The sequence below is a fragment of the Methylophaga sp. genome, from assembly GCF_030651745.1.
Genome location: NZ_JAUSCC010000039.1, coordinates 1 through 57,671, shown reverse-complemented (window position 1 = coordinate 57,671; position 57,671 = coordinate 1). Strand labels below are relative to the sequence as shown.

The 57,671-nt window shown below is 45.8% G+C and carries 52 protein-coding genes (1 of these 52 running past the window's edge); 35 read left to right on the top strand and 17 right to left on the bottom strand.

Annotation, left to right across the window (positions count from 1 at the left end; translation table 11 throughout):
- The 6 genes from Q7V21_RS04335 to Q7V21_RS04310 all read left to right on the top strand — a co-directional run.
- Window positions 1-104: part of a F0F1 ATP synthase subunit gamma coding region (locus Q7V21_RS04335; RefSeq protein ID WP_304916105.1), annotated on the top strand (this coding region is incomplete at its 5' end). Its footprint begins 43 nt before the window's first position; the window shows 104 of its 147 annotated nt.
- A 50-nt stretch (window positions 105-154) separates the two neighbouring features.
- Entirely contained in the window at window positions 155-1,531 is a 1,377-nt protein-coding gene (gene atpD / locus Q7V21_RS04330; protein ID WP_304916104.1) for a F0F1 ATP synthase subunit beta, read from the top strand.
- Window positions 1,532-1,549: 18 nt separating this feature from the next.
- The gene (locus tag Q7V21_RS04325) at window positions 1,550-1,972 is read left to right on the top strand and encodes a F0F1 ATP synthase subunit epsilon (RefSeq protein ID WP_304916103.1); all 423 of its coding nucleotides are present in this window, start codon (window positions 1,550-1,552) and stop codon (window positions 1,970-1,972) included.
- Between the two features lie 95 nt (window positions 1,973-2,067).
- Window positions 2,068-3,447: a bifunctional UDP-N-acetylglucosamine diphosphorylase/glucosamine-1-phosphate N-acetyltransferase GlmU gene (glmU, locus tag Q7V21_RS04320; protein WP_304916102.1), complete on the top strand. Its 1,380-nt coding sequence runs from the start codon at window positions 2,068-2,070 to the stop codon at window positions 3,445-3,447.
- Complete coding sequence (locus tag Q7V21_RS04315) at window positions 3,448-4,392, top strand: HEPN domain-containing protein (RefSeq protein ID WP_304916101.1); 945 nt, start codon at window positions 3,448-3,450, stop codon at window positions 4,390-4,392. It begins immediately after the preceding gene.
- Between the two features lie 457 nt (window positions 4,393-4,849).
- The gene (locus tag Q7V21_RS04310) at window positions 4,850-5,326 is read left to right on the top strand and encodes a cupin domain-containing protein (protein ID WP_304916100.1); all 477 of its coding nucleotides are present in this window, start codon (window positions 4,850-4,852) and stop codon (window positions 5,324-5,326) included.
- Window positions 5,327-5,505: 179 nt separating this feature from the next.
- On the opposite strand, the gene bfr is transcribed toward Q7V21_RS04310, so the two are convergent.
- Both bfr and Q7V21_RS04300 read right to left on the bottom strand, forming a co-directional pair.
- A complete protein-coding gene (gene bfr, locus Q7V21_RS04305) occupies window positions 5,506-5,985 on the bottom strand; it encodes a bacterioferritin (RefSeq protein WP_304916099.1) in 480 nt (159 codons plus the stop codon).
- Window positions 5,986-6,110: 125 nt separating this feature from the next.
- Window positions 6,111-6,542: a MarR family winged helix-turn-helix transcriptional regulator gene (locus tag Q7V21_RS04300; RefSeq protein WP_304916098.1), complete on the bottom strand. Its 432-nt coding sequence runs from the start codon at window positions 6,540-6,542 to the stop codon at window positions 6,111-6,113.
- Window positions 6,543-6,675: 133 nt separating this feature from the next.
- Here Q7V21_RS04300 and Q7V21_RS04295 point away from each other — a divergent pair, with 133 nt between their 5' ends.
- A complete protein-coding gene (locus Q7V21_RS04295) occupies window positions 6,676-7,008 on the top strand; it encodes a cupin domain-containing protein (RefSeq protein WP_304916097.1) in 333 nt (110 codons plus the stop codon).
- A 175-nt stretch (window positions 7,009-7,183) separates the two neighbouring features.
- On the opposite strand, the gene Q7V21_RS04290 is transcribed toward Q7V21_RS04295, so the two are convergent.
- Window positions 7,184-7,606, bottom strand: coding sequence for a hypothetical protein (locus Q7V21_RS04290; protein WP_304916096.1), 423 nt, complete (start codon window positions 7,604-7,606; stop codon window positions 7,184-7,186).
- 260 nt (window positions 7,607-7,866) lie between these two features.
- Here Q7V21_RS04290 and Q7V21_RS04285 point away from each other — a divergent pair, with 260 nt between their 5' ends.
- A complete protein-coding gene (locus Q7V21_RS04285; RefSeq protein WP_304916095.1) occupies window positions 7,867-9,966 on the top strand; it encodes a TonB-dependent siderophore receptor in 2,100 nt (699 codons plus the stop codon).
- Between the two features lie 71 nt (window positions 9,967-10,037).
- On the opposite strand, the gene Q7V21_RS04280 is transcribed toward Q7V21_RS04285, so the two are convergent.
- Window positions 10,038-10,370: a hypothetical protein gene (locus Q7V21_RS04280; protein ID WP_304916094.1), complete on the bottom strand. Its 333-nt coding sequence runs from the start codon at window positions 10,368-10,370 to the stop codon at window positions 10,038-10,040.
- A 263-nt stretch (window positions 10,371-10,633) separates the two neighbouring features.
- Here Q7V21_RS04280 and Q7V21_RS04275 point away from each other — a divergent pair, with 263 nt between their 5' ends.
- From Q7V21_RS04275 to Q7V21_RS04265, 3 genes are read left to right on the top strand one after another with little or no spacing between them, the layout of a single operon-like run.
- The gene (locus tag Q7V21_RS04275) at window positions 10,634-11,794 is read left to right on the top strand and encodes a Na/Pi symporter (protein ID WP_304916093.1); all 1,161 of its coding nucleotides are present in this window, start codon (window positions 10,634-10,636) and stop codon (window positions 11,792-11,794) included.
- Window positions 11,795-11,824: 30 nt separating this feature from the next.
- On the top strand, window positions 11,825-12,046 hold the full coding sequence (locus tag Q7V21_RS04270) for a hypothetical protein (RefSeq protein WP_304916092.1): 222 nt from the start codon (window positions 11,825-11,827) through the stop codon (window positions 12,044-12,046).
- 24 nt (window positions 12,047-12,070) lie between these two features.
- Window positions 12,071-13,006 (top strand): PstS family phosphate ABC transporter substrate-binding protein, encoded by a 936-nt coding sequence (locus Q7V21_RS04265; RefSeq protein WP_304916091.1) that lies wholly within the window; start codon window positions 12,071-12,073, stop codon window positions 13,004-13,006.
- Between the two features lie 12 nt (window positions 13,007-13,018).
- Here Q7V21_RS04265 and Q7V21_RS04260 read toward each other — a convergent pair whose 3' ends face one another.
- Complete coding sequence (locus Q7V21_RS04260; protein ID WP_304916090.1) at window positions 13,019-13,594, bottom strand: TetR/AcrR family transcriptional regulator; 576 nt, start codon at window positions 13,592-13,594, stop codon at window positions 13,019-13,021.
- A gap of 102 nt (window positions 13,595-13,696) precedes the next feature.
- Between Q7V21_RS04260 and Q7V21_RS04255 the strand changes: the two genes are divergently transcribed.
- Entirely contained in the window at window positions 13,697-14,173 is a 477-nt protein-coding gene (locus tag Q7V21_RS04255; protein WP_304916089.1) for a nuclear transport factor 2 family protein, read from the top strand.
- 48 nt (window positions 14,174-14,221) lie between these two features.
- Here the strand turns inward: Q7V21_RS04255 and Q7V21_RS04250 are convergent, their stop codons facing one another.
- Entirely contained in the window at window positions 14,222-15,607 is a 1,386-nt protein-coding gene (locus Q7V21_RS04250; RefSeq protein ID WP_304916088.1) for a DegQ family serine endoprotease, read from the bottom strand.
- Between the two features lie 19 nt (window positions 15,608-15,626).
- Complete coding sequence (locus tag Q7V21_RS04245; RefSeq protein WP_304916087.1) at window positions 15,627-16,517, bottom strand: DnaJ C-terminal domain-containing protein; 891 nt, start codon at window positions 16,515-16,517, stop codon at window positions 15,627-15,629.
- A gap of 153 nt (window positions 16,518-16,670) precedes the next feature.
- Between Q7V21_RS04245 and Q7V21_RS04240 the strand changes: the two genes are divergently transcribed.
- The gene (locus Q7V21_RS04240) at window positions 16,671-18,728 is read left to right on the top strand and encodes a TonB-dependent receptor (protein WP_304916086.1); all 2,058 of its coding nucleotides are present in this window, start codon (window positions 16,671-16,673) and stop codon (window positions 18,726-18,728) included.
- A gap of 82 nt (window positions 18,729-18,810) precedes the next feature.
- On the opposite strand, the gene Q7V21_RS04235 is transcribed toward Q7V21_RS04240, so the two are convergent.
- Entirely contained in the window at window positions 18,811-20,295 is a 1,485-nt protein-coding gene (locus tag Q7V21_RS04235) for a RimK family protein (protein ID WP_304916085.1), read from the bottom strand.
- Window positions 20,296-20,462: 167 nt separating this feature from the next.
- Between Q7V21_RS04235 and Q7V21_RS04230 the strand changes: the two genes are divergently transcribed.
- The 9 genes from Q7V21_RS04230 to Q7V21_RS04190 all read left to right on the top strand — a co-directional run bounded on the left by Q7V21_RS04230 (window position 20,463) and on the right by Q7V21_RS04190 (window position 31,688).
- Window positions 20,463-21,533: a DUF2817 domain-containing protein gene (locus tag Q7V21_RS04230; RefSeq protein WP_304916084.1), complete on the top strand. Its 1,071-nt coding sequence runs from the start codon at window positions 20,463-20,465 to the stop codon at window positions 21,531-21,533.
- Window positions 21,523-22,647, top strand: a complete 1,125-nt coding sequence (locus Q7V21_RS04225) for a GNAT family N-acetyltransferase/peptidase C39 family protein (RefSeq protein ID WP_304916083.1) — start codon at window positions 21,523-21,525, stop codon at window positions 22,645-22,647. Before Q7V21_RS04230 ends, Q7V21_RS04225 begins: the two co-directional genes overlap by 11 nt.
- Window positions 22,648-22,707: 60 nt before the next feature.
- Window positions 22,708-23,163 (top strand): TerB family tellurite resistance protein, encoded by a 456-nt coding sequence (locus Q7V21_RS04220; RefSeq protein ID WP_304916082.1) that lies wholly within the window; start codon window positions 22,708-22,710, stop codon window positions 23,161-23,163.
- 117 nt (window positions 23,164-23,280) lie between these two features.
- Complete coding sequence (locus Q7V21_RS04215) at window positions 23,281-23,778, top strand: sigma-70 family RNA polymerase sigma factor (RefSeq protein ID WP_304916081.1); 498 nt, start codon at window positions 23,281-23,283, stop codon at window positions 23,776-23,778.
- 5 nt (window positions 23,779-23,783) lie between these two features.
- Window positions 23,784-24,731 carry a FecR domain-containing protein gene (locus Q7V21_RS04210; protein ID WP_304916080.1) on the top strand — a complete coding sequence of 316 codons (948 nt, stop codon included), beginning with the start codon at window positions 23,784-23,786 and terminating at the stop codon, window positions 24,729-24,731.
- 75 nt (window positions 24,732-24,806) lie between these two features.
- Window positions 24,807-27,230 carry a TonB-dependent receptor gene (locus Q7V21_RS04205; RefSeq protein WP_304916079.1) on the top strand — a complete coding sequence of 808 codons (2,424 nt, stop codon included), beginning with the start codon at window positions 24,807-24,809 and terminating at the stop codon, window positions 27,228-27,230.
- Between the two features lie 298 nt (window positions 27,231-27,528).
- A complete protein-coding gene (locus Q7V21_RS04200; protein WP_304916078.1) occupies window positions 27,529-28,038 on the top strand; it encodes a sigma-70 family RNA polymerase sigma factor in 510 nt (169 codons plus the stop codon).
- Window positions 28,035-29,033 carry a FecR domain-containing protein gene (locus tag Q7V21_RS04195; RefSeq protein WP_304916077.1) on the top strand — a complete coding sequence of 333 codons (999 nt, stop codon included), beginning with the start codon at window positions 28,035-28,037 and terminating at the stop codon, window positions 29,031-29,033. The genes Q7V21_RS04200 and Q7V21_RS04195 overlap by 4 nt, the downstream gene beginning before the upstream one ends.
- 135 nt (window positions 29,034-29,168) lie before the next feature.
- The gene (locus tag Q7V21_RS04190) at window positions 29,169-31,688 is read left to right on the top strand and encodes a TonB-dependent siderophore receptor (RefSeq protein ID WP_304916076.1); all 2,520 of its coding nucleotides are present in this window, start codon (window positions 29,169-29,171) and stop codon (window positions 31,686-31,688) included.
- A gap of 353 nt (window positions 31,689-32,041) precedes the next feature.
- On the opposite strand, the gene Q7V21_RS04185 is transcribed toward Q7V21_RS04190, so the two are convergent.
- Both Q7V21_RS04185 and Q7V21_RS04180 read right to left on the bottom strand, forming a co-directional pair.
- On the bottom strand, window positions 32,042-32,317 hold the full coding sequence (locus Q7V21_RS04185) for a HigA family addiction module antitoxin (RefSeq protein WP_304916075.1): 276 nt from the start codon (window positions 32,315-32,317) through the stop codon (window positions 32,042-32,044).
- A 14-nt stretch (window positions 32,318-32,331) separates the two neighbouring features.
- Window positions 32,332-32,610 (bottom strand): type II toxin-antitoxin system RelE/ParE family toxin, encoded by a 279-nt coding sequence (locus Q7V21_RS04180; protein ID WP_304916074.1) that lies wholly within the window; start codon window positions 32,608-32,610, stop codon window positions 32,332-32,334.
- A gap of 291 nt (window positions 32,611-32,901) precedes the next feature.
- Here Q7V21_RS04180 and Q7V21_RS04175 point away from each other — a divergent pair, with 291 nt between their 5' ends.
- The 4 genes from Q7V21_RS04175 (at window position 32,902) to Q7V21_RS04160 (ending at window position 38,016) form a co-directional block, all read left to right on the top strand.
- A complete protein-coding gene (locus Q7V21_RS04175) occupies window positions 32,902-33,402 on the top strand; it encodes a sigma-70 family RNA polymerase sigma factor (protein ID WP_304916073.1) in 501 nt (166 codons plus the stop codon).
- Between the two features lie 10 nt (window positions 33,403-33,412).
- A complete protein-coding gene (locus Q7V21_RS04170) occupies window positions 33,413-34,381 on the top strand; it encodes a FecR domain-containing protein (RefSeq protein WP_304916072.1) in 969 nt (322 codons plus the stop codon).
- 101 nt (window positions 34,382-34,482) lie between these two features.
- Window positions 34,483-36,879, top strand: a complete 2,397-nt coding sequence (locus Q7V21_RS04165; protein ID WP_304916071.1) for a TonB-dependent receptor — start codon at window positions 34,483-34,485, stop codon at window positions 36,877-36,879.
- Between the two features lie 12 nt (window positions 36,880-36,891).
- On the top strand, window positions 36,892-38,016 hold the full coding sequence (locus Q7V21_RS04160) for a PepSY domain-containing protein (RefSeq protein ID WP_304916070.1): 1,125 nt from the start codon (window positions 36,892-36,894) through the stop codon (window positions 38,014-38,016).
- Between the two features lie 99 nt (window positions 38,017-38,115).
- Here Q7V21_RS04160 and Q7V21_RS04155 read toward each other — a convergent pair whose 3' ends face one another.
- Window positions 38,116-38,913 (bottom strand): hypothetical protein, encoded by a 798-nt coding sequence (locus Q7V21_RS04155; protein WP_304916069.1) that lies wholly within the window; start codon window positions 38,911-38,913, stop codon window positions 38,116-38,118.
- A 49-nt stretch (window positions 38,914-38,962) separates the two neighbouring features.
- On the opposite strand from Q7V21_RS04155, the gene Q7V21_RS04150 reads away from it, so the two are divergent.
- The 5 genes from Q7V21_RS04150 to Q7V21_RS04130 all read left to right on the top strand — a co-directional run bounded on the left by Q7V21_RS04150 (window position 38,963) and on the right by Q7V21_RS04130 (window position 44,258).
- Window positions 38,963-39,637, top strand: a complete 675-nt coding sequence (locus Q7V21_RS04150; RefSeq protein WP_304916068.1) for a Fe2+-dependent dioxygenase — start codon at window positions 38,963-38,965, stop codon at window positions 39,635-39,637.
- A gap of 104 nt (window positions 39,638-39,741) precedes the next feature.
- Window positions 39,742-40,281 (top strand): sigma-70 family RNA polymerase sigma factor, encoded by a 540-nt coding sequence (locus Q7V21_RS04145; protein WP_304916067.1) that lies wholly within the window; start codon window positions 39,742-39,744, stop codon window positions 40,279-40,281.
- Window positions 40,278-41,252 (top strand): FecR domain-containing protein, encoded by a 975-nt coding sequence (locus Q7V21_RS04140; RefSeq protein WP_304916066.1) that lies wholly within the window; start codon window positions 40,278-40,280, stop codon window positions 41,250-41,252. The genes Q7V21_RS04145 and Q7V21_RS04140 overlap by 4 nt, the downstream gene beginning before the upstream one ends.
- A gap of 80 nt (window positions 41,253-41,332) precedes the next feature.
- Window positions 41,333-43,789: a TonB-dependent receptor gene (locus Q7V21_RS04135; RefSeq protein WP_304916065.1), complete on the top strand. Its 2,457-nt coding sequence runs from the start codon at window positions 41,333-41,335 to the stop codon at window positions 43,787-43,789.
- Between the two features lie 172 nt (window positions 43,790-43,961).
- Window positions 43,962-44,258, top strand: a complete 297-nt coding sequence (locus Q7V21_RS04130; RefSeq protein ID WP_304916064.1) for a Rho termination factor N-terminal domain-containing protein — start codon at window positions 43,962-43,964, stop codon at window positions 44,256-44,258.
- Window positions 44,259-44,291: 33 nt separating this feature from the next.
- On the opposite strand, the gene Q7V21_RS04125 is transcribed toward Q7V21_RS04130, so the two are convergent.
- The 4 genes from Q7V21_RS04125 to Q7V21_RS04110 form a co-directional block, all read right to left on the bottom strand.
- Entirely contained in the window at window positions 44,292-45,452 is a 1,161-nt protein-coding gene (locus Q7V21_RS04125; RefSeq protein WP_304916063.1) for a DUF748 domain-containing protein, read from the bottom strand.
- Window positions 45,453-45,559: 107 nt separating this feature from the next.
- Window positions 45,560-47,632 (bottom strand): catalase, encoded by a 2,073-nt coding sequence (locus Q7V21_RS04120; protein WP_304916062.1) that lies wholly within the window; start codon window positions 47,630-47,632, stop codon window positions 45,560-45,562.
- A 237-nt stretch (window positions 47,633-47,869) separates the two neighbouring features.
- Window positions 47,870-50,299: an acetamidase/formamidase family protein gene (locus Q7V21_RS04115; RefSeq protein ID WP_304916061.1), complete on the bottom strand. Its 2,430-nt coding sequence runs from the start codon at window positions 50,297-50,299 to the stop codon at window positions 47,870-47,872.
- Between the two features lie 80 nt (window positions 50,300-50,379).
- Window positions 50,380-51,846, bottom strand: coding sequence for an acetamidase/formamidase family protein (locus Q7V21_RS04110; RefSeq protein WP_304916060.1), 1,467 nt, complete (start codon window positions 51,844-51,846; stop codon window positions 50,380-50,382).
- Between the two features lie 282 nt (window positions 51,847-52,128).
- Here Q7V21_RS04110 and Q7V21_RS04105 point away from each other — a divergent pair, with 282 nt between their 5' ends.
- From Q7V21_RS04105 to Q7V21_RS04090, 4 genes are read left to right on the top strand one after another with little or no spacing between them, the layout of a single operon-like run.
- Window positions 52,129-52,518: a hypothetical protein gene (locus tag Q7V21_RS04105; protein WP_304916059.1), complete on the top strand. Its 390-nt coding sequence runs from the start codon at window positions 52,129-52,131 to the stop codon at window positions 52,516-52,518.
- A complete protein-coding gene (locus tag Q7V21_RS04100) occupies window positions 52,515-54,161 on the top strand; it encodes a PepSY domain-containing protein (RefSeq protein WP_304916058.1) in 1,647 nt (548 codons plus the stop codon). Before Q7V21_RS04105 ends, Q7V21_RS04100 begins: the two co-directional genes overlap by 4 nt.
- Complete coding sequence (locus tag Q7V21_RS04095) at window positions 54,161-54,511, top strand: DUF3325 domain-containing protein (protein ID WP_304916057.1); 351 nt, start codon at window positions 54,161-54,163, stop codon at window positions 54,509-54,511. The genes Q7V21_RS04100 and Q7V21_RS04095 overlap by 1 nt, the downstream gene beginning before the upstream one ends.
- A 27-nt stretch (window positions 54,512-54,538) precedes the next feature.
- On the top strand, window positions 54,539-54,754 hold the full coding sequence (locus Q7V21_RS04090) for a hypothetical protein (protein ID WP_304916056.1): 216 nt from the start codon (window positions 54,539-54,541) through the stop codon (window positions 54,752-54,754).
- 47 nt (window positions 54,755-54,801) lie between these two features.
- Here Q7V21_RS04090 and Q7V21_RS04085 read toward each other — a convergent pair whose 3' ends face one another.
- Together Q7V21_RS04085 and argH are read right to left on the bottom strand one after the other, a co-directional pair.
- A complete protein-coding gene (locus Q7V21_RS04085) occupies window positions 54,802-56,076 on the bottom strand; it encodes a DUF5924 family protein (protein ID WP_304916055.1) in 1,275 nt (424 codons plus the stop codon).
- 92 nt (window positions 56,077-56,168) lie between these two features.
- Window positions 56,169-57,551, bottom strand: a complete 1,383-nt coding sequence (gene argH / locus Q7V21_RS04080; RefSeq protein ID WP_304916054.1) for an argininosuccinate lyase — start codon at window positions 57,549-57,551, stop codon at window positions 56,169-56,171.
- Window positions 57,552-57,671: the final 120 nt, after the last annotated feature.

The following is a 57,671-nucleotide window of genomic DNA, read 5'->3' as shown; positions in this document are numbered from 1 at the left end:
CCGGCGATCTTATTGATGACCTGCAACTGGTTTACAACAAAGCTCGCCAGGCTGCGATTACACAGGAAATCTCTGAGATTGTTGCGGGTGCCGCTGCGGTCTAACTGAATTAAAAGGGCTGAGCAGCCCGAACTTATTTGAAAGAGGAAGCAAGATGAGCTCTGGAAAGATTGTACAAATTATCGGTGCGGTCGTTGACGTGGAATTTCCCCGCGACAGTCTGCCAAAAGTCTACGATGCCTTGATGGTTGAAGAAGTCGGTTTAACGCTTGAAGTTCAGCAACAGCTGGGTGACGGTGTGGTTCGCGCAATCGCCATGGGTACTACTGATGGTCTGAAACGTAGCCTGGCAGTAAGCAATACTGGCAAAGCGATTAGCGTTCCAGTCGGTCAGAAAACTCTGGGCCGTATCATGGACGTGTTGGGTAACCCAATCGACGAGAAAGGCGACATCGGTGAAGAAGAACGTTGGGGTATCCACCGTAAAGCTCCTTCATTTGATGAACTGTCTGCCAGTAACGAATTGCTGGAAACCGGTATCAAAGTTATCGACCTGGTTTGCCCGTTTGCCAAGGGCGGTAAAGTCGGTCTGTTCGGTGGTGCCGGTGTAGGTAAAACCGTCAACATGATGGAGCTTATCCGCAACATCGCTATCGAGCACAGTGGTTTCTCTGTATTCGCCGGTGTTGGTGAGCGTACTCGTGAAGGTAATGACTTCTACCACGAAATGACTGATTCAAACGTAATCGACAAAGTATCATTGGTTTACGGTCAGATGAATGAGCCACCAGGTAACCGTCTGCGTGTTGCGTTGACTGGTTTGACCATGGCGGAATTTTTCCGTGATGAAGGTCGTGACGTATTGTTCTTCGTTGATAACATCTACCGTTACACATTGGCCGGTACCGAAGTATCAGCCCTGTTAGGCCGTATGCCTTCAGCGGTAGGTTACCAGCCAACATTGGCGGAAGAGATGGGTGTTCTGCAAGAACGTATCACTTCAACCAAAGTCGGTTCTATCACGTCTATCCAAGCGGTATACGTACCTGCGGATGACTTGACTGACCCATCACCAGCTACCACCTTCGCTCACTTGGATGCGACAGTTGTATTGTCACGTTCAATTGCTGAATTGGGTATCTACCCTGCGATTGACCCGTTAGATTCTACTTCACGTCAGCTGGATCCGTTGGTTGTTGGTAACGAGCATTATGATATTGCCCGTGGTGTTCAAAACACGCTGCAACGTTATAAAGAACTGAAAGATATTATTGCGATCCTGGGTATGGATGAATTGTCAGAAGAAGACAAACTGTCTGTATCACGTGCTCGTAAAATTCAGCGTTTCATGTCACAGCCATTCTTCGTTGCTGAAGTATTCACCGGTGCTCCTGGTAAATACGTTTCACTGAAAGATACGCTGGCTGGTTTCCGTGGCATTCTTGATGGTGAATATGATTCACTGCCAGAACAAGCGTTCTACATGGTTGGCACCATTGACGAAGCGATTGAAAAAGCCAAAAAGTACTAATCTCTAGGGAGGTAGCTGATGGCTATGACAATTCATGTTGACATCGTAAGTGCTGAAGAATCCATTTATTCAGGAACAGCCGAAGTCGTAATCGCCTCGGCGCAAGAGGGTGAAGTGGGTATATATCCACGTCATGCTCCGTTACTGACGCGTTTGAAAGCGGGTGAAGTGCGTTTGCTAAAAGATGGTAAGGAAGAGCAGTTTTATATTTCCGGTGGCATTTTAGAAGTTCAGCCACACATCGTTACTATTTTGGCGGATACCGCATTACGCGCTGCCGATGTAGACGAGGCTGCTGCTTTAGAAGCTAAAGCAAGTGCCGAAAAAGCGTTAGCAGATAAATCCACAAAAATGGAATATGCTGAAGCGCAGGCGCAACTCGCTGAAGCAATGGCGCAATTACGAGCCATTGAAAGAGCACGTAAAACACGTAAGCATTAATCACGAAAGTGATGACCCAGAAAAGGCTGTCTTCGGACGGCCTTTTTTGTTTGCAGGTCTTTGCTAAACTACAAAGCTGTTACAAGGAATCTATTATGTCTCTGGCTATTATTATTCTCGCTGCCGGTAAAGGCACCCGCATGAAATCTGCTAAGCCAAAAGTGATGCACACATTGGCTGGTAAACCCATGCTGCAACACGTTATTGATACTGCTAAACAGCTTTCTCCAAGCCAGTTAGCCGTAGTCTGTGGTAATGGCGCTGACGAAGTCGTGCCATACCTGCAAAAGCAGCAAATCGATATCGTGATGCAACATGAACAGAAGGGCACCGGCCACGCTGTTGAACAAGCAAAAGCCAGTTTTGAAAACAGTGAACAGGTCTTGGTGTTGTATGGAGATGTACCGTTAATCAGCGTCGAAACACTGCAGGACTTGATTGAATCAGGCGATAAAAAAAGCCTCAAAGTGCTCACAGCCATATTGGACGATCCCACTGGCTACGGCCGTATTGTTCGTGATTATGATGACAATATGCTGTGCATCACCGAAGAAAAAGATGCTGACGAAGAAACCAAGCTGATCAACGAAATCAACACCGGCATTATGTGTATTCCAGCTAAATGGTTGACCGAAGCTTTGTCACAGCTCGATAACAATAATGCCCAGGGCGAATACTATCTGACCGACCTGATTGCCAAAGCAGTTAACCAAGGCATCGAAATCAACTCAGTCACTTGTGAAGATGAAATGGAAGTAGCTGGCATCAATAACCGTGTGCAGCTGGCTGAGGTAGAAAGTTACTATCAGCAACTCAAAGCAACCGACTTGATGATGTCAGGTGTCACTTTCCGTGATCCGGCACGCATCGATATACGTGGTGATATCAAAGCAGGGCAGGATATCACCATCGATATCAACGTCATCTTCGAAGGCAATAACACCATAGCCGACAATGTCAGCATCGGTGCCAACTGCATCATTATCAACAGCGTTATTCATCAAGGCGCTGAAATCCTGCCCAATAGTATTATCGAAAATGCCGAAGTGGGTACTGACTGTTCAGTCGGCCCTTATGCACGTTTACGTCCGGGCACCAAGCTTGCTGCCAAAGCAAAAGTTGGTAACTTCGTTGAAATCAAAAATGCCAATATCGGGTTGGGTTCCAAGATCAATCACCTCAGTTATATCGGCGATACCGATATGGGGGCGGATGTAAATATCGGGGCAGGCACGATTACCTGCAACTATGATGGGGCGAATAAACATCGTACGGTGATTGGGGATCGGGTGTTTGTTGGTTCTGATACGCAGTTGGTTGCGCCGGTTACGGTTGAGGATGGAGCGACGATTGGGGCTGGATCCACGATTCGGAAGACCGTTCCTGGGGATGCGTTGACGTTGACTAAGTCGGAGCAGAAGACGGTTAAGGGGTGGGTTAGGCCGGTTAAGAGTAATTTGAAAATGGAGAAGTGAATGGAGCCCAGAGGAGGAATTAAATTTATTGCTAGTAATATTGATATTCCTGAAGATATTTTACCATTCAATATTTCTGATGATCTTATTTTAAGAGTTGCCTCAGAGGCAGAGATCGAAAAATTAAATCAGCATTATCAAAAAACATACGGCCTTTTAGCTAAATTTGTAGTTCCATTTAACACAGTTCCAGAAAAATATGATGACGGCGATGGCCGAAGAGGCATTCGTTACGTTGAGACGAATAGGACTCGATGTTGGGTTATTACATTTGAAGGTTTCAATGGAAAGGCAGAGGATTTAAACCCAATTGCAAAGCTTTTAAAACCTAAGATACATTTTAGTAACACACTTATTTTTAATAATCATCGACAATTAGATGATTCAGGGTTTATCTTTGGACCAGGCGCATCTGTTGACTTATATGTCAGAGAATCAAGAAAAGATATAGCAATACTGAGCAAAGACGAACTAAATAAATTAAAACGTTATTACAGCCACTTTGAAAAAAATGAATTAGCCCATGTTCAAGATGCCATAGATTTATATGAGTCTTCATCGAAATTGGATGATGAGTCTGCACTTTTAACACTCTCTTATTTTTCAATTATTGAGTCATTAATTACACACAAACCTAGACTTACAGAAACGCTTGATTCAATAACTCATCAAATTAAAAATAAAATTAAACTATTATCAAAGCGTTTTGAAATAAAGCCTATGCAGGATGAAATTTTTGGTGGAATAGCGGAGGCAAACTTGTGGAAAAAACTCTACCAATTAAGAAGTAATATTGCCCATGGTCAAGTTTATGACTTTTCTGGTGAGCTTAAATGCCTTAGAGAATTACAGAATGTTAACTCGTTCCTTGATGAGGTTGTTCGAGAACTCATCAAACTAGCAATAGAAGAACCCGCGTTAGTAGCTGATATTAGAGAGTGTTAAATTTTTAGGAAGTAAGGTAGATACTCCGTTGATTAAAAGATTTCAACTAGCTTTATTCAAACACGTCAAGATGGGTTGAGGGATAAAACCCAACGTTAAATTCACTATCTTAATTCACCTACATGGGTTACATCCGGATCGCCCAATAACTTGTATTGTGACTTCCAAGTTAGCAATTTCGGACTAAAGCCCGAGTTCATTTTCTTTGTTTGCCCAAAGAAAATGAACTCGCCCAATAGGGCGAAACCTTTAAAGTATAAAATCTTGAATTGTTGGGTTTCATGGCATTCCACCCAACCCCGAAATTTTTAACCAAAATTCACAATTACCATTTCAGGAAAATTCCTATATAAAATCGGATTAATACTGAGCGACTGTCTTTATCACAAAGCCTAATATTGGACGATTTCCAAAACAACGGATTTATCTCCATTACGACTTTTAAAAGGACATTACTGTGAGAATTCTATTAATCATATCGATGTTATTTAGCTTTACTGCAACGGCATTTGCAGCAGATCAGATTGAGCGGATGACGGCGGACAAAATGCAGTCGTTTCGTGCTGATGAGGTGAATTGGCAACCGGAGACGATTTTGCCGAAAGGAGCTGACAGTGTCATTGTGCTTGGCGACCCGACTAAAGCCGGTGTGTTTATCGCCTGGTTGAAATTCCCACCTAATTATCCAATCCCTGCCCACACGCATCCATACACTGAAGTCATCACGGTGTTGAAAGGCCAATTAGGTAATGGCATGGGCGAGACGTTTGATAAGGAAAATGGTGAGGTGCTGAACGTAGGTGACAGCTTTGTTTTGCCAGCTGGTCATGCTCATTATGTTTGGACTACGGATGAAGAAACCATTGTTGAGTTGATTGCTAGCGGTCCGTGGGATATTACCTATATTGATCCGGCGGATGATCCTAGAAACTAAACTGATAGCTTTCCCCGACCTACATTTCGAGGGTAGGTTGGGTTGAGCTTGCGAAACCCAACATCTTATTTACGATTGTTGGGTTTCATTGCATTCAGCGCCAACTTACAAAAAAGCCCCATGTTTAGGGGCTTTTAGCGATTAAGTGGTGAGTAAATCAGTCGTCACCAACTTGATTTTTATGCTTCAGCCAACGTCATGGCTTGCAGATAATTTTTTAACCCCATTTTCTCGATCAAACCCAGCTGTTGTTCCAGCCAGTGGGTATGATCCAATTCGGTATCTTCCAGTTGTCTAAGTAACATCTGACGGGTTTCATAGTCGCCTTCTGCTTCACAGAGGGCGATACCCTCACGTAACGATTTCACTACGGCATATTCAAGGTTCAGGTCGTTTTGCAACATTTCCAGAACGTTGTGGCCGACATGTATTGGTTCACGGTGGGTCAGGTCTGGCATGCCTTCCAGAAACAGGATGCGTTTGATCATTTGGTCGGCGTGATCTGTTTCATCCTGCATTTCGTGGGAAATGCGGGTATAGAGGCGCTTCAAGCCCCAGTCTTCGTACATTCTGGAATGAATGAAATATTGATCCATTGCGGTCAGTTCACCGGCGAGTAGCTTGTTAAGCAAATCGATGACTTTTTGGCTGCCTTTCATAAGCGTTTCCTTTTGTTGCTGGTCTTTGATTCAGAATGTGGATTAATGGCGATAAGCTTGCATCAACTGCCAGCACTTGTCACGGTCTTTGCGTTTTGCAGTGCAATTAAAGGGGATGCTTTGCTTTATTCATTTAAGCGAGAAAGTATCTTATTGCATATAGCTGTAACTTCTTTTTTCTCTTGCGGGGTTAAATTTATCCTGCATGCCATTTTATTGAGGATCTGGGAGGTTTTATTTTTTAAATCTCTTCCTGGTTCAGTTAGTTCAATGACTTTAGCCCTCTCATCAATCGAAGACTTGTTGCGTTCTATAAATCCTTTGTTTTCTAGTCGTTTAAGAATTTGTGTTAGCGTGCCTGCATCAAGGTATGTTTGTTCACTTAATTCCTTGATATTAACAGCGCTTTTATTCCAAAGACTCATCATCACTAAAAATTGAGGATAGGTAAGATCAAATTCCTCCAATTGGGGACGGTATTCCCTAATCATTGCGTTTGAACTCGCATACAACGAAAAACAAACCATCTGTGAAAAATCAAACTCATCGGTATTCATTTGTAACACTCTGCTTGTAATGTGGGGATATATTTTGCGCGCAAAGTACTTGACGGTCTAGAGGTGGGCGATTAAAATTATTTTGCGCACAAAGTAATTTTCTATAGTCAGCGCATACAGAGGAGTAACCACAATGGGTAGTGAGTTAAATTTCAACGGCGTGACGTCAATAAATTGGAAGGATATGCAAGGCCGTGAAGTTGCAGAAGGAATATACGCATTTCCTCTTTGGGAGGGAGAAAAGGGAAAAAGAGCGGTAGTTCTAAAGTTTGAAGCGAACTCGAAATTCCCTGGCGTTGATTCTCATCTGTCAGGGCCTGAGCAAATCTATGTAATCTCTGGTGTTTTCAATGATGGGAAAGATGATCATAGAGAGGGGAGCTTTATCTATAACCCAATTGGTTCATCTCATATTCCACAATCAAAAATAGGCTGTGTGGTTTTAGTTACTTTTCCTGATGGGTAGCATGACAACAACAGTCGTTGGATAAAGCTATGGCTGTTCTGAAGTAAAATAAACCTACGATCTTACAATTAATTACTTGTTGGTAACTGACTAACCGAAGATTCGGCGTGATCCGTTTTCGCTCAACCTGAGAGTTGCTGTGATGCCCCTGGGGCATCACATAGTAAAAAGTTATTTATTCTGTAGGTGTAACTTCAGTGTCGATTGCTTGGGCGATGTCTTTTGCTTGTTTGACTGGAATGACGATATTGCCCTGATAGCTTCGGTGCTTGTCAGTGATAGCGTCTGTAATGCCGAAATCCCAAAAAATAACGCTGGCTGCAAATTTACCGGATTCAAACTCACTGACGATAGACCCATCAGTTTTTCTTCCATCTTCAGTACTGCAATCATAAATTAAAGCATCATCGGAACGTCTGATCATAGCGGTTCCCGGCATGTCTAATTTCCATACGCCACGCTTATTATGGAATTTACATTCTCCTTCGCTACCATCAGAAAATGAAGCGGTAACGGGGATGTTGGGATCATTAACAATTGTTGCGCAACCGGAAAACAACAATGTGCTAGTTAAAGCAAATAGTAATTTAGCGTTCAAGTTTATGTCCTATTAAAGTTAATCCGTAAAGTTGTATGAACAGCCAAATATAATGATCAGCGCATCCATGCCCGCAGGATATTAGCATTATAAAAGTGCATTTTGCGATGTTTTATCAAGTGCTAAACACGCGTTATTCCATGAATTACAAATAAGTTCCGAAAAATAATAAAAAAATTGACAGGATAGTTACACTTATTTACATTATGCAAATCTAAATCAATATCATTTAGCTTGTTTATATAATCTGGGAATCTGTAATGTATCCACCTGTTCAAAAAATCCGGCTGTTTTGTGCACCAGCCGTTCTGGCGATGTTTGTCTTTGCAAACCCTGCAATGGCAGAAGACACTGAAGAAAAATCATTGGATCTGCCAACGGTAGAGGTGACTTCAACAACTAATGATGGCTTAGGTTATATCGAGCTTGAAAAAGAGCCGAATGTTGGAAAATTAAACGTGCCGATTATGGAACAGCCGTTTTCAATGTCGGTGATTGACTCCGAGTTTATGAAGGATACCGGGGCTAAAAACATTCAAGATGCTTTGCAATACACTTCGGGAGTTTATGCCGGTAATTTTGGCTTAGATACTCGACTTGATGGTGCCAATATTCGTGGTATTTCAGCAGGATTTTATCTGGATGGCCTTCGTCAGATATATGGTTCCTATAACAGTGTGCGTACCAATATCTATGCATTGGAAAGCCTGGAAGTATTAAAAGGCCCTTCTTCAATGTTGTATGGTCAAGGTGATCTGGGCGGATTGGTGAACTCTGTTTCCAAGTTGCCAAAAGCTGAACAACAAGGCGAAATCTGGGGCCAATACGGTTCATTTAATCGTAAGCAGATTGCTTTTGATGTGACCGGCCCTGTCGATGACGAAGGAAAGCTGTTGTATCGCGTCGTGGGATTACAGCGGGACAGTGATACACAGGTTGATCATGTCAAGGATGATGGTTATTTGATTGCGCCATCATTCACCTGGCAGGCAACCGACGATACCAGTGTGACGGTATTATTTAACCGTCAGGAAACACGTAGCCAGGTTTCTGCTCAGTTTCTGCCACAAACCGGAACGCTGGACCGAGGATCGCTTGGCTATATTGGATCTGAAACCTTTGTTGGCGAGCCAGGTTGGGATAAATATGATCAGGAGAAAACAGAATTTACCGTTTTCGCAGATCATAAATTTGCTGACAACTGGAAGTTTGTCACCACCGCAAGGTATACAGAGTCGAGCACTAAAACGCGCGAACATTGGACCAATATTCCAAGTGTCCCGGATGCTAATGGCAATATCGGGCGGACTATTTATACCGCCGATGCTGCGACCCGAATTTTTAATCTGGATGCCAGAGTTGAGGGTGTGTTTGATCTGGGAATCACCCGTCATAATCTGATTGTCGGTGTTGATCGTCAGGATGCGTATTGGGAAACGGATAATTACTTTTATGGTGATGGCGGAACCATCAATGTCTACAATCCTCAATACGGTAATGTGAATAGTGGCATCATCACGCCAACAGATCGTCCTGATAATGAGATTCAACAAGTAGGCTTTTATATTGCCGATCATATTGAAATAGGCAAGGTGGTGTTGTCTGCTGGTTTACGCCGCGATTACGCTAAAAACCGTCTGCTTGCTGTTACAGGACCAAACACCACTAGTGATGAACAGGAAACCACAGGTCGTATTGGACTGATGTATCGCTTTGATAACGGTTTATCGCCTTATATCAGCTATGCAGAAGCGTTCGGCATGAACCTGGGTACAGATGGAACAGCTTCTCCTAGTACGTTAAAACCGACTACCGGTGATCAGGAAGAAATCGGGGTGAAATATTTATCACCAGATAAATCGCTGGCCATCACCGTCGCGTATTTTGATATTACGCAGGAAAATCGCATTAGCAATGGTTTAACCCCTGGCGGTGTTCAACAAACTGGTGCAGTGATTGATGGTTGGGAGTTGCAAGTTAATAAACGTTGGCAGAACTTTGAAACCCAGTTTGCCTACACCGATATGAATGCCAAAGACGATTCGACAGGCTATCGTCTGCCATTTGTAGCAGAGAAGTTAGGTTCTTGGTGGAACAAGCTGTATGTCGGTAATAACTGGCGCTTTGGGGCGGGTATTCGTTACATCGGGAATAATGTTGGTTATTTCGATGCACCAAAAGTGCCATCTGAAACCCTGTATGACGCGATGATCGGTTACTCGATTCAAGACTGGGATATTACATTGGATGCAAAAAATCTGACGGACGAAGAGTTTATCTCCTGGTGTCGTTATGATGGTGGCGATTGTGGCTATGGCGAACGCCGCAATGTCACAGCTAATATTCGATACAGCTTCTAAATCAATAAAAAAGCCCCGAAAGGGGCTTTTTTTGTAAAACAGAAGACTTCCTTGTCAGGAGAGAAATTGGTTTAACGATAATAGCGGTTATGACGATGTCCATAGTTGTGTTGATAACTCCGGGAATCATGGCGGTAATAATCTCTGTGATGTCCATGGCCGCGATATGATTTTGGATGATGATACCTGTGCTTTGAGTAGTATTTTTTAGGCGGATGATAATGGTGTCGACTATAGCTATAAACAGGTGCATGGTGGTGCACGATATAACCATGATGTCGATGATCCACATAGCCGATGGGATAACCCAAACCGATATTAATTCTTACGTCAGCCCTTGCCTGATTAATTGAAAAACCCACGATAAATAATGAAAACATGAGTAATAAAATGGTTTTTGTCATTTTTAAATTTTGCATTGTCATTACCTCATTTTTATAAGGCCTGTCACTGAAAATCAGACTAGGCCTTTTTTCTGTAAGTTTGCTTCAATCTGTGTAAATGTTTGTAATTATTAAAGAAAGTATATGTAATAGTTTATTGAGAATAGGAATATAAAACCGCTGCTTTTACCAGCTAGACAAATTAATAAATGAGAATCATTCATCAAATTGTCATATATGAGAATTAAATTGCATGAGTGAATTTCAAATAAGAGTGGTCACTCATGTCTACCATTACTCAGCAAAATCCATCGTTAAAGGCCCAGGCATCACAATCTAATTGGCAGGCATGGTTGATGGTGGCGGCATTGATTTATCTTTTACTGGCTTCTGTCGGTGCCATCGGCAGTGGTTTTAAAATGGCGACAGCCAGTAATGCCAAAGAATTATTTTCTTTTGCATCCAATCCGGTGATTGCCTTAATTATCGGTGTCGTTGCCACGGCATTAATTCAAAGCTCCAGTACAGTTACATCGATTATTGTCGGTATGGTGGCAGGTGGGCTGCCATTAAGTATTGCTATCCCGATGGTGATGGGGGCGAATATTGGTACCTCATTAACCAGTACATTGGTCAGTCTGGGCCATGTACGTAATGGCGATGAGTTTCGCCGTGCCTTTGCAGCAGCCACGGTGCACGATAGTTTCAACATCCTTGCAGTAATGATTCTGCTGCCATTAGAACTGTTATTTAAACCCTTACAGCGTAGTGCTGAATTTATGTCCGGATTTTTCGTATCGGATGCCAGCGTCAGCATGAGCAATATGAATTTCATGAAAACATTACTGTCACCAGCCGATGATGCTCTGAAGTTTATAACGGGCTGGTTACCGGAAGTTTGGGCTGGTATTGCCTTGATTGTGATCGGCATTGCCTTAATTCTGTTTGTGGTATCTGCAATAGGTAAACTGCTTCGCAAAGTGATGGTTGGAAAGGCGAAAGAAATTTTGCATAAGGCGGTTGGTCGTGGACCGATTGCTGGCATGACCTCTGGCTCAATCATCACCGTACTGGTTCAATCCTCTTCAACGACGACGGCCTTAATCGTTCCTCTGGCAGGAACTGGCGTGTTTTCAATTAAACAGATCTATCCTTTTACTTTAGGTGCAAATGTCGGCACTACCATTACTGCATTACTTGCTGCCACGGCAATCTCGGGCCCGACGGCTGAACTCGCTTTACAGATAGCACTGGTGCATCTGTTTTTTAATTTGATGGCGATATTGTTGATATATGTGTTGCCGGTATTTCGCCAATTGCCTATCAAGATGGCTGAGACGCTGGCCATTTATGCCCAGAAAAACAAACTGTATGTTGTTGCCTATATTGGTGGCGTATTTTTTGTGATTCCATTGTTGATCATTGGCATAAGTCAGATCTTTTAAAGTAGAACAAATCATTTTGAGGTTTAACCCATGTCCAATTTGACACCACAGGAAAGACAAGTCCGTATTCGTGAACTCAAGCAAGCGATTGAAGAGCTTGAAGCAGGAATGCCAAGTGAAATGGATGAACAACAGCACGAAAAGATTGATGAGCTGGAACAGTATTTTGATGCAGTGGAAACCAAATTCACCAGTTTGAAAATCTTTTGGGAAGATTTGAAACAATCCTTGAAAAATTCCAAGCAAGACTAACTCGACCATGCGGAGTAAATCTCAGTGAAACAACAATATGTGGGTGTGATTGCTGGTCTTGTGTTGATTATGTTGGCTGGTTGTTCACAGCATGATGATCTGTCAGAAACCAGGATTACGGAAAACACCATCGTCATTAACGGTTCCAGCACTGTTTTTCCAATCTCCACGGAAGCGGCAAAACGCTTTATACGTCAACAACCGGAAGCTGAAATTTCCGTGAAGTTTTCAGGCACCAATGCCGGGTTTCGTATGTTCTGTGAAGGTAAAACTGATATAAGCAATGCATCGCGGCCGATTAACGCCGAAGAGATTGCCTTATGTGCTGAAAATGAGATCGACTATATCGAACTACCATTGGCACAGGATGCTTTAGCGGTTGTTGTGCACTCGGCAAATGACTGGGTTGATTCTTTGACAATGAGCGAATTAAAAACCATTTGGTCCAAACAAAGTGATGGAAAGGTCTTGAACTGGAACCAAGTCAGAACGCAATGGCCGGATAAATCGTTATCGCTGTATGGCAGAGGCCAGGATTCAGGTACTTACGACTATTTTACTACTCATGTTACTGGTGTTACCCGCGAAAGTCGTTCCGATTATGTAGCCAGTGAAGACGAAGAGTATTTGGCAGCCCAGATCGCCAAAGATAAAAATGCATTGGGCTTTTTTGGTATCGGCGGCTATCACCGTCATTGGGATACCTTGAAGCTGGTACCGATTGATAATGGAAACGGCCCTGTTTACCCTTCTATTGAAACAGTGGCAAATGGTCAGTACAAGCCGTTTTCAAGACCTTTATTTTTATATGTTAAAAAACAGTCTTTAGAGGATAAGGCCAATCTTAAGGTGTTTTTAACGCACTACTTTTCCAACATTGTGACATGGCTGCATTTCACCGGTTATATGCCGTATCCGGAAGCGCAATATGCTGAAAATATTCAACAATTACTTAACTAAGTAAATCTGTCTTCAGCTTAAATAGGCAGCTAACACGATCCAGGCCATATCTTTAGCCTTGTTTGCTGCCGTTAAATCCCCTTGTACGTGGGCCATTACGATGGCCCCCTCTTTTAACAGGCTGATGGACTCGGTGACCTGTTGACTCGCGGGTTCTGGTATTCCCAAAGCCTGGATTTGTTTAGCAATCAAGCCATTGATTTTTTGTTTATGTTGCTGACATTGCTGATATACCGGATGTTGTGGATTATTGAATTCAGCACAGGTATTAATAAAAAAGCATCCATGGAAATCCGTTAGCAAATCTACACGGTTATTTATCCAATCATCTACGGCATCAAATAATTCATTGAGGCCATCATAACCGGGGGTTACTTGTTCTAATCGAGCAGCTAACCAGTTGTAAAAATTCTCATCGCGATATTCCACCACCGCCGCAATCAATTCATCTTTGCTGGCAAAATGATGATAAAGCGTTTTTTTGGCAACACCTGCAGTCTGCAAGATCTGATTGATGCCAACGGCATGAATGCCATTTCGATAAAACAGATCAAAGGCGGCATGAACTAATTGCTGACGTTTATCCATAATGCTTTCTCATAAATTTACAGCCAGTTTGACAGAGGTATACCGATCTGTCTATTCTGTTGGTAGACAGATTTGTATACCTTGTTGCTGGAGAATAAAACCATGTTACAAACCGAACAAAAACCACCGTTTCCACCTTTTACCCGTGAGACTGCTGTGCAAAAAGTCCGTATGGCGGAAGATGGCTGGAATAGCCGGGATCCGGAAAAAGTCTCTATGGCTTACACCGCTGACAGTCAATGGCGGAACAGGTCTGAATTTCCAACTGGGCGGGAACAGATTAAAACGTTTCTGCAGAAAAAATGGCAAACCGAATTGGATTATCGATTGGTGAAAGAGCTTTGGGCTTTTACGGATAACCGGATTGCCGTTAGATTTGTCTATGAATGGCATGATGCAGCAGGACAATGGTTTCGTTCATACGGCAATGAAAACTGGGAATTCGATGACAACGGTTTAATGAAAAAACGTTATGCCAGTATTAATGATTTAGCTATTCATGAAAGTGAACGTAAATTAACCTGGCCTTTAGGCAGAAGACCGGATGATTATCCAAGTCTGAGCGAGTTGGGTTTATAGTCCCGGTAAAATAAACCGGCGCGGAGTCGAAACTCCGCGCCGGATTTTTTATCGTAGCAACAAGAACATCGCCTGATTGTCACGAACAATATTCAGCAATAATTCCGGTTGATTGGTCACCATCTGTTTGAACTGCTCCAGATCATTCACTGGCTGGCGGTTTACTGAAGTCACAATGTCATAGCTGCGTAAACCAGCATTCCAGGCCGGGCTGCCACGTTGTACCGAATACAACATAATGCCTTGAACTTTGCCGTAATTAGGTGAGCTTGGTTCAATATCGCCAAACGTTGCCCCAGCTAATTTTGGGTGCACTTCACCAGTCTGAGCTGTGCTACGTTGTGCCTCTGTTACTTCTGCAGTCAGAGTTTGTGCTTTACCATCACGAATGATGTCCAGTTTGATCGACTGACCAACCATTAATAAACCAATGGTATTACGCAGGTTATCGGCATTGGCCAGTGAAACACCATCAACGGCTGTCACCACATCACCCACTTTTAACCCGGCTTTTTCAGCAGCTGATCCCGGAATCACGTTTGTCACAACAGCACCACCGCGGATATTTTCAATGCCAAAGGCTTGAGCTAATTCAGGTGTTATATCTTGCATTTGCACGCCCAAATAAGCGCGGCGTACTTCGCCATGTTCCAGTAATTGATCGGTGATTTGTTTGACCAGATTGCTTGGGATGGCAAAACCAATACCGATATTGCCAGTTTGTCCTGGCGAAAAGATGGCTGTGTTAATACCGACCAGTTCACCGCGTAAATTGACCAAGGCACCACCAGAATTACCGGGGTTGATTGAAGCATCGGTTTGAATAAAGTTTTCATAACCTTCGAGACCAAGACCACTACGCCCCAAGGCACTGACAATACCGGAAGTCACAGTTTGGCCCAATCCAAATGGGTTACCAATTGCCACCACAAAATCACCTACCCGTAGGCTATCTGAATCCGCTAGTGGCAGGGCAGTAAGATTTTCAGGTGGAATACGAATTACAGCAACATCGGTTGCCGGATCGCTGCCAACGACTTCAGCCTGAAAACTGCGGCCGTCATGCAATGAAACCGTAATTTCATCAGCACGTTGAATTACATGGTTGTTGGTTAATACCAGCCCTTCTTTGGCATTCACAATAACGCCACTACCCAGGCTTTGCGCCTGACGGGTACGAGGTTGCTGTTGTTCGGGTAAGTTAAAAAAACGCCGGAAAAAAGGGTCATTTAATAGCGGATTATCCTGTATACGCACTTCACTGCGCGTTGCGATGTTGACAACGGCTGGTTTGGATCGATCCAGCATCGGTGCCAATGTTGGCATTTGATTGTCATCGCCCAACCATGAAAAAGGCAGGGCAGCGACAGCCACCTGCGTCAAAAGGGTAATACCGGCTAACCAGACAACAGCAGATTTCAGCTTGTTCATCATCTTGTTTTCCTCAAATGTTTCAGATGTTCTCACGAGGGTTAAAAGGTAATTTTTCAGCCATTTCTTGGTAAAACTTTTTAGCTTCAGCAGTCGTTGCCGGAGGGGTCATAATTTGTAAAACAACAAACTGATCTCCAGCCGTTTTGCCGGGCAGGCCGCGACCTTTTAAACGCATTTTTTGACCACTGCGAGCACCCGCCGGGATATTCAGACTAATTTTTCCGGCTAAAGTTGGCGCAGTAATTTTGGCACCCAAAGCGGCTTCCCACGGGGCAATAGGTAGATCCAGATAAACATCCCTGCCATCCAGACGATAAAGCGAATGCGGGGCAATCTGGATTTCCAGGTATAAATCACCGGGTTTGCCGCTCATACCGGCTTTACCTTGGCCGGTTAAACGGATTTTTTTACCGGGCTCAATTCCGGCAGGAATCTTGACACTGACGGTGCCAGATTGAGATGCGCCTGCAGGACGACGAATCGATTTGGTCGCACCGTTAAATGCATCTTCTAATGAAATGGTGATCTTGGCGTTAACGTCGTCCCCTCTGGCAAAGAAATTATCACTGCGGCCGCCACCCATACCGCCCATGCCACCAAACATGTTTTCAAAAAAACTGCTGAAATTACCTTGACCAAAGCCACCGACATTCTCTTCCCAGCCAGGAGGTGGAGAAAATGATTGGCCATGACGGAACTGTCCACCAAACTGATCGTATTGGGCACGCTTATCTTTATCTCGCAGAACTTCGTAAGCCTCACCGACTTCCTTGAACTTTTCTTCAGCATTTTCTTCTTTGCTGACATCAGGGTGAAACTTACGCGCCAGGGTGCGATAGGCTTTTTTTATCTCTTCAGGTGTTGCTGTTCGGCTTACACCAAGGATCTTGTAATAGTCTTTATATTCCATGGGCTCTTTTAGATAAAAATTGATTTGGGTCAATAGATGGGGATGATAGGACGTTTTTCAACGTCATTTAAGGATTTTTCTGATGTGTTGCAAAAACACAACATGAGAGAATGCGTTAACTTTTTACAACATACTGCTCAGGGATTATAGCTCATGCCGACTTTACGAAAATTATCCGCCCTAATGGCTTTGGCCAGTTTGAATATTGCCTTACCCGCTTATGCTCAGGAAGATCAGGATTTATCTCTTGACGAACTGGTAGTGACCGGAACGCGCTCGGGCACACCTATTCTGGAATTAGCAGGTAATACCGGCAAAATCTCAGAAGAAGAAATCGATCTGATTCGTGCGGATCACGTCACAGAGGTGGTCAATCGTATAAGTGGTGTCAATGTGCAACGTGGTAACGGCCAGGAGCATTTAACTTCTATTCGTTCGCCGGTTCTGTCAGGTGGTGCTGGTGCCGGTTCGTTTTTATACCTTGAAGATGGACTTCCATTACGTGCAGCGGGTTTTGCTAATGTAAACGGTTTGTTTGAAGTCAATCATGAACAGGCGGGTGGTATTGAAGTCGTGCGTGGCCCTGGTAGTGCTTTGTATGGTTCTAACGCTGTGCATGGTCTGATGAACTTTTTGACCCGTGCACCTTCATTAAACCTCGAACGACAAATCGATTTTTCGGTGGGGCCACACGATTTATACAAATTCAAAGGCACTGTCAGTGACACCGTTGGTCGCCATGGTTACCGTGTCAGTGTTAATGGCACTACCGATAATGGTTATGCCGAAGATGCTGGATATGATCAGCAAAAAGTCACTCTGCGTCATGATTATTACGGTGATCAGGACAGTTTTAAAACCATTTTCAGTGCCAGTAATCTGAATCAGAAAACAGCAGGTTACATTGAAGGTTTTGAAGCTTATAAAGATGGCAGCCTTTCCAGAAGCAACCCTAATAAAGAACGAGGGGTTGATGCATATCGCAATGCCAAGTCTTTCCGCTTATCAACCGAGTGGGAGCGCCAGCTGAATGAAACCACTTCGTTTCGTCTTACACCTTATATGCGTCATACCGAAATGGATTTTTTAATGCATTTCTTAACCGGCCAACCAGTTGAAAAGAACAAGCATACCAGCGCCGGTTTATTATCTGCTTTAACCAAAGAATTGGATGGTGGCCATAGCATCATCGTCGGTACTGATATTGAATACACGGAAGGTGACTTATCAGAAGTGCAATTCAATCCGTCAGTAGGTCAGTTTATACAGGGCGAGCATTATAACTATGAGGTCGATGCCACCGTACTTGCGCCATATATCCACTCCGAATGGCAGGTATTGGATAAAACTCGTGTCACCGCCGGGGTTCGCTACGAATACACCAAATATGATTACACCAATAAAACAGACTCTGCGATCATCCCAGGCAATACTCGTTACCTACGTCCAGATAGTGGCAAAGATACCTTCAGCAATCTGAGTCCTAAACTGGGTGTAGTGCAAGAGCTGACGGACAATACCGCTGCATTTATCAACTACGCACGGGGTAATCGTGCTCCTCAAACCACCGACCTCTATCGTATTCAACAACGTGGAGCGACAGGTGGTGCTGCTGATTCTGAAACGATTGATAGTGTAGAAATTGGTGTTCGTCGGGTGGGTGCTGGTTTGCAATATGAAATCGCCGCATATCAGATGAAGAAAAAAGATTATTTCTTTACCGACAGCACGCAAATAAACGTTCCAGATGGTAAAACCAAACATACCGGTATTGAATTAGGCGTGTTTTATCCCTTCAATGAATTGTTTGATATCGGTGCCAACGTTACGTTTGCCAAACATGAATATGACTTTGATAGAACCTCTAGCAATATCGAAAAAGGTAACTATCTGGTTACTGCACCAAAACGAATGGGTAATGTCCGCTTAGGTTGGAACGTCACGCCAAAAAGTCGTGCTGAACTCGAATGGGTGCATATGAGTGAGTATTATTTGGATGATGCAAATGCTCGAAAATACGAAGGACATGATTTATTCAATTTACGTGCCTCGCATGCAGTAACCGAGAGTTTGACGCTGTATGGCCGTGTGCATAACCTGTTTGATACGGATTATGCCGAGCGGGCAGACTTTAATGGTTTCAGCCAACAATACCGTTACTTTGTAGGCGAACGTCGTGGCCTGCATGTTGGTGCAAGTTACTCGTTCTAAGTTAACGAGTGTCAAAATCAAAAAAGCGGTGGCTGATTCATTCAGCCACCGCTTTTTTATGTCATTAAGTTAAGCAAAAGCCTTATTGACGATGCGCTTTTCGCATCTCTAATCTTCGTAAAAACTCTCGCATAATGTCGTCATATAAAGCTGGTCCCAGATAAGCATCTTCAACCCCGCTATCGATACTGGGGTTATCGTTTATTTCGATCAACACCACTCGGCTACCGCTTTGTTTGATATCGATGCCATAAAGTCCATCTCCGACCAGTTTCGCCGATTTTATAGCGATTTTCAGCACTTTTTCCGGTACTTCTGAAATAGGCACTGCAGCCGATTTACCGGAGTCAGTACCTTTTTTGGTGTTGTGGTTATAAATCTGCCAATGGCCTTTGCTCATAAAATACTGACAGGCATATATAGGCTTGTTATTAAACACACCAATACGCCAGTCATAATCGGTAAACATAAATTCCTGCAACAGAATAATTGCGGATTGCTGGAAGAAATCGGCGGCATTACTGCGCAGTTCATCGGCATTATTGACCTTGATAACGCCTTTGGAGAATGCGCCATCAGGGATCTTCAGCACCAGCGGGAAGGTTGCTTCGGTGCAGATTTTTTCCAAACCAACCTTGTCATTGCGATACAAAAGATGCGATTCCGGCATCGGCAAATTATGCTTTTCCAGCAATTCTTTCAGATAGATCTTATTGGTACAGCGAATAATCGACGTGGGATCATCAATGACCACCAGTCCTTCACTTTCAGCTCGTCTGGCAAATTTATAGGTGTGGTTATGTATCGCCGTGGTCTCGCGGATAAACAAAGCGTCATACTCAGCGATACGAATATAGTCACGTGGCGTAATCAATTCCACATCAATGCCTATACGTTTACCGCTGGAGATAAAGCGTTTTAAAGCGGTGGCATCGCTGGGCGGCATTTTTTCATCTGGATTGTGCAGAATGGCCATGTCATAGCGGTATTGACGACGCTTGGAGGGCTTACGCCACAGCTTATGACTGAAGGCATCCAGTGCATTAGCAAAACTATCCTGTTCAGTGTCTGTTAACTGATTAAGTGGTGCAGCCTTGATCGCTGAAATTAACCAGTGACCTTTGTGACTGAATTCGATTTCGATGATCGGGCAGGGATATTGTTCAAAAATTTGTCTCGCCAGTCTTTGTAATCCCTTGAATTCACACTGACCAAAAAATACTTTCAGATTAAAACTGGTTTCGGATTGTTTGTGACTGGCAGCGATTACTTTATCAAGTTGTGTTCCAAAATCTGATAAGTCGTAGGCATACAGGCTTTTGCGAGACAGATCATTGATGGTTCGCAAACTGGGCATCACCCGATGTCCACGCGCTTCGGCCACCATTGAGCAGTAATAACCGGGGCTTAAATATTCCAGACCGTGACAGAGGTTAATAATTTGCGCACGACCGCTCGCGATGTGGGATGGGGTTTGCAGATAATCATCCACAGCAATAACCTGAGCGCTGGGGAAATAAGGGGCCCAGTCTTCTATATTTTCCAAAATTATCAAATGGTTAGTCATATGACGTTAACGGAGCTCCGGTTCAGGTTGGTCAGACGATTTGTGCATCATAAAGTGATTGTGTCATGGTTATGATAAATATTTTTGCCACTACGCCGATTATCTGGTCAAAATCATAAAAGTCGCCTATTCTTCGCCGAAATTTTAAGTACAGGAGAGTTGTTGCCATGTATGCAGAAGCCGTTCTGAGTGTGTTTTCGCAACGCTATGCTGGTGCACGAGACAAGTTTATCTCAGCAGTGGAAACAAGCTCCATTGTCGAACGGGTTAACAATATTGTCCACCCGGTTCGCGGCCCTAAAAATGAACGTTTGTTCTGTGATATCGCCTGGGCTGGAAGTCCCAAGGCCAAAAATATTCTGGTATTGGTTTCAGGTGTACATGGCGTTGAAGGCGGTGTTGGCTCAGCTATTCAATCGGATTTTGTGGGACGTCATCGGCGATTACCTGCCGATGTCTGTGTTGTGATGGTTCATGCGTTAAATCCCTGGGGATTTGCCTGTGCCAGCCGCAATGATCATGAAGGCATCGATATCAACCGTAACTTTGTCGATTTTAATGCAAAGCTGCCGGACTCTGCTGAAGCAGTTGCTATCTGGGAAAAGCTCAGTAAACAAAAAGAAGCTGTTGAGCTGGTTGGTGAACAACGCGAGCAGTTTGATAAGCTCAGCCAGGGCCAGTACGCCAAAGCCGACGCGCTTTATTACGGTGGTGACAAAGCCAGCTGGTCGCGTCAAACCATCGAAGAGCTGGTCGCTCAACTGAAACCAGAAAAACGTGACAATGTGATCGTCATTGATATTCATAGTGGGCTGGGCCCTTATGGTTATGGTGAATTGATCTGTGACCATCCTCCTGAAAGTGCCGGTCTAAAGAAGGCTCGTGATTTATTTGGTGCCACTGTGACGGAGCCGGCGCTGGGTACATCAACCTCTGGCGTCAAACATGGTCTGCACGATTATTACTGGCACCAGCAAGGTGACAATGTGTGTTTCCTGACATTGGAATTCGGTACCTTTGGCAACCAGCAAATGTTGAATGTATTGTTTGCCGATCAGCAATTGCAGCAATCCGGCAAGATTGACTGGTCCGATCAGAAAACGCTGGATATCAAACATGCGATGCAAGACTTTTTCTGCCCCAGCGAGACCCAATGGCAGGAGTTGGTATTGTTTCGTGGACGGCAGGTCATTGAAATGGCTTTGGAAGGTTTAACCGCCAATGCAAATGGCAGTTAAGCAACAGACTGATTCAATAAATTTTCGTGCGGCCACGTTAGCGGATGTAGATGCACTGCTGACAATTGAAAACATCTGTTTTGATAGCGATCAATTATCCCGCCGCAGCTTCAAATGGATGATCAACAAGGCCAACGCATTATTACTAGTGGCCGAACAACAGCAAAACATCATGGGCTATGTGTTATTGCTGTATGCCAGAGGCACGTCGCTGGGGCGTATTTATTCGCTGGCGGTGTTACCAGAATACCGTAACCAGAAAATTGCCAGGGCGTTGATGAAAGAGGCTGAACAGGCTGCATTGATTGCCGGTCGCAGTTTTATCCGCCTGGAAGTGCGCCCGGATAATGTAGGCGCTATCAAACTTTATGAAAGCCTCGGCTATCACCAGTTTGAAATTGTCAGTGATTACTATGAAGATCATGCCAACGCTTTACGCATGATGAAGGTATTACAGCCTCAGCCCGAAGAGCTGCATCAGCAGGTTTTTCATTATTCACAAAGTACCGATTTCACCTGCGGCCCCGCCAGTTTGATGATGGCGATGAAAACTCTGCAACCGGTCATGCATCTGGATCGTGGTCTGGAATTACAGTTATGGCGCGAAGCCACCACCATTTTTATGACTTCCGGTCATGGAGGTTGTAGTGCTCAAGGTCTGGCTTTGGCGGCATGGCGACGTTATTTCAAAACAACATTAATCACCAACAGCGCTGATGTGCCATTTGTAAACGGCGTGCGTAGTGAAGATAAAAAAGCCGTGATGGAATGTGTGCATCAGGATTTTATGCAGCAACTGGAAACGTCAGATGTTGAGCAGCAGATGCGACAGATCGATGTGAACTTGTTGCGAGATTATCTGCATCAAGGGGCGCTGGCGGTGGTGCTGATCAGCTCTTATCGGTTAAATCAAAACAAGTCACCACACTGGGTGGTGCTGGTGTCGATTTCCGATACTTTTGTCTATTTTCACGATCCGGATATCGATTGGGATGATGACAAAACCTTAACCGACAGTTTTTATGTGCCGGTCACACATAAAGAATTCAATCGCATGCTGGGTTACGGTAAACCCCGTTATCAGGCCGCGGTTATTTTACATTCCACAAAATAATCCTTTCCCAGATAAGAACCGCTGCGTGAAAAAGCTGTCTCTGCAGAACAGGAGAATCTAATGCTCGATAAACTCAAACAGTTCTTACAACGTGAATTGCTCAGCGATGACGATACCGGTGATGTTGCGCATGTCTCAGTCAAACTTGCTGCGGCCGCATTGATGGTCGAGGTGATTGCCGCTGATTATCATTTCAAAGACGAAGAGCGTGAAATGCTGCTGAACATTTTGCAAAAACGCTTTTCTCTGGACAAAAATGCGGCGGAGAGTTTGCTGCAAGAAGCCGAACAGGCTCACAAATCCGCTACTGACTATTTTGCTTTTACTTCCGAAATCAACCGTCGTTTCAGTCAGAAAAAGAAAATCGAATTAATCCATATCCTATGGCAACTGGCGAATGCTGATAATGAAATTCATCAGATAGAGCAACACGTTATCCGTCGCATCAGTAATCTGTTACATGTTGAGCACAGTGATTTTATTGCCGCCAAGCTGGCCGCGACCGGACATACCTGAACACGATAATTAAAGCTTCTCCATTCAACATCAGGAAACAACCCAGACCCGCTTGTCAGTTAACTGTTAAAACGTTAATGTATCTCATTCTCATTAACGGTTATCCATCGTCGGCAAATGTCTCCACCTCCACTGGAATCCATCTATAAAGACCACCACAGTTGGCTTCGCGGCTGGTTGTATCAAAGGGTCGGTTGCGATCAGCGCGCAGCAGATCTGGCGCAGGATACCTTTGTTCGCCTATTGCAGGCACAGCACAAACAAACAGGCTTTACCCCGGAACAACCAAGAGCTTATCTACGTACCGTCGCCAATGGCCTGGTGGTTGATTATTTTCGCCGCCGTTCTTTGGAAAATGCTTATCTTGAAGCATTAGCCGATATGCCCGAACTCACAATAATGTCAGAAGAAGAACAGCTGCTAATTCGAGAAACGCTGGAGCAGCTTGACGCTTTATTAAATAGATTGCCCACACGAGTGAAAACCATCTTCCTGTTATCCCAGCTGGAAGGGCTGACTTACCTCCAGATTGCTAAAAAGACCGGCGCGTCATTAAGCACCGTAAAGCGCGATATGCAGCAGGCCTTTATCCATTGCCTGACCTTATTATGGTAAACACCATGAACTCAGCACCAGCAAACATCATTGCTGAAGCCGCCGACTGGCTGGTTAAAATGCAGGACAGGCCATTAACGGCAAACGAACAAAGTCAGTTGCAGATATGGTGTGCCCAAAGTTCTGATCATCAGCGTGCATGGCAGGTCGCACAACAATTAAATCACTCGTTTGCACAAGTGCCGGAAAAGCTCGGCCTTTCCGTGCTCAGCCGAAAACAAACTCAACGACGCAATATCATCAAAGCCATCAGTGCATTGCTGGTTATTCCGACCGGTAGCTGGCTGGCCTATCAACATTCAACGTTAGCTTCTTGGGCTGCAGATTATCAAACAGCGACTGGCGAATGGCGTGAAGTCATGCTAGCGGATGGCAGTAAGCTGATATTGAATACCCGCAGCGCGGTCAATGTCCTGTTTGATGAAAACCAGCGACGAATCGAATTACTGGAAGGAGAAATCCAGATCACCACAGCCAGTGACGCGCTGAGTCGACCCTTATCCGTCACAACAGAACATGGACAAATTCGCGCCTTGGGCACCATCTTCACGGTGCGATTCGATTCAGATTATTCGCAGGTCGCCGTACAGCAGGATGCCGTGGAAATTTATACGGCTGAAACCCATAAAACTCAGCAAATCACTGCTGGACAGCAAATTCGTTTTTCCAAAAAGCATATTGAGCCAGCTACAGCGAACCAATCGGCAGTAACAACCGCTTGGACACGTAAACAATTGATTGTTGATAATCAGCCATTAGCAGAAGTGATAGCCGAATTATCGCGTTATCGTAAAGGCTGGCTGCGGTGCGATCCTGCCGTGGCAGAGTTACGGCTTTCGGGTGTTTTTCAACTCAGTGATACCAATGTTGCCCTCAGCAATCTCGCTCATACGTTACCGGTCAGTGTGGTGTATCGCAGCCCCTATTGGGTAACGGTCACAAAAAATAAATGAACCTTTTTTTCAGCTGCTTCGGCATAGGTAGTAAATGAATCTCATTCACATCATTTACGCTGAAAAGGAAGCTCCATGAACTCTGCTCAATCCAAACAGGCGAAAGCCTTGAAAAAGCCGACACTGCTCAATCAGTCAATAAAAGCAGCAATCATCGCTACGGTGGTAGTAACCGCAGCATTGCCCATAACCACATTAATAGCCGCCGAAGCCACTGTTTCTCAACAACAGCAGTTTCAGATCCCAGCTGGACCATTGGCACAATCACTGAACCAGTTTGCCAGTCAAGCACGAGTAACCTTGTCATTTGATCCGGCAATTACTGATGGACTAACCAGCCCAAGTATTTCCGGACAATATTCACCGCAGCAGGTGTTGGAAATGTTGCTTACTGGTACAGGATTGCAAGCATACCGACAAGCTGATGAAGGTTATGGGATCAAAGCGACACCGTCGGTTGATACGAGCGAGCTGGTTCACTTGCCATCAGTAAAGGTTACTGCGGATGCAGAAAGAAATCTGCAATTCGAAGGTACTGCGGCGGACGGTTACCGTGTTAAAACCGTTTCTTCAGTAGGTGGTCTCGGCAGCATGAATCTTCAAGACACGCCATTTTCGATCAGTGTCATTCCCAAAGAACTCATCGAAAACGTTCAAGCATCTTCCCCCGATGATATATACAGAATCAACCCATCGACCAGAACAAGTACGCCACAAAGTACCGGATGGTCGCCTTTGGTCAATATTCGAGGCTTTCCGACATACGATGTCTCCGAAGATGGTTTGCGTCGTCCCTATAATCATGCTGCCGTGCTAGAAGATAAAGAACGTATTGAAGTATTAAGCGGTTTGTCGGGGTTTCTATACGGAGCGGCCCCGCCGGCAGGTATGATCAACTTTGTTTCCAAGCGTCCTACACAGGAGCGGCTGAGCAATATTACGGTGGGTAATTATGGCGGGAACCAATATTACGTGCATGGAGATTTTGGTGGCCGCATCGACGAAGCGGAAAATATGGGGTACCGGCTAAACGTTGTCAGACAGGATGGTAATACCGTTGTTGATGATCAGGAAATTGACCGGACATTGGTCAGCGGTGCTTTCGATTGGCAGCTTTCAGATCAACTTCTGCTTGAACTTAAAGCATCTTACAACCAATACAAGACGCAAGCTCCTTCCGCCTACTGGTTTTTCAATGATGCTATTCCCAGAGGTAAGGCGCCAGATGCCAGCAAAAACTGGTCTCAACCCTGGATTCAGGATGAATTTGAGAATAAGCAGGTCGGTGGACGTCTTAGTTATCAATTAAATGACTCCATCACACTAAGAGGCGGTTATACCAAAAGTTATATTGATCGACCTGTTCAAGATCACACAATGAACAGTATGTTTTCTACATCCCAGTATCGCCAGCTTCGTCAACGTGTCGGCGAAACCAAGAGCGAGATCAACGGCGGCCAGGCTTTTGCTGATTTTGCCTTCGACACGGCGGGCATCGCTCATAAGTTGACTCTTGGCTATTACACTTATACAGCTAAGGACTGGAATACGACTTATGCTCCCAACACCGGCTATCAGGGACCCTATTCGATGGACACGCCGACGCATGTTCCAGAGTACAGCTTTCCTGAAAATACGGGACAATTGTATTTAGCAGGCAAAGCAAGCAACGACAATTTTATGCTTGGCGATCTGATTCAATTTACACCGCGATGGTCGGCACTGGTCGGCGTTAATCACAGTCGTATTACCAGCAAAAACTACAATTCATTAGGTTATAAGAGTCAACCTGACTACGATAAATTCCGTAACTCCCCATCCATTTCGGTGATGTTCAAACCAATCCCGACAGTTACTACATACATCACCTATAACGAAGGTCTGGAAATGGGAGGCATCGCCCCATTAGGAACTACCAATCAATACGAAATCATGCCGCCCATGGTGAGCCGGCAGAAAGAAATTGGCATTAAAGCAGAGGTGGGCGGGGTCTTTCTAACCAGTGCACTTTTCGAAATCGAAAAAGCCTATGAATTTGCTAATGCTACCAACACCTATACCCAAGATGGTCGACAAAATCACAGAGGAGCGGAATTCAGTGCTACAGGAAAATTGACCGAGCGCTTAACAATTGTTGGTGGTTTGACTTTGCTTGATCCATCTGTCCGTGGCGGTGATAACGATGGCAAAGACCCGAGGAACGTTGCCAAAAAAGTCGCCAAACTGTATTCGGAATATGCACTTCCTTTCGTGCCCGGTCTCAGTCTCACGGGTGGGGCTTACTATACCGGAGAGCAATGGGCAAACAATGCCAATACCTACCGTTTGCCGTCGTATACAACATATGATCTTGGTTTACGCTACACGACTCTAACTGCCGGAAAGCCACTGACTCTTCGCTTGTACGCAAGTAATATTACTGACAAAGATTATTGGCAAAACAGTTACTACGTTGGGCCGCCTCGTAGCATAGCTTTTTCGGCACAAATGCAATTTTGATGAAATTAGTGAAATGTTCCACAGGAAAACAATCATCTGCCCCAGTTTTTAAAAAAAGATGGGGCAGACATATATTTGCATTAAATAGTGTTGGGTTTGGTTAAGTCGAGGCGCAAAATCCAACAACTGTGAAACGATGAACCGCCGATTGTGGGCTATCGCTATCGCTATCGCTCAAAGCTAACCAAGCTAATAGCGACTGTTGTCGATTATTTGCATGTCCCAGCGCAGCTCAATATAATTGCGAACAATTCTTATTCGCGATTATGCGGTTCGCCATTTTCCAAGCAGGATTATCATGTTAGCCAGACATAGCAAACAACAGGACGTGTTGACGTTGTACAGCGACCATCATAATTGGTTGCAAAGTTGGCTGCTTGCGAAACTGGGAAATCGTTTTGATGCCGCTGATTTGGCGCAGGATGTATTTGTAAGGTTGCTTAATCGCCAGCAATCCATTCAACCCAAACAGCCTCGTGCATTTCTTTCCACGATTGCTCGTGGACTGGTCATTGATCATTGGCGTCGCCGTGAACTGGAAAACACCTGGTTGGAAATCCTGGCCAGCCTGCCTGAAGAAGAGGCACCTTCTCCGGAAACCCAGCTGCTGTTTTTAGAAACACTCAATACTATTGACCAGGTATTGGATTCGTTAAAGCCACCTATTCGACAAGCTTTTCTATTGGCCCAACTGGAAGGCTTCACCTGCCCGCAAATTGCCCAGATACTTGGTGTTTCATTGGCCACGGTAGAACGCTATATCGCCAAGGCATTACGCCGCTGCTATGAATGCAGATTTGAAGCGTGAATGATTTATCCGACTCAGTTGATGGCGAACCCTTACCGGATGCCATTGTTGATGCGGCCATCCTCTGGGCCGTTAAGCTAAATTACAATCAAGCCTCTGAACACAATCAGCAATCCTTTGAAGCTTGGTTAAGCACTGACCCACTTCATGCCAAAGCCTGGCAGCGGATCGGTTTGATGCAGGCAGAGTTTTCTTCGTTGCCGGAAAAGCTGGCGTTGCAGACGCTGAAAAAAGTCGATGCCAAACGTCAGTCTACTTCTCTGGACCGGCGTCAGGCACTTAAATTGCTATCCGTATCGGGTGTGTTTGCCATGAGCGGTTGGCTCGCACATCAGCACACACCATGGCAGCGATTGATGGCGGATGCCAGCACGGCTATTGGAGAACAACGGACGCTAACCCTGGCAGACGGCAGTGTTATTCAGCTCAACACCGATACTGCGATCAGCACGCTGCTGGATGCAACACAACGCAATATCATTCTGCATCGTGGTGAAATTCTCATTACCACTGGCTCGGATGATGTCTCTGCCAACAAACGTCCATTCTGGGTACAAACACCAGTCGGTAAATTACAGGCATTGGGAACTCGCTTTGTAGTGAGACTGGAGCAGGAGCGTGCTTTGATTAGCGTGCAACAAGGAGCTGTTGAATTGTATCCGGTGAACAGTAATGACTCTGTAGTGGTTGCGGCAGGAGAACGCCGTTGGTTAACAATTAATACAGCGCAAGATGCAGCAAACCCCGGCTTTGAGGATGATGCCTGGGCCGATGGTGTCATTGCTGGCCAGAATATTCGGCTGGCGGATTTGTTGGCTGAACTGGCACGTTACCGTCATGGTGTGGTGCAGTGTGATCCACGAATTAACGATCTACGGGTTTCCGGTACTTTCCATTTGAAAAATACCGATCAGGCTTTGCAATTTTTGGTGCAAACCCAACCCATCAAGATCAGCTACCGCACCCGTTTTTGGGTCTCGGTCTCGCCTAGCTAAAGCAGGGTGATCTCACCGTGGGGTACTGCCAGAAAAATTATTTCAAAAAAAATGAGGGGATTGAAAATTTCATCCGGTCTGTTGGGTAAGAGGGCTCCGATTTGAGCTTTATTTATTCACATTACTGAGAGAGAAATGACCATGACTGCTTGCTCAGCCATTCCCCCAAACCTGCCACTAGCTCATCATCGACTGCGACATCCTGTTTTATCGACCATGCTGCAGATCAGCTTTGCCTGTCTGCTGGGCGGCGCAATGGTTAGCCAAACCGCCTATGCCGAAAACCAATCGAACGGCATGATTGAAACCGACAGCAAAATGTTTAGCGTACCAGCCGGACCACTTCACCAAGCCCTGGATAGCTTTGCTCGGAGTGCCGGCGTGAATCTGACTTATGATGCTGCTTTGTTACAAGGGCTAACGACCCAAGGCGTCAGAGGTCGCTATACCGTAGATGAAGCGTTGCAAGCGTTACTTGCAAATAGCGGATTAAAGTTGAGTCATACGGGTAGTGGGGGATATTTAATCGAGGCATCGGGGGACACTGCGAGTGAAATAACCCTGCCCATAGTTACTGTTTCCGGCAAGGCGTTAGGTGTTATTACTGAAGGCACCGGATCCTATACAACAGGGCTCACAAGTTCTGCTACGCGACTTGATCTTTCACCCCGTGAAACTCCGCAGTCTGTTAGCGTGATTACCCGACAGCAGTTGGACGACCAGGGTGTCATAAGCATCGGCGACGCCCTGCGTAACACCCCGGGCATATCTGTACAGGCTTTTGACAGTAACCGCATGCTGTATTTCACACGAGGTTTCGACATCACCAACTACCAGTATGATGGGGTCAACACGATTGCCGATAATATCTACGAAGGCTCCCCCCACGGCGACACAGCTGCCTACGACCGAATTGAAGTAATCAAGGGGGCCACGGGGGTGATGACCGGCTCGGGCGATCCATCAGCGACTGTCAATATCATACGCAAAAAGCCGACCCACGATTTCAAGGCCTCGATCACCGGCACCACTGGCTCTTGGGATAACTATCGAACTGAAGGTGACATCTCTGGAGCAATGAACGATGCGGGCACTGTACGCGGTCGCTTCGTTGCCGCCTATCAGGATCGCAAGTCTTATCTAGATCATTACAAACAGAAAAATAATACGCTTTACGGCATCCTAGAGGCCGATCTGACTCCAGATACCCTGCTGACTTTCGGTATTGACAGGTATACCACGACCCCGCGTGGCGCGTCCTGGACCGGCAATCCCGTGTACTTCTCTGATGGTAGCCGTACCAATTTTTCGCGTTCACACAACCCTGGTGCGGATTGGAGCCGCCGCGACTTCGAATCTACAACATACTTTACTGCTCTGGAACAGGCTTTTAACAATGGCTGGAGACTCAAAGTCAACCTAAACCATATGATCACCGATCATGACACACGTCTGGCCTCGGCCAGTGGCGGCAATCCAGATCCGGTAACGGGTGAAGGCATGTTCTTATATTGGGGACGCTGGGAAGGTCATCGAGTACAGAACACTGTTGATGTCAACCTTTCTGGGCCATTCAACTTGTTTGGTCGCGAGCACGAACTGGTGGCTGGGGCCATGGTTTCCCGCTCGCGCCTAACTGGTGATACCTATGACGGCAGCGCCTTTAGCATGGTGCCGGGGAGCATCTTCGACTGGAATGGCAAACTACCGGAGCAAGATTTCCCCATAAACGGTGACTACAAAACGACCCAGAGTCAAAACGGCATCTACATGGCTACACGCCTGCGCCCGAGCGATAGCCTCGCCCTGATCCTCGGGACTAGAGTCAGTACATTCAAATACAACAATGACGAAGACTATTTCGCTACCTCCAGCTGGGAGGATGTCCACGCCAGCTATAAGGAGCACGGTGTCGTCACCCCCTATGCCGGTATAGTATATGACCTTGATGATACCTACTCGGTATACGCCAGCTATACCTCGATCTACCAGCCGCAGACCAACAAAGACACCAACGGTTCAACATTGGATCCCGTTGAAGGCAACAGCTACGAAACCGGTGTTAAAGCTGCCTACTTTGACGGCAAATTGAATGCCAACCTAGCCTTGTTCCGTATAGAAGAGGACAACGTCGCGGAGAATATCGGTACCAACCCGATCACTAACGAAGGTATCTATCGTGCCATTGAGGGTGCTACCACCAAGGGGGTGGAGCTGGAACTGAACGGTGAACTACAGGAAGGCTGGAACCTCTCCGTCGGCTATACATACGCCCGCACCCGCGACGCTGACCAACAGCGCATCTTTGGCTATCCCCTAGCCACTACTCAACCTGAACATGTGGTTCGCCTTTTCACCACATACCGCTTACCAGGCGACTTGAACCGGATAACCATCGGTGGCGGGGTGAAATGGCAGAGTGTTTTCTACGGCAACATTTATAGCGGGACAATCGACGACTACACCCTAATCAAACAAAGCGACTACACCTTGGTCGACCTGATGGCACGCTACCAGTACAACGAGCATTTGAACTTTACTCTCAACGCCAACAATGTGTTCGACAAAAAATACCTAATAGGTTTGGGTAACTTCGACACTACTTATTATGGTGAGCCACGCAATTTGATGCTAACAACTCGGTGGGATTACTAGGATCTGAGCAATCGGGGCAGTGTCATTGATATTTTGCTGTTAATTTGTTCGACCAAGAATATGTCTCGGGATGTCAAAACCTGAACACTTGTTATTTCGGTGCTCGTCTATTGGTTATGGCCCCGCCAAACAGAACGGGTGATTTTAAATTTACCTCTCCCCGTGAAAGCGGGGAGTAGGTTATTTAAACTACTATTTGCCATCTGAGGTTGGAAAAGTGCGTAGGTTGGGTGGAGCGATAGCGATACCCAACAGTCCCAAGGTCATTAGTTACATCAATGTTGGGTTTCATAATATTCAACCCAACCTACTGTTTTATAACGCGATAACGTTATTCCAGTATCTGTTCCATGCTAAGCCGCACCTCGGCTGTGGCGAAGCTGAAACAGATCATAATTGGCTTGCATGGTCAGCCAGAACTCAGCAGTGCCGGCCCCGGCTTGTTCCAGAGCTAATGCCATTTCCGGTGTTACTGAGGCGCTGCCGTTAATGACCCGGTTGAGGGTATTACGGTGGCAGCCCAGCCGTTCGGCGACCACGGCCACACTGTCAATCTTGTGGCCGTCTTCATCTTCAATCAAGCGCTGCCGGATAATACGGCCTGGGTGCGAGGGGTCATACATCGCCATGGTATTTTCTCCCATCAGTGGTAATCGTCATAGTCCAATAGGTACACATTGCCATCTCGGAACTCAAAGAAAAGTCGCCAGTTGCCGGACACTTTGATGGCATGTTGGCCTTTTAGTTTTCCGGTCAGCGGGTGCAGGTCCCAGTTGCTGACCGCTATATCGTCAAGGCTGGTGGCGGCGTCCAATACGGTCAGTCGATCGCGGAGGCGGTCAACATGATCAGTGGGAATGCCCTTGGTACTTCCCTTCTCGAAAAACTGTTTCAGTCCCTTGTGCCTGATGCTTTTGATCATCCCTTTCTCAGCCCATGTCTTTCTGCATAAGGCAGATTGTATCGTGTCGCGCGACAGTGTGCAATTATGCTTTGGGTATCGCACCCCAAGCCAACATGAGTTTAATAGAGCCTAACTTAAGGTTGAACCATATCAAGCTATTGAATCCCGTAATTGTATTGGTCTTTGTAAAAGGTAAAACAAGCAACGTGTTTCTTTCAGAGATTTGCATGTCCCAGCACAGCTCAATATAATTGCGAACAATTCTTATTCGCGATTAATGGTGAGTTTGCCATAGGCTAAAGGCGTTTCATGTCGATCAACCAGACCAAACAGCAAGTTCAGTCTTTGTATATTGACCATCACAGTTGGTTACAGGGTTGGTTAAGATCCAAATTAGGCTGTAGTTATCAAGCTGATGATTTAGCGCAGGATACTTTTACGCGTATTTTAGCGGGCCGCACACAAACTCGGATTAACGAACCCCGTGCCTATCTGACCACGATTGCCAAAGGCTTGTTGGTGAACTGGTATCAGCGTCAGGCTTTGGAGCGTGCTTATCTTGACGCATTGGCATTGCTGCCACCTCAGGAAATCCCCTCGGAAGAGCAGCGCTATCTTATCCTTGAAGCCCTCAACGAAGTCGACCAAATGTTGGATGCTTTGCCGCCATTGGTGAAACGTGCGTTTTTGCTATCGCAGATTGAGGGATTGAAATACGAAATCATTGCCGAGCAGATTGGTGTATCGCTGATTACGGTAAAACGTTATATGAAACAGGCTTTTCGCCACTGCCTGTTGGTAATGGAATAATTTCTCCAGCATGCCCAAAATCAACGCTATTGATCCTCGAATACTCGATCAGGCAGCTGACTGGTTGATGCGATTAAGTGCCACAGAAGTCACCGATGCTGATCGCGAGGCCTGTCTTCGCTGGCAGCAACAGCATCCTGATCATGTCCGTGCCTGGGTGAGGGCTGAATTGCTGGTCAATAAATTGGGCGCCTTGCCCCCGTCGTTAGCGATACCCGCACTGGACCGACCGGATAACCCTAATCGACGCGCTATTCTTAATAAGTTGGCTATTTTGTTGGCAATAGCTCCTGTCGGCTGGGGTAGCTGGCGCATAGTGGAATCACAGGGTTGGACAGCTGATTATCACACCGCCAGTGGTGAAAAAAGAGAGTTTCAACTGGCAGATGGCTCTCAGCTGACATTGAATACAGCGACATCGGTTGATGTGCAATTTGATAATCAGCAACGATTTGTCTGGTTGCGATCCGGCGAAATACTGGTGCAAACGGCAGTTGATACTGCGTCAGTCCACCGTCCATTTATCGTGGGCACCAAGCAGGGAACACTCGAAGCATTAGGTACTCGATTTAGGGTATACCAGCAAAAAAACACAACACAGCTAGGTGTATTGGAAGGTGCGGTAAAAGTTATACCAACAGAGGCTGATTTATCACAGCAAATTATTGTTAACGCAGGCGAGCAGATCAGCTTTAACCGCCATACCGTTGAACTTCCAACGCCGCTGGATCAAGCTGTAACCACCTGGACTCAAGGCATGCTGCTGGCGGATAAAATGCCGCTGGGTGAATTTGTATCCGAACTCGGCCGTTATCGAAGCGGCATGGTGAGATGCGATCCAGCCATTGCCAATTTGCCTGTGTCAGGTTCGTATCCTATTTCTGACACTGATTTGGCATTACGCATGCTGGTCTCGACTTATCCCATTAAATTGACATCACATATGCACGGTTACTGGATCAATCTGTTACCCGTTTGAAATCAGCAATAAATAAAAATGTGAACAGACTGATACTTTTTTTGCTTTCAGCTGGCAAGGAGGGTGAAGCACACATTTTGACTTAACCAAGGATCAGCTGAATGTCCACTCTAAAACCACCTTATCCCCCAATAACATCCAAAGCACTAAGGCCTAACTATCTTAATCTGTCGAACCGCAATGCTCTGCTGAGCATGGCATTGGCAACTGGCATAGCCCTCAGCGGCAACAGCTTTGCTGACGTATCAGCACTCAATACCACTGAAATTAAAACCTACCATATCCCCGCAGGTCCATTAGGACGCACCTTATCCAATTTTGCTGTCAGTGCAGGGATCCCACTGTCATTTGATTCCGCTCTCACCGACGGATTAACCAGCCCAAGTATTTCTGGCGAATATTCAGAAAAGCAGGTTTTGGAAATGTTGCTGGCTGGAAGTGGATTGACGTTTTCCCAAAGAGCAGATGGCAGTTTCACACTAAATAAAACACAGTCACAGTCCATCAATAACCAAATTGAATTACCTGCAGTGATCGTTTCAGGCGAAAAAATGAATCGTAGACTACAGGACACATTATCCAGTGTGGCGGTATTTGGTCAGCAAGATATAAGGGATCACGCCGATCAGGATCTGCAAAATATTATGGCCAGAACTCCAGGTATTTATACGCAATCGGGAAATGAAAACTGGGGGATTCGTGGTGTACCAGTTTCAGGATTTGATTCCCAAGGGGCAGGCACGATGAATGGTGCAATAACTGTGTTTGTGGATGGCGCTGCCCAGACTCACCGGCTGGTCACCATGAATCCTCTAAGATTATGGGATGTGGAACAAGTTGAGGTTTACCGTGGAGCACAATCTACCACCCAAGGACGAAATTCACTGGCTGGAGCCGTGGTATTAAAAACCAATGATCCAACTTTTCAACCGGAGTTTTCTGCTCAAACCAATTTCGGCAGCTACGGTGAACAAGGCGTTTCATTCGTTGCCAATAACACGATTGTGGACAATCTTCTGGCAGGCCGTTTGGCTGTTGATTATCAAACAATGGATGGTTATATCAAGAATGAAACCCTCGACAGAGATGGGGATGCTCAACGTGCGGTCAATATTCGTGGGAAATTGTTGTTCCAACCCACAGAAAAAATGGATTTGCTGTTAACGATGGACCGTACAGAGCAAAAGAGGGGGGCGAATACCGTCAGTGCAGAAAATGGTAAACCACAGTATTACGACCATTTTCTTAATACCGCTGAAAGAGATGCTCTGGACCAAAATACCGCCTCGGCCAAACTGGATTATTACCTGTCGGATAACTGGACATTTACCAGTTTATCCAGTGGAACCTGGTCTAACTATAGCTCTCTATTGGACTTTGATCAGACCGTCACACTTGAGCGAGAAGCTGTTCGCAAACATAAACAGGATCTGTTAAGCCAGGAATTTCGTTTCACTTATGAAAGTGAACGCTTAATGGGGTTCGTTGGTCTCTATTACGCTAAGCACAGTAACGATATTGATGATCGGGTTAATCTCAACCTAAGTGGGTTTAATGATCCAGCGCTGATATCACAAGGCGATATCGTCATACGTAATCAAGCCATTTTCGGTGAAGTGAACTGGGAGTTTATTGATAACTGGACCTGGATCACCGGTATGCGTTTGGATCACGAAAAAAACAACACCAAGTTTCAGTATGTTGACCCTTTAGGCTTGGCGACCGTTGAATCGGCCAATGAAAATAACTCATTCACTGAGCTATTGCCAAAAGTTGGTCTCAGTCATCGGCTGAGTCAAAATCATCTTATCGGCTTAACTTGGCAAAAAGGTTATCGTGGTGGTGGTGTCGATTTGAGCACCTCAACAGCCCACCGCCCTTATGATCCGGAATACACCAGTACCTATGAGTTGGCTTGGCGTGGCAGTTGGTTACAAAATCGCTTGAATACCAATCTCAATATTTATCACACCGATTGGAAAGATCAGCAGGTTGAAATCTCAGATGAACTTGGAATTGCCACGGTAGCGAATGCTGCAAAATCCAGACTGAAGGGTTTAGAGCTTTCAGCAGACTATCTGGTGAATAGTGCCTTCACTGTCTTTGCCGGAGCTTCCTATAACCATACTGAATATCTTGATTTTAATATGGATGGTCAGGATCTGAGTGGACAAAAATTTCCCTATGCACCGAGGTATAAAGCCTCACTTGGTGGCAGTTATCGTTTTGTTAACGGATTAAGGCTTAGCAGCGATATTGTCTATCAGTCGGAGAGTATTACGCTGGCTTATGACTCTGGTATTGCCTCGGAGCGAAACAACGACTGTGTGACGTTGGTGAATCTCAATGGAGAGTATCCATTATCGAAAAATATCACCGTTTCAGCTTTCGTCAGAAATCTGCTGGATCGTGAGTATATAACCAATAATCAGAGCAATAATTTTCTGGATGTTGGTGCTCCTAGAACATTTGGTATTGCTTTAAGAGCTGAAATGTAAAAAAACGTCACGATGTTAGTACTGTTTACGCAGCGCTCATTCTGGCTGCTATTGCATCGTTGGATTGGCATTTTTATTCTGCTGTTTGTTGTTATAGCCGGTCTGACAGGATCGGCTATTGCTTTCTGGCGAGCGATTGATAACTGGCTAAATCCAGCCTGGTATCAGGTCGCGGTTGGAGACAACTCTCAATCATTGAACGAGTTGTCAGAGCAGGTTTTGCTCACTTATCCAACGGCTATGGTTCATGGGATTATTCTGGCCAGAGATAGTGCATCCAGCGTGATTTTTTATCTGGCAGGTGAAACTTCGGGAATCGATGAGGTATTTATAGATCCTTATACCGGTCATATCCTCGGTCACAGGGATATCGAACGAACCAGTCTTGCTCGAAGCCACTTAATGCCATTTATTTATCGGTTTCATTACAGTTTAGGCTTGGGTGCGTTTGGTAAATATTTATTGGGTTTTACCACTGTTTTATGGCTGCTGGTCACGCTGATTGGCGTTTGGCTTGCCTGGCCTAAAAAAAGCAAATGGCGTAAGGCGCTAAGCATTAAATGGACTGCAGGTTCCTCCAGACTCATGTTCGATTTGCATCGTGCATCAGGCCTGATTTTTTCGGCATTGTTTGTCGTTATCTTATGGACAGGTCTGTGGTGGAATATGGATGTTGTGATTCGTCCAGCTATCGCAAAAATTTTGCCCATGACTCCTCCATTTCCTGCAACCTTTTCGCAGTCTGAGTTTGCAGTCGATAAAGGTTTTGATTTAGCGATTGAAGCTGCCTTGCAAGTGCGTCCAGATACCGAGGCTTATTACCTGAGAAATCATCACGATAAAAACCTATATACGGTGTATCTGAGGGAAAAAGGCTCTGCCGGACCCTATGGCAATATCTTTGTTTTTGTCGGTCAGGGTGGATCAGTGTTGCATGTAGACGAACCGCAAAATAATTTATCGGGAGATAGCTACGCTGCATGGCAATTGCCATTACACACTGGCCAATTTCTCGGCGTCTCAGGACGAATCATATGGATGATTGCAGGATTCATCCCATTGTTATTAGCGATTACTGGTGTGGTGCTGTGGCTTAGAAAGTTGCGGCTTAAAAATGCCAAGAGAAAGCTTAGTTGAGTTTAATTAGCGTGACTCGTCAAAGTGAGCAGAACATTAATAGAGATTTGAAATGATAAGGCCTCTACACCTTGGGTATAGAGGCCTTAATGAATCTAGTTAAAGCCCCAACGCACTGATTTCAATACGAGCCGCCGTTCCATACAGTTTGGAGGCATCACCATCCACATCACCTTCGGGAGCAATGGTTGGCCAGAGATCGGTAAGTTCAGCTAAATAGCCTTCCACTTGTTTAACGGTATTGGCAGATTCTTTACGGGTTGCTTTGGGCAGTTGTTCCAGGCGGCGTTTGGCGATTTGAGTAAAACCGTAAGCATCCTGATATTCATGCAGATTAATGAGTTTGCCGTTTTCAACGCCCAGTGCATATTCTTCAGCAGCTGTTTCAATCAGTTCATTGATGCTCAGCAATACATTTTTTAAGTCGACTTTAACCAACGCTTCGGCAGCTTTGATACCTGACTCCAGTTGTTCATAGGCTTTGTCGACTTCTGCTTGAGGAGCTTTATTGGTGACTTTATCCGCAAGGCTACTCAGTGCATCGTCAAAGCGCTCGCCACCACGATATTCGATTGATGGAACCAGACCCGCATACAGTTCATCGCGTGGATGTTTCATATGGGTGATGGCCATATCTACCTGACCTTGTTTGTACAGTTCATACCCCACCAGCAAATGACCGCGAATAAGTCCTAAACGGGTTAAAAACGCCACATCATTGGTTTTCAGATCGGTCTCGGTGACGCCTCCACCTTCACCCTCGCCAGTCGCTGCCATAACCATATTGTCAGTGGCGGAATGCATATCATGCGACATATCTGCGGCGGAGGCATTCAGGCTGATACCGCTGGCTAATGCAACGCCAATGCTTAACCATTTTTTACGATTTTCTTGCATAGTCTGTCTCTCTGAGTGGGGGTATGATAAGTTACTTACTTTGCCATAAATGAGAAGCATTCTCAATATGATCCTGCATCTTTCACAGTGTTTATCTGCAATTGATCTAGACGCTATCAAAGCATCCATCAAGGATGTCCCGTTTCATGACGGACAGAGCACGGCTGGCCGGGCTGCCATTCAGGTAAAACATAATCAGCAGGCCGATATGGTGGAAGTTGGTGGTGTTTTAAAACTGGTTGAGCAACGCCTGCTGGCCAATGATTTATTTTTGCAGGCAGCACATCCAAAACAGTTCGTCCGTTTGCTGTTAAGTCGTTATCAGCCCGGCATGCGTTACGGCACCCATGTCGATGAAGCGCTGATCAATAATCAACGCACCGATATTTCGTTTACCTTGTTTTTGTCGGATAAAACCGATTATCAAGGCGGTGAACTGGTGTTGGAAGACAGCAGCGGCGAACGTAGCTGGAAACTGGATGCCGGTGATTTATTGTTATATCCCTCAACCTATTTACACCGGGTCAATGAAGTCACTGAGGGTGAACGCTTGGTCATTGTCGGTTGGGTGACCAGCCGGGTACGAGACCCGAATCAACGTGAAATCCTGTTTGATATGGAGCAGTCATTACGCGAAGAATTCAATCAAAACGGCAAGACAGCCCAATATGATCGACTCTCGAGAGTACGTAATAATCTGCTACGACAATGGTTGGATCGTTAACTCATCACTAGCAATTATTGTTTTTCCAATTAATTGCTCTCAAAAGATAATTATCATAGAATGCAACTGCGAATCATTATCATTAGCGGTTGAGAATAATTTCTATGAATGCGCCATTGCCTTCACCTTCGACGGAAAGTCTGGAAAAACTTTATCAAAACAACTTCAGCTGGCTGCAAAACTGGTTACGCGAGCGGTTGAATTGCTCGCATCAAGCTGCAGACTTGGCGCAGGATACCTTTGTAAGATTGCTAACAGCGCCGGATTTCAGTGGCAAAGTCGAGTCTATACGTGAGCCCCGCAGTTATCTGGTGACTGTGGCCAAGCGTGTGATGATTGATCATTTCCGTCGACGGACCATTGAGCAATCGTATTTGCAGGCTTTAATACAGCAACCAGAGCAAGAAGGCATTTCGTCAGAACAAAGCTTGATTTTGCTGGAAACGCTGTATCGAATTGATGCGATGCTGGATGGAGTTGGGGCAAAAGTGAAAAGAGCATTTTTAATGTCTCAGCTCAAAGGTATGACCTACCGGGAAATTGCTGAGGAAATGAGCTTGTCAGAAAGCTCGGTGAAAAAATATATGGCAAAAGCCACGCAGCACTGCCTGATGTTCTCAATATATGAGCAGTTAGATGCATGATCGCCGCGTCAGCAAATATCACACCGCAACAACAAAAAGCGTTAAAGGATGCTGCCCAGTGGCATGTGGAGCTCAGCGCAGAATCCGTTACTGAAAAACATCGTCGAGCCTGGCAACAGTGGTTGATTGAGCAGGCTGAAAATCAATGGGCCTGGCAACAGCTGGAGAAATTGCAGCAGAAACTTAAAGGGCTGCCCGGAGATTTGGCCTTTGATTCCCTCAATAGTGACGAAGAAAAGCCAGTTGCCAATCCCCGTAGAAACATACTGAAAAGCATTGCCGGGCTTGGAGTCATCTCTTCTTCGAGTTGGTTAGCCTGGCAGTATTCTCCTGCCAGTTTGATGCTGGCAGATCATTACACTCACACCGGAGAAGTAAGACAGCTGACCTTGGCCGATGGCTCTATGGTAACGCTCAACAGTGCGTCGGCAATCAATGTTGAATTTTCTCCGACAGAGCGCAGATTGCACCTTAAACAAGGTGAGATCATGATTTCTACCAGCTCTAACCAAGATATCAGGCCCTTTTACGTTCAAACTGAACAAGGTTTGTTAAAACCTTTGGGCACTCGTTTTTCCGTTCATCAACAATCGGATAAAACGGTACTGAAGGTCTTCCAGCATCAAGTCAAAGTCAGCTTACCGGACAAACAACAGATGATCTGTTCGGCGGGAAATAAACTGACTTTTAGTCATAATCAATTTCAGCCGCTGACCACTCTCGCCGAAGGTGAAGATGCGTGGCTGCAGCAAAAGCTGGTCATTAACGATATGCCGCTGGATCAGTTTCTCAATCAACTTAGCCGTTATCGACCCGGCATTATTCGTGTTGAACCCGAACTCGCCAAATACCATATCAGTGGCACTTTTGATGTCACCAATACCGATCAGGCGTTAATGGCGGTGAGTCGACTGTTTCCGGTTGCCGTGACTTTCCGCAGTCGTTATTGGGTTTCAGTTCACCCTGCATAATCCCAAACTTATACCTTTTTAGAAGTTGCTTCGTCTTTGTGGGTAACCCATTAACTTGCGTTATTCATACAAGAGGACTTATGCAAACTAATCTATCGACACCCCAAAAAACGCCTATTGTTCGTGCTATCCAACGGATCTCAGGTTCCAGCAGGCAATTGTTGTTATGCAGTGCGTTATTAATGCCGGTCAGTGTGTATTCGACAATGACCATGGCCGAGACGGTCACCCAAAGCTATTCCATTCAGGCTGGTGAGTTAGGCAGTGTGTTAAATCGTTTTGCCAGTCAGGCAGGAGTGAATATTTATTTTGATGCTGCGTTAACCCGTGGCCTGCAAAGTTCAGGACTGACAGGCGACCATTCAGTGGATTCCGCTTTACAGCAGCTCTTGCAAGGCACTAACTTACAAGTGGTGAAAACCGCTGCTGATAGCTATCAATTGCAACAAAGCGCTTCAGCCAATACTACAGAAGTTGATAGCGTAACTTTGGCACCGGTACAGGTTAATGCCACTGGCATAGGTAGTAATACCGAAGGCACTAATTCCTACACTACCGGATCGATGAATACCGCGACGCGACTGGGTTTATCTATTCGTGAAACACCACAGTCTGTATCAGTGGTTACCCGGCAAATGATTGATGATATGCAGCTGGAGTCGCTGACCGATGTCGTTAATACGGTGACCGGTGTTACGGCAAAGTCTTTCGATAGTTCTCGATTTGGCTTTTCGGCTCGTGGTTTTGATATTGATAATTATCAAATAGATGGTGTTCCAACCACTTGGACATCTGGCTGGGCGGCGGGTGAGTCACAAATGGATACGGTAATTTATGACCGTGTTGAGGTAGTCCGTGGTGCCAGTGGTTTGATTTCCGGGGCAGGTAACCCTTCCGCGGCAATTAATCTGGTACGTAAAAAAGCCGATAGCAAAGAGTTTACCGGGCATGCTTCTGTTAGTGCGGGCAGCTGGGATCGCTATCAAGGTACGGTCGATATTTCTACGCCACTTAATGAAGCCGGAACAGTACGTGGTCGAGTGGTTGGTAGTTATTTGGATGAGCGTTCATTTATCGATTTGCTGGAAAATGAAAAAACCGTGTTTTATGGCACTTTAGCGGCTGATATCACAGACAACACCTTAATGAATATCGGTATTAGCCAACAACAAAATAAACCTACAGGCTCAACCTGGGGTGGTTTACCAACCTGGTTTAGTGATGGCGGTAGAACAGACTGGTCTCGTTCAAAAACCACGGCAGCCGACTGGACGGAGTGGAGTTCAACCCATACCAACTATTTTGCCAATGTTGAGCATGTATTTGATTCTGGCTTAAAACTTTATGCCGGATATACCAAAAACATCAATGAAGCCGATTTAAGGTTGGTATATCTGTCCGGGGCACCAGACAGGACAACGGGCTTTGGTATGTCTGCCAGCCCGACTTGGTACGATGTGGAAAGAGAGCAGGACAATATTGATATTTATGGATCCCTGCCTTTCGATTTTGCCGGCAAAAGTCATGAACTGACGGTGGGTTTTTTACACAGTAAACAGGATTTAATTACCGATAACCGGCCACGAGTCGCCACAGCACCAGGAAGCTTTTACGAATGGGACGGTTCATATTCTGAGCCTGAGTGGGGTGAAAAAACCACCTACACCACCCAAAAAACCAAACAGGTTGGCGGTTATGCCGTTGCTCGGCTGACACTTGCCGATCCGCTGAAATTGATCCTGGGTAGTCGTATTACCAACTGGGAAATGGAAGGCATGAAATGGAATGGTGATCGCTATAACTTTGATCATCATCAGGTTGTCACGCCTTATGCTGGTTTGATCTATGAGATTAATGATATCTATTCGGCTTATGTCAGTTATACCGATATCTTTAATCCACAGGATTATCAGGATCTCAATGGCAATTACCTTGATCCATTGGAAGGTGAAAACTATGAAGCGGGCATCAAGGCTGAATATCTGCAAGGCCGGGTCAATGCAATGGTTTCAGTTTTCCGTATTGAGCAGGACAATCTGGCACAGGCCGATGTCGGTAATTTGATCCCCGGCACTATTAATCAGGCTTACTACGCTGCAGAAGGCACTACCAGTAAAGGGTTTGAGGCAGAAATATCTGGCGCTATTACCGATAATTGGAATTTGATGGTGGGCTGGTCACAGTTCCAAGCCGAAGATGCCGACGGTACAGCTGTGAATACTCGTCATCCACGTCGAACAGCAACCTTGTTTACTAGCTATCGGTTGGATCAATTAACCTTGGGTGGTGGCGTCAACTGGGAAAGCTCTAACTACACAATGGCTACTAATCCATTAGGTCAGGTCGAAAAGTTAAAGCAGGATAGTTATGCGATTGTCAGGTTGATGGCTAAATATCAGGTAACACCGGCATTAAGTGCCCAGCTGAATATCAATAACCTGTTTGACGAAAAGTATTACACCAATATCGGTTTTTACAGTCAGTTAGCCTATGGTGCACCACGTAACGCCAATCTGACATTGAAATATGATTTCTAATTAAGATAGAAAATCATAAAGATCAAAAAGGCCCTGCCAGTTTTTTCTGACAGGGCCTTTTTATTGTCTGTGCTACTAAGTACCGCAACTTTAACCAAGGCTAAAGTCATCGTGTTGATGGAATTGGTAATCTGGTTTAGTCAATTCTTAAGCTATTAATAGGAGGTTCATTATGACTGCCGAATGGACAGATAAAGATGAACGTCAATATGAGCATATTAAAGATCAGCAGGAAAAAAGCGGCAAAAAGACCGATAAAGCCGAAGAGATTGCCGCTCGTACGGTGAATAAACAACGGCGTCAGGAAGGGCGCACGCCATCGAAGACCACACAAGGAACTGGCAACCCTAATTCTTCTTTGGAATCGCGTACTAAGCAGGAATTGTATAATCGGGCCAGCCAATTAAACATCAAGGGACGTAGCAAAATGAGTAAGTCGGAATTGGTAGCCGCTATTCGGAACAACTAAGGCCTATTAATCTTACTGCTGGCGATATATCGATTAATCGCATTGCTCCCACATAGGCTGAAGCTGACAATTCACAGCATCCGTTTCAGTTTCTGATTCAGAGCGAGATTCAGATTTAGCGTTTTTATCTTGTGTAGGTGATGCCTTCGCATCGGTTTCCCGGCCAAAATCACTTTCAAAGGCGTTGACAAATGCATTTTGCATAATAGAAAGAAACGCCTGCCAAGCACTGACATCAGGCTGATCGAGATCGCCACGGATTTCAATTTGGGTGGCAATGCGGTCTCTGGGTTTATTACGGAATATCTGACCAAAAGCAGCGACTATCGCGTGCCAGGCAGCATTGAAAATGCCTTCTTCAAGATCTTTTTCCAAATCAAAAATTTCGACATTATCCAAAACGGGTTTGGCATAACCGGTTAATTGAGAATCCTCAGCTTGCAACTCCATTACAAAATCGCCGTTACCGGATTTGAAATTGAAATTGCCATAGGCCTCAGAAACATCATTGAGTTTAATCAGTTCGATGCCGGTGATTTTAAGGTTGAGCTCAAAATTATGAAAATCGCCCAAGGGATCGAGATGCCCGTTCATCGTGGCGTTGGCGTTATCAAATAATAGTCCCTGCACATCAAAATTGGCGTATTCAAGCCCTTCACTACGATCAGCGTTGCTCAGATTATTAATTTCACCATTGAGTTGATGGAATACCAGATGGACCGGCGGATCAGAGGTGAAGTTATGGAAATGAATTTCACCATCTAGGATATTTAATTGATCTATCTGTAATGGAATGATGTCCTGTACTGTCTGCCGCCAGGTGGATTCTTCATCCGGTTTGTCTTCAGATCCATCATCGATCAGATGCAGTTCGGCATCTATTAAATCAACATTGGCGACAACTTTACCTTTAAATAAAGATTTCCAGCTTACTGATGTATCTATGGTCTCGGCTTTAAAAAATACTACGGAAGGTTGGTCTTTTTGGGTGATTTCAAGCTGATCAACAGAATAGGCGCCACGCCACAGATGAATATCGACATCAGCAATTTCGCCTTGATAGTTATCCATATTGGCCAGCTTGTCGTTCAAATAGTCTTTAACTATTGAAGGCAATTGCATACGCAGAATGATTAAAGCGACAGCGAGTAAAACCAGGATAATCAGTGTGTAGGAATAGCGTCTGGCGACCATGGCGATCTCCCTATTAAGAAGTTTTATAGCAATCACAACCAATATCACCCGCTTGATCATTCAAACGGGTGATACAAATCAGCACGTTATTTCAATGTACAAACTAACTAGCCGGCACGCTGCCAAAAACGAAGATCACGACAATTTTTGGTAAATTTGTCGGTGGTTTTGTCATTACTCAACTTCAGACAGCCTTCATCCAGCATTTCACTTATACCGGCTTTTTCCAGAAGTGACATAGCGTCATCTGCATAGCCGATAAATTTCTTGTGATTGAAAGCATCCATTACAAACGTTATGGCTTGAGGGATCTCAGCCAGTTTTTTGCCACCATCTTTGCTGGGCAAAATCACAACTGCATCAAACAATACCGAAGGGGCACCATCGACTTTCTCATCCACAGTGATTGTTTTGCCGGCGCTGCTTTTGATTTCACCACTATGTGGTGCAATTACTTCAAACATTGCTCCTTCGGCTTTAAGTGACTTCTCAAGCGATTTGAATATGTCTGCATCGAATCCATCGGTCATTAATACGCCAACTTTGCGACCTTTGAAACTTTCAGGACCATTCTTGAGAATGCTCAACTTATCTGAGGCTGGCAAATCATCACGTGTTGGCATTGCTGCATCAGCCGGTTTTGGCAACGGATCGATACCCAGTTTCTCGGCCACTTTCTCGGCCAATTGTTGATCAATATTCAACAGATGACTGACCATGCGTTTACGGATGGCTGGTGTTTTGACTTTGCTGAGTTCAAACGAAAACGCATTGATAATATGCTGTTGCTCAATCTCCGTTTGACTGATGAAAAACTGTCTGGCTTGGCTGTAGTGATCAGCAAAAGTTTCAGAACGTTCACGGACTTTTGGTCCTGATACATCTTCAGGATAACTTTCAAAGCCTCTCGCCGGATCTTCACGAGGACCACCTTCTTCTTCACCCCAGCTATTGGGCTCATAGTTGGCTCGGCCGGTTGGATTGTGCATCGCCATATGTCCATCTTGCTGGAAATGATGCATCGGGCATTTTGGCGCATTGATTGGAATGTGAGTGAAATTAGGCCCACCGAGTCGTTTTAGCTGGGTATCGAGATAGGAAAAGTTTCTGCCTTGCAGCAAGGGATCATTAGAATGATCGATACCTTTAACGATATTTTGGGTACAAAAAGCGACCTGTTCGGTTTCGGCAAAAAAGTTACTTACCACTCGATCGAGCACTAAGCGGCCAACTACACGAATCGGAACCTGTTCTTCAGGGATCAGTTTGGTAGCATCCAACACATCAAACTCAAATTTATCAGCAAATTCATCATCAAAAATCTGCAGTCCCAGTTCCCATTCAGGGTAGTCACCCTGACTGATAGCGTTCCATAAATCACGACGGTGAAAATCTGGATCGGCCCCGTTGATTTTTAACGCTTCATCCCATAAAACTGACTGCATGCCCAGTTTCGGTTTCCAGTGAAATTTTACAAACTGGGCTTTGCCATTTTTATCAATCAGTCGAAAACTGTGAACGCCAAAGCCTTCCATAAACCGAAATGAGCGTGGAATCGTACGATCTGACATTTGCCACATCAGCATATGCATGCTTTCCGGCATCAATGACGCAAAATCCCAAAAATTATCATGGGCGGATTGCGCCTGAGGAAATCCACTATCGGGTTCTTCCTTGACGGCGTGAACCAGATCAGGAAATTTCATTGCATCCTGAATAAAAAACACAGGGATGTTATTACCAACAATGTCCCAGTTGCCTTCTTTGGTATACAGTTTGACGGCAAAACCGCGAACATCACGCGCCAGATCAGCTGAACCTTTACTGCCAGCTACGGTTGAAAAACGTACAAAGGCAGGGGTTCTTTCGCCTTTACGTTGGAAAATATCAGCAGAGGTGACGTCTGCTAAAGACTCGGTGGTTTCAAAATAACCGTGAGCACCAAAGCCACGAGCATGCACCACCCGTTCTGGTATACGCTCATGATCAAAATGGAACAGCTTTTCACGAAGAATATGATCTTCCATTAAGGTCGGACCACGTGCTCCGGCTTTTAAAGAATTCTGATCGTCAGCAATCGGACCGCCTTGCTGGGTAGTGAGTATTGAGGTATCAGCGGTTTTTTGTTGATGGGTTTCTCCACCATGACCTCGGTTTATTTTCGGATCGGTTTTATCCATGACTTATCCTTAGATTGCGGTGAATAGAGGGAGAGTGATTTGTGAAAAAATCAAAATCTATTCTGCGCCGGGCTCAGCTAATCGCATTAACCTGAGTAAAGAGAACTGCATCACAGAATGCTTGTGTATTGCGAGCCGCTGGTTGCTGGCTTAAAAAGAATTTTTCATGGATAAATAACTAACTAACGGATAGGTAAATGGCACCAACCCTTAATCATAAACAGAAGCCTGGTGGGGTTAGGCTTTGTAATCCGGAAAAATGGCTTTGCGAATAATGGCATGTACGCCTAGATTGCCATCTACTACTTGGGTAATACCAAAATCCACGGCTACGGAAATCAGAGAAATGGCTTCATCTTCGCTTAGCTGGTGTTCTTTCATTAAATAGTGACGAGCTTTTCGGAAGGCATCGCGCATGGCGGCTTCCATCGATGAATTTTTATATACCTGAGTCTGGGCGTTAGGCCCCAGCTCTGCCTGATAGTCTGAAAAGCTCATGCCTTGCAATACCCATTCATCCGGGGTTTCCAGAAACGGATGACTGAGGCCATCCATAAAACTGCCTTTTAGATCCCGTTGTTTGTGTAAAACCAACTGAAATACACCGGTTAATGAACACTCGATAGCGGTGCCGCATAACTCTGAATCACCTTGAGAAGCATGGGGATCACCAACCGAAAACAGTGCTCCAGCGGTGGCTACCGGCAGGAATAATTTACTGCCTTTACCTGCACGCCAATTATCCATATTGCCGCCAAAATAACTTGGCGGAATCGAATCAACTAAACCAGCTTCACGTGGAGCAACGGCCATCACCCCAAAATGTGGTCGTACCGGAATCGTCGCCTTTTCGAGTATGCCGAATTGCTTATCGATACTGGAATGGTCAACCACTATGCCGGGGTAATCAATGGTCGGGTGCACAATGCCATAAGGATCTGTTTGTGGTGTCCAACGAAAGTTATAGAGGGCTTTGGCATGTGGCGGGTGGGTGTGTTGATGCACTTCGTAAACGGTGACGACTTCGCGTTTTTTGGGTTCGGTGAGCAGATCGTCATATTGAAAGCCCCACCAGGTAGCGGCATTGCTGCCAAAATGTTTGCCTTGATGCTCCGGGCTGCAGCTGGTCCGGGGTTGAATATCCAGTATGCGTATTTCCAGCACATCGCCGGGTTCGGCATCGGTGACATAAACAGGGCCAGTACAGATATGTACGCCAAAACCTTCTCCGGCACCCCGGCCAAAAATGCTGGCATCCATCGGACCAGCACCACGCCGATCTACGTTTTTGGCATTATGCGTCCAGTGGAAAACACTTTGTGCACCTGGGTCGCCATCAATCATCCGTTCACAGTCATCACTGGCATGCTGGGACAAGGTTTCGATGGTCACAATATCGCCGGAGCGGATGGTTAACACCGGTTTGATCTCATTGCTGAAATAGCCCCAGTGAACGGTTTTATCCGACACTGGCAGATAATATTGCCGTGGTGTAGGTAGCGGATCCGGATCCTGTGAGTACGACACGCGTTTGGGTGCAAGCCGCAGTGAAAGGGCGTAGCGAGCATGATCGTCTAGCACTTCCTGAAAGGGCCTGCGGCGTTTCTGTAAATCGTCATCCAGGTGTGCTTCGACTGGAGCGCTAATGGATGAACGGGAAGAAGGGGAGGTTTGTGGGCAACCACGTCTCAGCTGTTCATGCAGATCCTGCGGCGGAGCAGCGCGATAGCTTTTTGGTGACATGCCCATGTACTGCGAAAAAGTACGGCTGAAGTTCGCTGCGTCATTAAATCCCCAGCGGTAACATAACTGGGCAATACTGAACTGCGCCAATGCCGGGTTGGCCAAATCGATACAGCAGTGTTGGATCCGCCGACTCTTCAGATACTCGCTGAAGGTCGTACCACTGTTCTTGAACAGTTTTTGTAAGTAGCGGGCTGATAATCCTTCCTGGCTGGCGATCTGTTCGATATTTAACTCCGGATCGTCAAGCCGTGCATCCACGGAACGACAAACACGGCGTAAGTGAGCCAGTTGCACGTCTGTGGCATCGTCATTTTCTTCTGAGTGCTTATGTGAAAGACAGGCTACCAGCAACTCGGCCAGTGTGGCTTCCAGTGCGGGCAGCTCATTGCGCTCCATATGTTGCAGTTGATCGGTCAGCGATTGCAGCATGTTCAGGCATAAAGCGCCTATACCTTGCTGAGTACTGATGCGATTGGCTTGCTGTCGACCGGTACGCACCAGCCTGAGCAGAAAGCTGGAGGATTCTAGCTTGATAAACAGGATTCTAAAACGGGTTTGCAGCGCCAGTTGCCAGGATTGGCTTGGGTCCAGCAGCATGATGTCGCCCGAACTTAGCTTGACGGTTTGATCGGCATCCAGCACCTGTGCGGTGCCTTCAAGCAAAGCGAGCACCAATACAGTGCCCTGTAAGGGTTGAGTTGCTTTGCTGGCAACAGGTGACAGAATTTGTGGTGCGGCAGTCAGTTGAACAAATACTGAGTTGCGTGCCGATATGGACAGCGCCATATGGCCACTGTCATTTGGCGTATCAATGCCTGTGGCATGGCTCGCCAGTCCGAGCCTGGAAAGTATTTCATTCCAGGCTGGCTGGCGTAGCTCTGCCGGTATAGCACTGGCAGAAAAGCGTTTCAGGTCAGTCACGATGGTGTCTTATTCCTTGAATACTGAAACTTCTTTTCGCAAGTGTTATGCCAGAACCCTCAACCCTCAACCCTCAACCCTCAACCCTTACCTCGCGCCGGGAACATGGATTTTTTCAGGATCGCATGCACGCCCCAGTTGCCATCCACAACCTGCGTAATGCCAAAGTCGACCGCCACTGACATCAGCGACATGGCTTCGTCTTCATCCAAAGCTTGAGTGGTCATCAAGAAGTGACGCATCTTACGATAGGCATCGCGCATAGCCTGATCAACCGAAGATTTGCTGTAGATATCGTCTTGCGCATTAGGGCCCAGCTCGGCCAGATAATTGGCATAACTGAATCCATGTAAAACCCAGTCATCCTGCGTTTCCAGCAATGGATAATTCAGCTCCGCCAGTGGCGTTCCCGGTAAATCGGCTTTTTTGTGCAGGATGAACTGGAAAGTGCCGGTTAATGAACACTCAATAGCAGTGCCACACAATTCTGAATCGCCTTGGGAGGCGTGCGGATCGCCAACCGAGAACATGCCGCCATCAACAGCGACAGGGAAGTAAATCTTTGCTCCCTTGCCAATCCGCCAGTTATCAATATTGCCACCGGTATAGTTGGGCGGGATCGAGTTCACCATATCGGCTTCGGCCGGTGCGACACCAATGGTGCCAAAGTGTGGCCGGATCGGAATGCGAATATCGCGCAGGATATTTTCTTTTTTGGTGATGGTGCTGTGATCCACCGGTACACCGGGATAGTCGATAGTGGGATGTACTACGCCGAATGGATCGGTTTGTGGTGTCCAGCGATAGTTATAAATGGCTTTGGCCCAGTTACGTTCACCGGTGGCGTCGACTTCATAGATGGTGACGACTTCACGCTGTTTCGGTTCGGTCAGCATATCTCCATAGTGAAAACCCCACCAGGCGGCGGCATTACTACCAAAGGTTTTACCTTTGTAATTCGGGTTGCCACTGGGTCTGGGTGTCACATCGGCAATACGTACTTCAAGAATATCGCCCGGTTGAGCACCTTTGATGCGTACCGGTCCAGTACAGATATGTACTCCGGCACCACCACCAGCTCCAATCTTGGCATCCATTGGACCGGCACCACGCCGGTCGACACCTTTGCGTTTGGCATCCCAATAAAAAATGCTTTCCGCACCGGGGTCACCTTTCACCATGCGTTCGGCATCATCATTGGCGTGATGAGTGAGGGTTTCCATGGTGACAAAGTCGCCAGACTCAATTTCAATGGTAGGTTTGGCGATTTTGCTGAAGTAACCCCACATAACGGTTTCCGGTGTGGCGGGGATGTAATAGTGCATTGGACCTGGCGCGTCAGGATCAACAGTGCCAGTGGCGCCAGCTGCAGCGAAACTCATAGGTGACATGGTCACGCCCATGGCGCCTAATGAGGCGGCTCCACCGCCAACAAAAGCGTTACGAATAAAAGATCGTCTTGCCGTATCAAACTCTTCAACAACGTCTTTTTTATTTTCTGCTGTGATGCCGTGTGTACAACCTGGTGTGCAAATATGCTCTGTCATAATGATTCCCCTCGGATAACTACTAGATGTCGGAGGTGCCACGGCAGTGCGGCACGTGTAGCTATTATGTTCTGTGGAATAGCATTTCTTCTTGTCGGCTGGCGCACTAATTCTTGTCGATGGCATGGCTTTCGGCGTTATCACATTCTGAAAAAGCTTTTATAAAACCAAGTGATTTAACGGTTAATCCTTAACCGGAAGAATATAGAGACTTGTTAATTGCGAATGCAAACGATAATCTATCGCATTAGTGAGGTGTTCTCATGCCTCTTGTATCACCCAATGAAAGATAAAGATTTTCTGGCCGGCTGCACTGTCGCTGGTGCCGTAAAGCTATCGATCAATGAAGATTTTGCTCGCGATAAAAACATTTGTATGGAATACCCCAATATGACCTTGTCTTACCCTGGCCGAATAGTGTCGCTGGTGCTGGCCGCTACCTTTGGTGGCTACTTGCTGACTTCTGCAGTGATGATTTTAATTGCCGCTGTTCTGCCCTTATCTCGTGCTGACGCGGTTATCACCAGTGCACTATTGAGCTTTGCTGTATACACCGCTGTGATTATCTGGGTATTTGCCGTTAAAAATGCCAAGCGTGCCTGGGGCGGATTGCTATTGGGGACACTGATTATTGGTGGATCCGGCTTACTGTTGACGGAGTGGCTGCGATGACTCAAGTATCACAAACCAGTACTGAAGAACTGGGAGGTTTTCGTCAGGCTATGGCCTGGCTGCATACCTGGGGTGGATTGGTTGCCAGCTGGGTTTTATTTGCCATTTTTCTGACAGGCACCATTTGCGTATTTGATGATGCCATCACTCGCTGGATGAATCCTGAAAGAGTTCAGGTTGGTGAATTTGATCCACAGGCCAGTACTCAGCAGCAACGTCTGGAGTTGGTCAGCAAAGGTGAAGCCTATCTGCGAGATATTGCCCCGCAAAGCCATCTCTGGAGGATACGCCTACCCAGTGAAGCTGACCCGGCTATTGGTCTTTCCTGGGAAGATGAATACGATGAATTCCAGCAAGTTCGGTTACATCCGGTCACCGGTGAATTATTAACACCACAGCAGGAGCGTGAAACCGAGGGCGGCCATCACTTCGTGCATATGCATTTTGAGTTTCATGCCGGTATGGCCGGGATCTGGATGGTGGGATTCTTTACCATGATCATGCTGGTGGCATTGGTCAGCGGCATCATCATTCATAAACGTATTTTTAAGGACTTCTTTACTTTCCGCTCCGGCAAAGGCCAGCGTAGTTGGCTGGATGCGCATAATGCATCATCCGTTTTATCGCTGCCATTTCAATTAATGATTGCCTACACCGGACTGATCATTTTTGTATCTATATATATGCCTGCTGGAGTCATGGCCAATTACGATAGCCCACGAACGTTCTTTGCTGAGGTGTTTAATCAGCCTGAACATCGTCCTGAAACCGGAATTGAAGCTGATGTATATCCATTAACAGAATTATTCGAAAAAGCTGAAGCCCACCTGGAAAAGCCGGCTGGTTTCATCAGTGTGGAACATCCAGGCGACAGTAGTGCGGTAGCCAAAATATTCGGCGTGTTTGAAGCGGAAAAAAATGCCGGACGATTATTATTTTTAAGCCAGGGGCAGGTCATTCTGGATGCTGTTACTGGTGAATTGCTGCATATCGAAGCGCCGGATATGTTTGATAAAAGTAATGCCTTTGCCGCCCAGCGCATTATGCGGACCTTACATTTTGCCAATTTTGGTGGTTATACCGTGCGTTGGCTCTATTTCATTCTCGGTATGGCCGGTACTGTGATGATGGCTACCGGTGCCATTCTCTTTATGGTGAAACGTCGCCAAAGATCTCTGAATGAATTTGGTGCGCAGACACCAAAAGTTTACCGTGTTATTGAAGTGCTCAATATCAGTGCCATCAGTGGCTTGATGGTGGCTTGTGTGGCTTTTTTCTGGGTGAATCGACTGTTGCCTTTAGAGGTCACTGGCCGAGCTGGCTGGGAAATCAAACTGTTCTTTTTTATCTGGCTGGGTAGTTTGCTGCATGCTGCGTTAAGACCTGCATCCCGTGCCTGGATAGAGCAATTAGTCGCTTTTGTCGTTTTATGTTTATTGCTGCCAGTGATGAACTGGCTGACAACGGGTCAGCATTTAATCGTCTATCTCATGCAGGGGGATTGGGTGAATGTTGCCTTTGAATTAACGGTTCTGCTGTTCGGCGTGTTGGGTATTTTCACCGTCAAAATACTCAAACGCAAACAACAAAAAACCGTAATTGAAGCTTCCAGAATTTATAAGCCAAAATCGGAGGCAGCGTAATGCAGATGTTGCTGATGATGCTGCTTGGAACCGCATTGTGTTATGCCGGTATGACCGGACTGAGTCTGGCGATGCCACGGCATTATTCGCAACTCAATGCGGCTAAATTATCTTACGGTGACAACCGTTTGTTGCGGTTGGTCTCAATCGCCGTGCTGATATTTTCCTTATGGCCGGTGATCAGTGTGTGGGGCATTGTGGTAGGCATTGTGGTCTGGCTGGGATTGTTATCAGTGGCCGCCGTGATCCTGGTCAGTTTATTGGCATATTGGCCGCGCTTTGCAGCGGCGAAAGCGTTAGTTCTGGCGTTTATCGGCTTATCCAGCTGTATCGTTTTGTGGCTAATCTGAGCTCATTGTATGGTCGGGGGAGATACGATGAAAAAATTTAGACTGGATACGATCTTAAGTATTACAGCGATTATTGGGTTGCTGATTAATCTGGCTTTGAATCTGTATGCCTATTTGCATATTGACCCAGTTTCATCCTCGCCGTTAGAGGAAGGCTGGTGGTCGGTCTGGTTGCCAAGTTATCTGGTATGGATGATGTTTTTAACCATCGCGTCATTTATCGGCGTTAATCGTAAAGATTAATTCTGATCTTCGGTGGTTTCCTGCTCTTGATCATTTTCTTGATCTTCTTATGATTCAGATGGTTCAGCGTTTTCCTGTATTTCAGTACTCTCCTGATCTTCAGGAGTTTCCGATTGTTCTGCGTTGTCCTGACTTCCGGTTATCTCCTGAATAAACGATGGCACTAAACGCTCGTAGAGGCTTTCTTGTTCATCAGTATTTTCTAGCTCCAAGGTTTCATCAGGTTCTTCCGTGTTTTCTTGCTCTTCGGGTGATTCCTGCAGGAACGGTGTTGTAAGGCGGTCAAACAGACTTTCCTGCTCTTCGACGCTGGCTTCCACGGTAAAACGCTTGATACCGATTAGTTGTCCGGAATCCGTCACCACTTTGACCTGCCATTTACCTATCGGATCTTTGGGAAAATTCAATTTTTGGGTCCAGGCCCGATAGCCTTGTTCACTGCCACCTTCTATATTCAAAGTGATCCGATCGACTTGCTTGCCGTTGTGCATCCAGATGTGATGGATTTTTTCCTGTAAGCCGCGCGGCGCGCGGATAGCTGTCCAGGCATATATGCCGTCACGTTTCAGGCTTGCAACATCAAGGCGATCAATGTGAATGCTGTGGGTACGTTGCTGACGATCAACCTGTTGTACCAGATTAAATTCGGTTAATCGCAAAGCTGCCGGAGGCACCAGGCTTGGTACTTGCCATAAGCCAGCGGCTAAAGCGGCCAACATTAAACCCATTAAAGGCCGACGCCACCAGCGACCATTGGCAACAAATTTTACTAAACTTGGCAGGCTGAACAGCAGTGAAATAATCAATGCCCAAGCCAGACTTTGACCGGTTGTCAGCTGTAACAATATCGGTAACGCCACCAATAGCACGGCAAATAATGCCAGAGAATGAAAGATAACAAACAGTGAACGGCGCGGGGCCAGCTGTTTGTAATACAGCGGATCAATAACCGATATCAACGCACATAAAATCAGTAATCCGGTAAACCCGGCCTGAGTGTGATTCCAGGTGGTGACGGCAATAAAAAACGGTAAGGCAAAAAACAGGCTTTCCTGATGGACTAACTGCGTCAGGTAATGCATTAAAGCTGGCGGTATATTGAGGCCGAAGCGCTTTTTGAAACTTTCACGTAGCCAGTTTTCCAATACCAGAAACACCCAGCTCACCAACATGACGATGGCAATGACCTGTGCCAAAGATTCTTTACGTTCGACTAAAAAATAGCTGGCAACACCTGATGCAAAACCCACTGAAGCAATCAGCCATGGCCAGCGTTTCGCTAATTCAATCAGCGCCAATATAAAGGATTTTAATGAGGCCATTTGGATCAACAGGCCCTACCGTAAAAATGCAAAATAACGATCATTAATACACTTTCGCGTAAGGCTTTAAGACTGTTCAGGCTCAAGCCTGATTACAGTTCATTGCGTGCGATTTGAATAGCTTTTTTAACCTGCTCAGGAGCCGTTCCACCGAGATGATTGCGAGCTGCTACAGAGCCCTCAAGCGTTAATACCGCAAACACGTCTTCACCAATCTGATCGCTGAATTGCTGTAACTCCTGCAGCGTCAGTTCTGACAGGTCTTTTTTATGTTTAATCGCATACGCCACCGACAATCCCACTACTTCATGTGCATCACGGAAAGCCACGCCTTTACGCACCAGATAATCTGCCAGATCGGTGGCAGTGGCATAACCTTTCAGCGCAGCCAGACGCATATTGTCTTTTTTGACGGTGATCACAGCCAGCATATCGGCATAAACCCGTAATGAACCGAGCAAGGTATCAATGGTGTCGAACAACGGTTCTTTGTCTTCCTGGTTATCTTTGTTGTATGCCAAAGGCTGGTTTTTCATCAACGTCAGCAGATTAAACAGATTGCCATAAACCCGGCTGGTTTTACCCCGAACTAATTCAGGTACATCGGGATTTTTCTTTTGCGGCATGATGGATGAGCCAGTACAGAACGCATCACCCAGATCAACAAAATCAAACTGGGCGGAAGACCAGATGATCAGTTCTTCAGAAAAGCGCGATAAATGCATCATCAGTAATGATGCGAAGCTATTAAATTCAATGGCAAAATCGCGATCACTGACGGCATCCAGTGAGTTGCGGCAAATACGTTCAAAGCCAAGCAGTTCAGCCGTGTATTCACGATCAATCGGAAAGGTTGTACCGGCCAGTGCTGCTGCACCCAATGGCAGACTGTTGACCCGTTTAGTGCAATCATCCAGACGTTCCAGATCACGGGTCAGCATTTCAAACCAGGCCAGCATATGGTGGCCAAAGGTCACAGGCTGCGCCGTTTGCAGATGAGTAAAGCCAGGCATGATGGTATCGAATTCACGTTCGGCAACATCCAGCAGAGTGGAACGCAGGCGTTGTAATTCGCTACGGATCGGCACAATCATATCGCGCAGATACAAACGTACATCGGTTGCCACCTGATCATTGCGAGAGCGACCTGTATGCAGTTTTTTACCGACTTCACCAATCAGTTTAATCAGTCTGGATTCGATATTCATATGCACATCTTCCTGTGCAATCGACCATTCAAACTGATCGTTATCGATTTCGCTCTCAATCTGCTGTAAACCGGTGATGATTTGATCACGTTCTTTTGCCGTTAGCACGTCAACTTTGCACAGCATGGTGGCATGGGCGATAGAACCCTGAATATCCTGCCGATACACGCGTTTATCAAATGTGACAGAAGCAGTGAATTCCTCAACAAACTTATTGGTTGGTTGGGTAAGACGGGCAGAAGAGAGCTTTTTATCGGATGCGGTCATGGCACGGGCCTGTGATTGCTGGCAGAAAAAGACGGCATTATAACGCGGCTGTTCGTGGATCCGCAGGGGAAAATGTTAGAATCGAACACACTATCAATTATTAACTGGTGTTTGTTTCAT

What these genes read in the sequence shown, in the direction of transcription:
- atpD (WP_304916104.1), top strand. Translation starts at nt 155, where the DNA reads ATGAGCTCTGGAAAGATTGTACAAATTATCGGTGCGGTCGTTGACGTG.
- Q7V21_RS04325 (WP_304916103.1), top strand. Translation starts at nt 1,550, where the DNA reads ATGGCTATGACAATTCATGTTGACATCGTAAGTGCTGAAGAATCCATT.
- glmU (WP_304916102.1), top strand. Translation starts at nt 2,068, where the DNA reads ATGTCTCTGGCTATTATTATTCTCGCTGCCGGTAAAGGCACCCGCATG.
- Q7V21_RS04315 (WP_304916101.1), top strand. Translation starts at nt 3,448, where the DNA reads ATGGAGCCCAGAGGAGGAATTAAATTTATTGCTAGTAATATTGATATT.
- bfr (WP_304916099.1), bottom strand. Translation starts at nt 5,985, where the DNA reads ATGAAAGGCAGCCAAAAAGTCATCGATTTGCTTAACAAGCTACTCGCC.
- Q7V21_RS04300 (WP_304916098.1), bottom strand. Translation starts at nt 6,542, where the DNA reads ATGAATACCGATGAGTTTGATTTTTCACAGATGGTTTGTTTTTCGTTG.
- Q7V21_RS04295 (WP_304916097.1), top strand. Translation starts at nt 6,676, where the DNA reads ATGGGTAGTGAGTTAAATTTCAACGGCGTGACGTCAATAAATTGGAAG.
- Q7V21_RS04285 (WP_304916095.1), top strand. Translation starts at nt 7,867, where the DNA reads ATGTATCCACCTGTTCAAAAAATCCGGCTGTTTTGTGCACCAGCCGTT.
- Q7V21_RS04280 (WP_304916094.1), bottom strand. Translation starts at nt 10,370, where the DNA reads ATGACAAAAACCATTTTATTACTCATGTTTTCATTATTTATCGTGGGT.
- Q7V21_RS04275 (WP_304916093.1), top strand. Translation starts at nt 10,634, where the DNA reads ATGTCTACCATTACTCAGCAAAATCCATCGTTAAAGGCCCAGGCATCA.
- Q7V21_RS04270 (WP_304916092.1), top strand. Translation starts at nt 11,825, where the DNA reads ATGTCCAATTTGACACCACAGGAAAGACAAGTCCGTATTCGTGAACTC.
- Q7V21_RS04260 (WP_304916090.1), bottom strand. Translation starts at nt 13,594, where the DNA reads ATGGATAAACGTCAGCAATTAGTTCATGCCGCCTTTGATCTGTTTTAT.
- Q7V21_RS04255 (WP_304916089.1), top strand. Translation starts at nt 13,697, where the DNA reads ATGTTACAAACCGAACAAAAACCACCGTTTCCACCTTTTACCCGTGAG.
- Q7V21_RS04250 (WP_304916088.1), bottom strand. Translation starts at nt 15,607, where the DNA reads ATGATGAACAAGCTGAAATCTGCTGTTGTCTGGTTAGCCGGTATTACC.
- Q7V21_RS04245 (WP_304916087.1), bottom strand. Translation starts at nt 16,517, where the DNA reads ATGGAATATAAAGACTATTACAAGATCCTTGGTGTAAGCCGAACAGCA.
- Q7V21_RS04240 (WP_304916086.1), top strand. Translation starts at nt 16,671, where the DNA reads ATGCCGACTTTACGAAAATTATCCGCCCTAATGGCTTTGGCCAGTTTG.
- Q7V21_RS04235 (WP_304916085.1), bottom strand. Translation starts at nt 20,295, where the DNA reads ATGACTAACCATTTGATAATTTTGGAAAATATAGAAGACTGGGCCCCT.
- Q7V21_RS04230 (WP_304916084.1), top strand. Translation starts at nt 20,463, where the DNA reads ATGTATGCAGAAGCCGTTCTGAGTGTGTTTTCGCAACGCTATGCTGGT.
- Q7V21_RS04225 (WP_304916083.1), top strand. Translation starts at nt 21,523, where the DNA reads ATGGCAGTTAAGCAACAGACTGATTCAATAAATTTTCGTGCGGCCACG.
- Q7V21_RS04220 (WP_304916082.1), top strand. Translation starts at nt 22,708, where the DNA reads ATGCTCGATAAACTCAAACAGTTCTTACAACGTGAATTGCTCAGCGAT.
- Q7V21_RS04215 (WP_304916081.1), top strand. Translation starts at nt 23,281, where the DNA reads ATGTCTCCACCTCCACTGGAATCCATCTATAAAGACCACCACAGTTGG.
- Q7V21_RS04210 (WP_304916080.1), top strand. Translation starts at nt 23,784, where the DNA reads ATGAACTCAGCACCAGCAAACATCATTGCTGAAGCCGCCGACTGGCTG.
- Q7V21_RS04205 (WP_304916079.1), top strand. Translation starts at nt 24,807, where the DNA reads ATGAACTCTGCTCAATCCAAACAGGCGAAAGCCTTGAAAAAGCCGACA.
- Q7V21_RS04200 (WP_304916078.1), top strand. Translation starts at nt 27,529, where the DNA reads ATGTTAGCCAGACATAGCAAACAACAGGACGTGTTGACGTTGTACAGC.
- Q7V21_RS04190 (WP_304916076.1), top strand. Translation starts at nt 29,169, where the DNA reads ATGACCATGACTGCTTGCTCAGCCATTCCCCCAAACCTGCCACTAGCT.
- Q7V21_RS04185 (WP_304916075.1), bottom strand. Translation starts at nt 32,317, where the DNA reads ATGGCGATGTATGACCCCTCGCACCCAGGCCGTATTATCCGGCAGCGC.
- Q7V21_RS04180 (WP_304916074.1), bottom strand. Translation starts at nt 32,610, where the DNA reads ATGATCAAAAGCATCAGGCACAAGGGACTGAAACAGTTTTTCGAGAAG.
- Q7V21_RS04175 (WP_304916073.1), top strand. Translation starts at nt 32,902, where the DNA reads ATGTCGATCAACCAGACCAAACAGCAAGTTCAGTCTTTGTATATTGAC.
- Q7V21_RS04170 (WP_304916072.1), top strand. Translation starts at nt 33,413, where the DNA reads ATGCCCAAAATCAACGCTATTGATCCTCGAATACTCGATCAGGCAGCT.
- Q7V21_RS04165 (WP_304916071.1), top strand. Translation starts at nt 34,483, where the DNA reads ATGTCCACTCTAAAACCACCTTATCCCCCAATAACATCCAAAGCACTA.
- Q7V21_RS04160 (WP_304916070.1), top strand. Translation starts at nt 36,892, where the DNA reads ATGTTAGTACTGTTTACGCAGCGCTCATTCTGGCTGCTATTGCATCGT.
- Q7V21_RS04155 (WP_304916069.1), bottom strand. Translation starts at nt 38,913, where the DNA reads ATGCAAGAAAATCGTAAAAAATGGTTAAGCATTGGCGTTGCATTAGCC.
- Q7V21_RS04150 (WP_304916068.1), top strand. Translation starts at nt 38,963, where the DNA reads ATGAGAAGCATTCTCAATATGATCCTGCATCTTTCACAGTGTTTATCT.
- Q7V21_RS04145 (WP_304916067.1), top strand. Translation starts at nt 39,742, where the DNA reads ATGAATGCGCCATTGCCTTCACCTTCGACGGAAAGTCTGGAAAAACTT.
- Q7V21_RS04140 (WP_304916066.1), top strand. Translation starts at nt 40,278, where the DNA reads ATGATCGCCGCGTCAGCAAATATCACACCGCAACAACAAAAAGCGTTA.
- Q7V21_RS04135 (WP_304916065.1), top strand. Translation starts at nt 41,333, where the DNA reads ATGCAAACTAATCTATCGACACCCCAAAAAACGCCTATTGTTCGTGCT.
- Q7V21_RS04130 (WP_304916064.1), top strand. Translation starts at nt 43,962, where the DNA reads ATGACTGCCGAATGGACAGATAAAGATGAACGTCAATATGAGCATATT.
- Q7V21_RS04125 (WP_304916063.1), bottom strand. Translation starts at nt 45,452, where the DNA reads ATGGTCGCCAGACGCTATTCCTACACACTGATTATCCTGGTTTTACTC.
- Q7V21_RS04120 (WP_304916062.1), bottom strand. Translation starts at nt 47,632, where the DNA reads ATGGATAAAACCGATCCGAAAATAAACCGAGGTCATGGTGGAGAAACC.
- Q7V21_RS04110 (WP_304916060.1), bottom strand. Translation starts at nt 51,846, where the DNA reads ATGACAGAGCATATTTGCACACCAGGTTGTACACACGGCATCACAGCA.
- Q7V21_RS04105 (WP_304916059.1), top strand. Translation starts at nt 52,129, where the DNA reads ATGAAAGATAAAGATTTTCTGGCCGGCTGCACTGTCGCTGGTGCCGTA.
- Q7V21_RS04100 (WP_304916058.1), top strand. Translation starts at nt 52,515, where the DNA reads ATGACTCAAGTATCACAAACCAGTACTGAAGAACTGGGAGGTTTTCGT.
- Q7V21_RS04095 (WP_304916057.1), top strand. Translation starts at nt 54,161, where the DNA reads ATGCAGATGTTGCTGATGATGCTGCTTGGAACCGCATTGTGTTATGCC.
- Q7V21_RS04090 (WP_304916056.1), top strand. Translation starts at nt 54,539, where the DNA reads ATGAAAAAATTTAGACTGGATACGATCTTAAGTATTACAGCGATTATT.
- Q7V21_RS04085 (WP_304916055.1), bottom strand. Translation starts at nt 56,076, where the DNA reads ATGGCCTCATTAAAATCCTTTATATTGGCGCTGATTGAATTAGCGAAA.
- argH (WP_304916054.1), bottom strand. Translation starts at nt 57,551, where the DNA reads ATGACCGCATCCGATAAAAAGCTCTCTTCTGCCCGTCTTACCCAACCA.